Genomic DNA, 57671 nt, shown 5'->3' on the forward strand with positions numbered 1-57671 from the left:
TACTCGCTGACATCAGTCCCCATTCTCGCAACTTCTTTGATCAAGCTCGACGAAAAATAAGCGTACGGTGGCCGCGCCAATAAACAAACGGTTTCAATCTGTTCATCCAATGACTGGTTCATCCAGGCAATGTCTCGTTCGTAGCCAAAATCCTGTTCATTCCGCAGGCCCCGAACTAATACCGTCGCGTGCTGAGCAGCCATGAAATCCACCGTCAAACCAGTCGCCGCCTGCACAGTAACATTGGGCAAACTAGCCACTTCAGCTTCAATCAAACTGACTTTTTCTGCTTTGGTAAATAAGGGTTGTTTACTCGTATTAGTCATTACTGCCACAATGAGCTGATCAAATAACCGACTGGCCCGTTTGATCAAATCTAAATGGCCCCGCGTCACGGGATCAAAACTGCCTGGAAAGACTGCAATGGTCATGTTTCAGCCCCCACTTCCAATTTTTGGTAAATGGTCAGGTGAGTGATCCCATAAGTTTGCCGACGAACCAATTTGAAGCCCGGCAGCTCATCTGGCAAGTCAGCATTCGCATCCGTCTCACAAATGATATGACAGCCGGGATTAAGTAACTTCAACTCCTGACACTTGTCAATATCTTTAATAATCTGTTGCTTAGCATATGGTGGATCTAAAAAGACCCAATCAAAACGCTCATTTTTGACAGCCAATTGTTCCAGCACGCGCTTGGCATCACCTTTAATGATTTCAAACCGTTCCGGCGCCTTGGTCACCGCAACGTTATCTTTAATGGTTTTGATGGCCTGATACTGACGATCAATAAGTACTGCCTGAGCGACCCCACGTGAAACGGCTTCAATACTCAACCCACCGCTCCCGGCAAACAGGTCCAGTGACCGACCGCCATCAAAATAAGGCCCGATAATATTAAATAGGGATTCTTTAATTTTATCTGTTGTCGGCCGAGTCTGCATGCCTGGCACGGCTTTTAACCGCCGGCCCCCAAAATCTCCTGCTACGATTCGCATCTATTCTTCACCAACTTAATCTTCATCATCTACGGGAACGCCAGTCTGTGGCTTAAAGAAGCCCTTGTCGACCCGTTCACCGAAGTTCATATCAATGTCTGGACGGTAAGAAGGTTCAACCCGCCGCACAAAATTCATTTTTTTGAGTTTGGCCATCGTAGGCTGAACTTGAGTTTCATCCATGTAAAGGATGACATAGTGCCCTTGACGTGATTGATACTGCAACACGCCAAAGCGCTTCAACTGTCGAATCTGTTTCATCGAATGTAGATAAACAATTACTGAACGTCGTGGTTTTATTTTAAATTCCATCGAATAGCCACCTCTTTTACTTTCTGTCTTGTTAAATGTTAGGCTAGATTACCACGTTCGTCAAGACTTTGTCTCGATTGTCATTTTGGCGTTAAAGTTGCGGGCAAAATGCCTCGCTATAATCGCCATTGATCACGTCAATCGCCATAATCAATTGGGCCTCAAAAAGGCTGACCAACACTCAGCTCCGAGTATTGATCAGCCCTTTATTTTTCAATTGCTGTTTAACTTACTTAGGCGTGATTTCCAGTAATAAGTCATCCGTCTGAATGACATCACCCGCACTGACATAGGTGTGCTCGATGACCCCATCTTCTGGTGCTTGAATCGTCGTTTCCATCTTCATCGCTTCAGTAACCAATAATGGTTGACCCTTTTTAACGGTATCACCCTTCTTAACTAAGAGCTTCAAGACCGAGCCACTCATCGTTGCCCCAACTTCATTTTCATTAGTTGGTTCAGCCTTGCGTGTGCTTGCGGCCGTTTGATGGACCGAATTATCCTTAACGGTGATTTCTTGATTCTGACCGTTGATACTAAAGTATAGCGTCCGAATCCCGTCAACATCAGGTTCACTGATCTGATTTAACTTAACGATCATCGTCTTACCACGGGCCAATTCAACATTGACCGTTTCACCTAACCGCATCCCTTGGAAGAATGTTGGGGTATCTAATAGTGAAACGTGCCCATATTGTTTGTGTTGCGCTTGATATTCCAAGAAAACTTTTGGATAGAGAATATAGCTCAAGACTTCTTGTTCAGAAGGTTCGTGACCAACCTTAGGCGCCAATTCTTGCTTAGTGGCTTCAAAGTCTGCCGGTTTCGCCAACGACCCTGGCCGTACCGTCAAAGCTTGACGATCTTTCAGGATGATCTTTTGCAATTTCTTAGGGAAACCGCCAACGGGTTGACCAATGTTGCCAGCAAAGAAGTTAATTACTGATTCAGGAAAATCTAATTTTTCGCCATGATCATAAACATCATCTGGCGTTAAATTATTCTCCATCATGAATAAGGCCATGTCACCGACCACTTTAGAACTTGGCGTCACTTTAATGATATCGCCAAACATGTCGTTGACAGTCGCATACATTTCCTTAACTTCTTCCCAACGATCGCCCAATCCTAACGCCTTGGCTTGTTGTTGCAAGTTCGAATATTGACCACCCGGCATTTGGGTTTGATAAATATCCGTTTGTGGCCCTGTCATCCCATTTGAGAAGTCCTGGTAGTAAGGCCGAATGCCTTGCCAGTAACGGTTAATCGTCTCGACATTGTTGATATCAACGTTTGGTTGGCGATCATTATGCGCTAATGCATAATACAACGAACTCATCGACGGCTGACTGGTCGTCCCTGATAAGGCACTAGTAGCCACATCAACCACATCCACACCCGCTTCAACAGCCCGGGCATACGTGAATATCCCATTACCCGTTGTGTCATGCGTGTGTAAATGAACTGGCACATCCAAAGCATCCTTCAAAGTTGAGACCAGTTCATAGGCGCCTTCTGGTTTCAAGACGCCAGCCATATCTTTGATGGCAATGATATCTGAACCAACCGATTGTAGATCCAAAGCCAATTGCTTGTAATAAGCTAAAGAGTATTTCTTCCGCTTAGGATCCATAATATCGCCGGTGTAACAGATCGTCCCTTCGGCAATCTTACCCGTTTCTTTGACTGCTTGGATACTCTTTTCCATCTGTGGTACCCAGTTCAAACTATCAAAGATCCGGAAGACGTCGATACCGCTCTTCGCAGATTCTAAAATAAACTCACGAATAACATTATCGGGATAATTCTGATAACCGACCGCATTGCTACCCCTAAATAACATTTGGAACAATGTCCGTGGCATTGCTTCTCGGAGTTTCCGGAGCCGATCCCAAGGGTTTTCGTTCAAGAAACGATAAGCCACATCAAAGGTCGCCCCGCCCCACATCTCATAGGAGAACAGTTCTGGCAAGGCTTTTTGTGACGCTTCAGCCACTGCCAACATATCCTTCGTTCGCATCCGAGTCGCAAACAAACTCTGATGGGCATCACGCATCGTGGTGTCCGTCAATAAAACTTCTTTTTTAGCTAATAACCAGCTTTGTAGCCCGGCTACGCCTTGGTCGTCCAAAACATCTTTGGCCGTGATAATTTTCTGATCAATCGGCGCAAAGTTATCTTTGAATTCCACATCAGGATAGTATTTCTTAGAATGTTGTGCGACGTCTGCGAACCCATTGACCGTGGTATTCCCGATATACTTCAACATTTTATCTTCTTGTTGCGTATCATCTGGGAATTTGAACAATTCTGGGGTGTTATCGATAAACCGTGTGTTGGCTTGCCCGGCTTGGAAAGTTGGGTGGTCGATCACATTAAGCATGAACGGAATATTCGTCTTCACCCCACGAATATCAAATTCTACTAAGACCCGCCGCATTTTGTGAACGGCGGCCTTAAAGTTACGGGCAACCACACAAGCCTTAACCAATAATGAGTCAAAGTAAGGGGTCACAACCGCGCCAGAATACGTGTTACCAGCATCTAGCCGTACACCATTCCCACCGGGTGACCGGTACGTTTCAATTCGACCAGTATCAGGCATGAAGTTATTGGCAGGATCTTCCGTTGTGACCCGACATTGAATCGCAGCGCCTTTATAAGTTAACGCATCTTGATGTGGTAAGTGTAAGTCTTCAAACAAGTCGCCACCCATGGCAATCTTCAATTGCGCATGCACGATGTCGATTTCAGTGATCATTTCAGTGACGGTATGTTCAACTTGGACCCGGGGGTTGACTTCCATGAAATAAAACTTGTCACCCTCAACTAAAAATTCAACGGTCGCGGCATTCAAATAATGAACGTGTTTCATTAGCCGAACCGCCGCGTCGCAAATCTTTTGCCGCAATTCGATTGGTAAAGCGACAGCAGGTGCAAATTCAATCACCTTTTGATTCCGACGTTGCACGGAGCAGTCCCGTTCGAATAAGTGCAAAATATTATCATGGGAATCGCCCAGAATCTGGACTTCAATGTGCTTGGGATGGGCAATGAATTTTTCTAAGTAGATTTCGTCATCACCAAAAGATTGCATGGCTTCTGAGCGGGCACGATCGAACGCTTCTTGTAATTCGGAAGCTTCACGCACGATCCGCATCCCACGGCCACCACCACCCATGGCAGCTTTGATCATGATTGGGAAACCATATTTTTGTGTAAATTGGAGTGCTTCATTCAAGCTCGTTACTGGATGCGTTGTGCTTGGAATCGTCGCAACGCCCGCGTCGGCGGCAACTTGTTTTGCGGTGATCTTATCACCAAACATTTCCAATTGTTCCGGCGTTGGGCCAATGAAGGTTAACCCTTCTTCACCACAACGACGGGCAAAAGTAGCATTTTCGGATAGGAACCCATAGCCGGGATGAATCGCATCGACATGGTTTTCTTTGGCAATCCGAATAATGTCTTCAATGTCCAAATAAGCTGCAATTGGTGCGAGGCCTTCACCGACTAAGTACGCTTCATCAGCCTTAAAACGGTGAACAGAAAATTCATCTTCTTTGGCGTAAATTGCAACGGTCTGCAGGCCCAATTCATGACAAGCCCGGATAACCCGCGTTGCGATTTCACCACGGTTAGCAATTAATACTTTCTTCACCAGAAACCCCTCATTTCCAAATTAGATTGACTTAACTCTCCTGACGAACTGATGAGGCTCGCGCCATTTTTTCGAGTGACCCAATATTTAGTACGAGTCCTAATGATAACGTGAGCACCATCATACTGGAACCGCCGTAACTCATAAATGGAAAAGTAACCCCAGTAATTGGGATCAAGCCGACGATTCCCCCAACATTAATAAAAGCCTGAATGGTCAAATAAGCGGCCACTCCGTAACAAACTAAAGTATTGAACGTGTTATTTGAACGAACGCCTATGTAAATTGTCCGCCCAACGATCACGAGCAATAACCCCATTACGAGCAGCACCCCGATCAAGCCGAGCTCTTCTGCCGTAATTGACATAATGAAATCAGTATTTGGCTCTGGTAGATAGCCCCGCTTTTGCAAGCTATTCCCAATACCAACACCGGTAAGACCACCATTTGAAATGGCATAATATGAATTCACCAGCTGCGTCCCAGCACCGGAAGCCGTCGTAAACGGATTCAAGAAACCAAGAAAACGCCGTAGCTGATAGGAATTCGCTAACACACTTTGAGGAAGGCGACTCATCATGGGAACTAATACCAATTGAAATCCCACCACCGCAGTCGCGAAGATTCCCACACCATAAAGGTATGACATCCCACTCGCTAATAAGATCACTGCGGCAATCGCCAAGTTGATCGTGGCCCCACCAATATCTGGCTGGATCACAATCAACAAGATCATGGCTCCCAGCATCAGTAATTGCGCTGTTAAATCACGTAACTTGGCGGCACCTAGTCGCTGTTCTCGTTGCGCAATCATTGCTGAAAGATACACGATCAAATAAAACTTACAAAATTCGGCTGGTTGAATGGACACAGGGCCCAAAACGATCCAGCCGGCAGCCCCATTGATAGATTGACCAAATAACCGGAGAACCACCAAGACGCCGATCATGATAAAACCAAACCATCCCCACGGTCTAGTACGCTTAAAGTAATCAATCTTTAAGTTCATGCAAAATAAGGTAATGATCAGGCCCCCAACGACCCAGATCAACTGACGTAACAAATAGCCAGTTGGTGATGAACCTTTACCCGCTGCAACGTACGAACTTGAGGAATAAACCATGACGATCCCAATGCCACATAAGATGAGGTACGGGATAAAGAGGACATAGTCCAGGTTGTGCATTTTCTTAGACATGACGGTCAAATCCCACCTTAAATAATCTGAGTTTATAGAACGTTTCGTCATGACCATTCTATAAAAGTTCGCTTGCAGTAATTATAGCATAGTCGTAATTACCGCAACCTGTGAAATTGTTAATTTGTGCTGACTTTTTAAACTTTTTTAACAAAAAAACACGACCCGATTAAGGTCGTGTTTTCGATTGAAACGTGACGCTGGTTTACTTAACCATCTTACGTTTCTTAGCTTCTTTTTCCCGTGAATTCGTGTTTAGAATTGTCTTCCGTAAACGCACGTGTTCTGGGGTGATTTCACAATATTCGTCACTATTCAAGAATTCCAATGATTCTTCAAGCGTCAAATGAGTTGGCGTCTTGATTGTCGCAGTCAAATCCTTGTTTGATGACCGAACGTTGGTCATGTTCTTACCTTTAGTGATATTAACTGAAATATCGTTTTCACGGCTATTTTGACCAACAATCATGCCTTCATAGACATCCGTACCTGGGTCGACAAAGATCGTCCCACGTTCTTCGATACCCATCGTAGCATAAGTCGTTGTCTTACCTTGGTTGATTGAAACTAAGGCACCATTCCGACGACCAGGGTTCCAGTTCTTGATTACAGGCGCATACTTAGCATACGTATGGTTCATGATACCGTAACCACGCGTTAATGATAAGAATTCAGTTGAATAACCGATCAATCCACGTGAAGGTGCTAAGAAAGTCAAACGAGTTTGGCCGTTCCCAGTACTTTCCATGTTCTTCATTTCACCCTTACGTTGTGACAAGGTATCAATGATGGCACCGGTATATTCATCAGGCGTATCGATTTGAACGGATTCAAATGGTTCGCTCCGAACACCTTCAACGTCACGATAAATAACTTCTGGACGGGAAGCTTGTAATTCATAACCTTCACGCCGTAACGTTTCGATTAAGATTGACAAATGTAATTCCCCACGACCAGAAACGACCCATGAACCAGGTTCGTCAGTATCGTCAACACGTAAAGAAACATCAGTTTCCAATTCAGACTTCAAGCGTAATTCCAATTGACGCGCAGTCACGAACTTACCTTCTTTACCAGCAAATGGTGAAGAGTTCGTCCCAAAGGTCATTTGTAAGGTTGGTTCGTCAATCCGTAAGATTGGTAAAGCTTCTGGTTTGCTAGAATCAGCAACCGTTTCACCAACGTTGATATCTTCCATCCCTGAAACGGCAACCAAGTCACCAGCATGGGCTTCGTTGATTTCCAAACGTTGTAAACCAAAGAACCCAAACAATTTAGTGACCCGGAAGTTCTTCTTGGAACCATCAAGCTTCATGACAGCAACACTGTCACCAACTTTGATTGTCCCACGGAAAACCCGACCAATCCCAACACGACCAACATAATCATTATAATCAAGTAAAGCTACTTGGAATTGTAATGGTTCGTCAGAGTTATCGATTGGCGCTGGAATCGTCTTGATAATGGTATCGAAGACAGGTTTCATGGTATGTTCTTGCTTAGCAGGATCTGATTCGTAACTTGAAGTCCCATTTAAAGCTGAAACGTAAACCACTGGGAAGTCTAATTGAGATTCGTCCGCACCTAATTCAATGAATAGGTCCAAAACTTCATCAACGACTTCTTCAGGACGAGCACCTGGGCGGTCAATCTTGTTGATCACAACGATAGGTGTCAAATGTTGTTCCAAAGCCTTTTTCAAAACGAACCGTGTTTGTGGCATCGTTCCTTCAAAAGCATCAACAACTAATAAGACCCCATCGACCATGCGCATGATTCGTTCAACTTCGCCACCGAAGTCCGCATGTCCTGGTGTATCCAAGATATTAATTTGTTTGTCGCCGTAACGTACGGCCGTGTTCTTTGAAAGGATCGTGATACCGCGTTCCTTTTCAATGGCATTAGTGTCCATCGCCCGATCATCAATCTGGACGTGTTCATCAAGGGTATCCGATTGTTTAAGCATTTCGTTAACTAAGGTTGTTTTACCGTGGTCAACGTGGGCAATAATGGCAATGTTGCGGATATCATCTCTAAATTTCAAAATTGATCTTCCTTTCATCCTTCAAAAATTCTAACTATCCGATTGATAGCAGAAATCTTACATATATTAATACAATCTGACATTACTATCAAGTTATATCTGCGCATTGATAGACGCGTAATGCCGTTTTCATCGGCTTTCATCAATTGGCATAAAAAAACTGTGACGGATGGGTCACAGTCACACCGTTCATCTGACGATTGTCAAAATAGCACGTTGCGCACTTTTAGTCGCTATTAGTACAGCACCAGATGATAACATATTTACGGGCTTGCCGTCAACTTGTGAAACCACTAAGCCCAAGGTTTCAGCCAAGACCCGACCAGCCGCAAAATCCCATGGCCGCAAATAAGATAAATAGCCAACTAATTCACCAGCCAAAACTTGACTGATCTGAATTCCAGCACTACCAATGATGCGTGGCCCTAAGCTCGCATGCGCAATGGCTTGCATCTGAAAGCGATCATGAATCAACAGCGGCCCACTCGCGCCAAATAACCCCTCAGTCAGTGGAAGGTCAGCCGGAGCAGCGAGTGGCTGTTCATTGACCGTGACCCCTAATTTTGGTCCACCAGCAAATAGCCGATCGCCCATCACATCATAAATATAACCGAGTGTTGGTGTACCATCAACATAATAACCAATCATCATCGCAAAATGATCACGTTGATGGACAAAATTCATCGTGCCATCAATCGGATCAATAATCCAGACATGTCCGGCCATTGACGTCACTGTGTCACCTAAACCCTCTTCACCTAAAATCTTAGCGTTAGGGTCTAACTGTCGCAATTCATGAACTAAAAAATGCTCATTACTCTTGTCAACATTAGTCACCAAATCTTTACGGCTGGTCTTTTCTGAAACCGTCAACTGCTTGCCCATTTGTGCCAATACTTGCGCTCGTGACTGTCGCATGATGGCTTGCACGGCTTGATTTAATTGTTGTAATTCATTCGTTTCCATGTGACTCACCTAGCCTCGATATTGAAAACGTTGCTTGTTGGTCGTTTGAGCAGCTTGCATCGTTCGATAAATGCTTAGTCCAGAAGCCGCCTCAAAAGATCGTGAGACTTGCTTCTCTTCTGATTTCGCTGGTACCACCGTTTTAAAGTCGCGATAGGCGGCCAAAAGTTCAGCCGTTGGTAAACTGGTTTCATTGGCCAGTTCAATCTTCTGGTAAAAGGTAGTCACCTTAATGATCTCCGCGGTATTCCAAGCATCATTCAGTGGATACTGATAGTTTTCAGGCCTGTTCATCGTCATCTTGATCAAACTCCCCTGCTTCAACGCGGTCCAAATCGTGGCGAACCTGCGCCGCAATTTCCGCGTATTCTTTTTGTTCTTCGTCTGACAAAACCATATCTGCCAGTCGTTTAATGCCATTGGCACTAATCAATACCGGCGACGCTAAACCAACCAGTTGGTCATCCGTCGTGGTTTGAACATTGGTGACCGTCCCAATAAAGGGCGCCTGGTCATAAAACGCCCGTAAGACTTGTACTAATGCTAACACACTCAAGGTTTGATTGGTAACAATTGCCGGTTCATCGATCCGTTCTTGATCAGCACCCATTTCACTGGCACCAAAACTGATCGCTTGATTGGCCAAATAAGTTAAGACCGGTGCCGGGCCAATGTATGAGCGACTCCAAGAGATCAAATGTTCACGAGCCGTTCCCACGACAAACGCGTGCACATCACTGGCCCCAACATTTAATTGATCCTGTAATAACCGTTCCAACAAGCGACTTTGTGGTAAAGTACCCAAGCCTAAGACGCGTTGATGATCAACCCCACTGAAACGAGCGGCCAGCACACTCAAGACGGCATCATTGCTACCAGTCAATACTAATTTGCCATTGAATCCCGCGGCCATCACCGCATTAATATAATTTCGAAATAAGGGTAACGTCGCCTGTAAATCAGCTTCTGCATCACGATCCGCTGCCAAAGGCACTAAATTGCCAATGATCAAGCTGTCTGCCTGCGAATAATCCGGCTTCCCCGGTGCCTGTAAGGTAAAGTGACGACAGGCAGAACTCGCTGTAATCAAGGATTGATAGCGCGGCGTCTCGTCAGTTTCCGCGGCAACAATCAAATTTAATGGCAAATCTTTAGCCATCGCAATCAAAATAAGTTGTTGTACGAATTCGAATAAGCCACGAATAATAACTGTATTGTTCATGAAATTCCTCCCAGTGTTCGCTAATAATTGTACCTGAGCTGTCAACTTATTCAAGTAAAGCTTAAGTAAATCCTTACCCTTTTGTAACATTTCTCAGGTTTCCCAACCGTTCACGAAGATAAACTTTTATGTAGTCCCATGTCTCGTCAGTGATTCGCTGACCCTTTTTTCATCACCAGTTTAACTAACCGGCCACAGCATACCACTTTGTTACCGGCGATGGTCATCAGCTGACTTGTGACCTTTTTTTCAACGCCACTCGATCACTAACCAAGACATGAGCAAAACAAAAGTTTGAGACCGTTAAGCCTCAAACTTCTGAATTTTTTTAGTTAACTGCGCTTAAATATGAGTTGGGTAACCCATCGCCACATCCGCAGCTTCTTGGACGACTTCGCCCAAAGTTGGATGTGGATGAATCGTCAATGCCAAATCTTCAACATTCAAACTACCGTTGACGGCGACACTTAATTCAGAAATCAAGTCACTCGCACCAGGACCAGCAATTTGTGCCCCGACGATTGTACCTTCATCCTTAGTCGAAACTAAGCGGAAGAAACCTTCCATCGAGTTCAAAGAAATCGCACGACCATTCCCAGCAAATGGGAACTTAGAAACTGTTACCTTCAAGCCAGCTTTTTCAGCTTCAGCTTTAGTCATCCCAACAGTTGCTAATTCAGGATCCGTGAAGCAAACTGCGGGTACCGAAACGTAATCGTTAGCGGTCTTCTTGCCACTGATTGCGCCAGCAGCAACTTTGCCTTCAGCAAAGGCCTTATGAGCCAAAGCAGGACCAGCCACAATATCCCCAATTGCAAAGATATCTTGGGCCGCAGTGCGACCTTGTTGATCAACTTCGATCAAACCACGATCAGTTAACTTAACATCGGTGTATTCCAAGCCCATGTCGTCGGTATTTGGCCGCCGACCAACGGTGACCATGCAATAGTCAGCGCGGACGGATTCTTCCTTACCATCGACTTCATAAGTCACTGTGACACCGCTGTCATCTTGTTCCGAGTTCTTAGCCATGGCGTTCGTTACAACCGTCACACCCTTGTCCTTGAAACTCTTCAAGACTAACTTAACCATGTCTTTTTCAAAGTTTGGCAAAATCTGTAGGGTCCCTTCAAGGATCGTCACATGTGCGCCAAGGTTAGCGTAAGCACCGGCCAATTCTGAGCCGATGTACCCGCCACCAATGACAACTAATTCTTTAGGAACTTCTGGCAAATTCAAACCACCAGTAGAGTCCACGACACGACCATTAAATTTGAATCCAGGAATTTCAACTGGACGTGAACCGGTGGCAATAATCAGATGCTTGAATTTATAAGTTTGACCCGTGTGGTCGCCATTCATAACACGTAACGTATGGTTATCGTGCATGTAAGCTTCCCCTTCAACGATTTCAACCTTATGCTTCTTCAATAACATCTTGACCCCGCCAGTTAAACGGTCAACGACTTGATGATCTTTCCAATCTTGAGTCGTCTTGAAGTCCAAAACTGGTTCTTGAATATTCTTAATTCCAAAGATTTTACTATCTTTGACTTCTTGGAGCCGATGACCAGCACTGATCAAGGCCTTTGATGGAATACAGCCAACATTCAAGCAGACCCCACCAACATATTCTTTTTCAATGACGGTCACTTTTTGACCAAGTTCAGCGGCCCGAATCGCAGCAACGTAGCCACCAGGACCCGCACCAACGATCATTGTATCGCGTTCTTCAGCAAAATCTCCTACAACCATTCTGACCTCATCCTTCCATCAAAAGTAATTCTGGATCATGCAATAATTGTTTCAATAAGTTCATTGCTTTTTGAGCAGTGGCACCATCAATTAGACGGTGATCAAAACTTAAGGACAATTTCTGCATTCTACCAACGACGATTTCACCATCTTCGTTGACATATGGTTCTTTCCCGATACGGCCGACCCCTAAGATCGCCACTTCAGGTTGATTGATCACTGGTGTAAACCAGCCACCACCAATTGAACCAATGTTACTGATCGTAATTGAAGCGCCACTCATTTCTTTAGCCTTCAATTTGCCATCGTAAGCTTTTTGGGTATTGTCAGTAATTTCCTTGGCAATAGCAAACAAGCCCTTACCTTCAGCATGCTTGATATTTGGTACTAACAAACCACGATCGGTATCCGTTGCAACCCCGATATTGTAGTAATGTTTGTAAACAATTTCCTTGTTGGCATCATCAACTGACGCGTTAAATTCTGGGAATTGTTGTAATACCGCAACCAAAGCTTTGACAAAGTATGGTAAGAAAGTCAAATGAATGTCACGATCAGCAGCAATCGTCTTGTACTTCTTCCGATGAGCCATCAAAGCAGTTACTTCAACTTCATCAAACAAAGTCACATGTGGCGCAGTATGTTTACTGTTGACCATTGCTTTAGAGATGGCTTTCCGAATTGGCGTCATCTTTTCGCGTGTTTCTAATTCTGGTGTATCAGAAACATATGGTTTGACTGGTTCTGGTGCCGGTGCTGCTTCAGCTGCTGGTGCCGCCGTGTTAGCTGCCGGTGCCGCTTGCGAACCAGTTGCCGCAGGAGCGCCTGTATAGTTGTCAATATCTTGTTTTGTGATCTGACCATGTGCACCAGATGCCGTGACTTGAGAAATATCGATATCTTTGTCACGGGCATACTGACGTACGGATGGCATTGCTAAGATCCGTTTGTTTGGATCAGCAGGTGCGACAGGCGCACTGGTTGCTGGTGCCGCATCCGTTGCGGCTGGTGCTGGTGTTGCCGCCGGTTTGTCAGCGGTTGCATTTTCTGCCGGTGCCGCCGCTGGTTCAGCATTATCGCCAGAACCATCATCGATTTCAACGATCACATCACCGATTTTAGCTGTTTCACCTTCTGGTACCAAGATTTTCAAAATTGTCCCATCAACTGGTGATGGTAGTTCTTCAACAGATTTATCGTTTTGAATCTCAACTAGAGAATCGTCTTCCTTGACTTGATCGCCAGGTTTAACGAGCCAAGTGGCGATTTCGCCTTCTTCTAGGCCTTCGCCAAGCTCTGGTAATTTAAACTTGTAAGCCATTGGATAACTTCCTTTCATTGCAACCAATATCTGGTTGTTTTCGATGCGTGAGACTTTTAGTAATTTAAGATCTCACGGGTTTTTGCTTCAATTTCATCTTCCGCAGGGAGCCAGTCGTCTTCAGCTAGCCCAAATGGATAAACCGTATCTGGAGCTGAAACCCGACCAACTGGTGCACTCAAGTACAACGCGCCTTTTTCAGCAATTAAGGAAGCCACATTAGCAGCAATCCCAGCTTGACGTTGTGCTTCTTGAATCGCAACGGCCCGACCAGTTTTTTCAACTGACTTCAGAATCGTCTCTTCATCTAATGGTGATAAGGTCCGTAAGTCAACCACTTCGACTGAGATACCTTCTTTTTCAAGCTTTTCCGCAACCTTTAAGGATTGGTTCACTTGGGCACTGTATGCGATCAATGTAATGTCAGTTCCTTCACGAACCACGTTAGCTTTATCCAACGGAACCGTGTAAGCTTCATCTGGAATATCGGCTTTCATTGACCGGTATAGCTTTAAGTTTTCAAGGAAGAAGACTGGATCATTGTTTCGAATCGATGAAATTAAGAGTCCTTTGGCATCATATGGATTCGATGGGGTAACAACTCGTAACCCAGGGATTTGTGCTAAGTAGCCTTCTAATGAATCGGCATGCATTTCTGGCGTATGCGTCCCACCACCATATGGTGAACGGATGGTAATTGGCATATGTCGTGTCCCACCTGTCCGGAAACGTTCCCGTGACATTTGACCGGCAATAGAATCCAAAGTTTCAAAAATGAACCCTAAAAATTGGATTTCTGGAATTGGGCGAAAGCCTTCTAGTGCTAACCCGATGGATAAGCCACCAATACCAGATTCAGCTAAAGGTGTATCGAAGACCCGATCTTCACCAAATTCAGCTTGGAGACCGTCAGTTGCCCGGAAAACCCCGCCGTTTTTACCAACGTCTTCACCAAAAATTAACGTCTTTTCATCAGACCCTAATTCTAATCGAAGTGCATCGGTAATCGCTTGAATATATGTTTTCTTTGACATGTTACTTCGACTCCTTTGCTTGGTATTCCGTAATTTGTTGTTGAATGTTTTGTGGTTGTTCTTCAAAGACATTCCCCAAAAATTCGGTCATTTTTTGCTTAGGTGCTTCATCCGCTTGTTTAACGGCGGCTTTAATGTCAGCTTTAACTTGGTCAACGTAATCGTTTTCAATATCTTCTGACCAAACGCCTTGGTCCGTTAAATATTTGCGATAACGAATCAATGGATCATTGTCGAACCATGGTTGTTCTTCAGCCTTAGTCCGATAACGTTTAGGATCATCACCAGCGTTAGTATGTGGGCCAAAGCGATAAGTTAAGGTCTCAATCATCACTGGACCATTACCAGCAGCAGCGTATTCCCGAGCGGCTTTGGTGACTTCATGAACAGCTAAGAAGTCCATCCCATCAACCTGAACACTTGGAATTCCGGCTGCAACCGCTTTTTGTGCTAATGTCCGCGCAGCCGTTTGTTTGCGACGTGGCACGGAAATCGCGTAACCGTTATTTTGAACGATGAAGACTGCGGGTGCTTGGAAGGCACCAGCAAAGTTCATGCCTTCATAGAAGTCCCCTTGCGACGTCCCACCATCACCAGTATAACTGTAAGCAACTTTATCTTCAGTCCCATTCTTCTTGATACCAAGGGCGACCCCGGCAGCTTGAATGTATTGCGCACCAATAATAATTTGTGGTGGCATGGCGTGCAAGTCTTCTGGATATTCATTACCCAAAACATGTCCACGCGACCAAAGGAACGCTTTATAAACTGGTAAGCCATGTTGAATTAATTGTGGAATATCACGATAAGCCGGCATCAAAACATCGGTCGACTTCATTGCGGAGTTGCTCCCCATTTCACTTGCTTCTTGCCCTTCAGTTGGCGCATAGAAACCTAAACGACCTTGGCGAGTTAACGCGTTTGAGCGCTGGTGTAAAGTCCGTTCCCAGATCATTAGCTTCAAGAAATCGACTAATTGATCATTTGAATATTTAGAGACAATTGCTTCATTGACTACATTAGCTTGACCATCCATAACTTGCACTGGTTTGAAATCTTTCCCAAGTGCATCTCGGATCGCACTAAAATCGACAATTGGTTTTTCGTTGTCCATAAATGACACATCCCTTTCATGAACGTACGAACTCGGCGGTTAAACCACTGGTTCGTAATCGTTTTCATAATCACAAGTCTAATTTACCATTGGTTTTCAATTTTTGCAAGCCCTTTCAAAAGGCTAAATATCAGCTTTTTAGCCAAAAATGATTGTGAATATTTTCATTTGTATTTTTGCTTGACTTTCATTAGTTTTTCGAGAATCATTCTACATTTTCATTTTTAGTTATGCTAAACTTATTTTTGAGGATTGAACTGTCCCATCAGTTCAGATCGTAGAATAGTTTTGGAGGTAATTTGGGTTGATTAAGATGAGAGATATCATCCGCGAAGGTAACGACACGTTACGAGCGGAAGCGAAACCAGTTAAGTTTCCATTGAGTCCGACTGATAAAAAATTGGCCGAGGATATGATGGCCTATTTGGAAAATAGCCAGGATCCAGAGTTAGCTAAAAAGTATGGCCTCAGAGCCGGGGTTGGTCTGGCAGCACCACAAGTCGACATTTCGAAACAAATGGCCGCGGTACTGGTACCAGCTGAAGATGATAGTGCAAAACCAGTTTTTAAAGATGTCATTATTAATCCCGTCATCATTAGTCATTCAGTCCAAGCCGGTGCACTCACTGAAGGCGAAGGTTGTTTATCCGTTGACCGTGATATTTCCGGCTATGTGATTCGGCATGATCGCATCACCTTACGCTACTATAATATGGCCGGCGAACAAAAGAAGATTCGGTTGAAGAATTACCCAGCCATCGTTTGCCAACACGAAATTGATCATTTACATGGCATCTTGTTTTATGATCATATCAACGATGACAATCCTTTTGCGGCTGAGGATGACTTAGTATTAATTTCGTAACCAACTAAAAAAACGTTTGGAATGAAAATTCCAAACGTTTTTTTGTTTCCCGTAAGTGCTTATTTAGACTCCTGGCTCAAACGCCTCAGGTCTTCTAAATATTCAAGCGTTGCTTCATTCATTAAATAAGCAATATCAAGATGTAGCTGACCATCACGCAACCAAGCATCCGTGACGCGCAAGGCTGGCCCAGCAGCCTGGTAAGCTGTAATTTGCTCATCACGGGCATAGGCTTGCAAATGATTATTTAAAATACGGCGAATCTCTGGCAGATCGGTCGCGACCATGCCAGGCGTCTCCAAGACATATTCAAACGCCATCACGCCGCGACCCCAAACATCGGCAACAGGGACAGAATGTAAAGCACCACCAACTTGTTGTGCCACCGTGGTACTACTCAACTGGCCCAGAATCGTGCTCATCGCTTGATCGACAGTCCGCTGCCCTTTCAGCCGAATCTTCAAGGCGGCACGTTTTAGCACTTGGCGTCGTAAAACTTCATATATAATCACTGCTAAAATCAAGCCAATCAAAATTGTCAGCCATTTACCCATTCAGCATCCCTCACATTTATTGTACGTTTATTCACAAAATCGCAATATTCACCGTTCGTAACTCGCTATTAGCATAGCATGTTTAATAAAAAATTTTTACCGAGAAACGCTTCTTTTTGAAGAAAGTTAACATTGTATACACCTCCGCAGAATTATGCTAAAATGAAAGATAATTGTTGTGTTTACACAACCTGGTGTACGGATCAAACTTTTATTTTTGCTACTATTTAGAATGTCAGGTTCTAAATAAATATTTTTTTATGAGGAGTTTTGTTAATGATTTACAAAGTTTACTACCAAGAAACCAAAAAACGGAACCCACAACGCGAAACGACACAAGCCCTGTATCTCGAAGCAGCTACTGAGGTTGACGCCCGCGTTTTGGTCGAAGATAACACTAAATTCAACATTGAATTTATCGAACCGTTAGAAGGTAACTTCTTGGATTACGAACAAAAAAATCCAGAGTATCAACTAACGGAGTTTAATAAATGAAACGGTTAAACGTCAAAAATAACGAAACCGCTGTTTTTGCAGTCGGCGGTTTGGGTGAAATTGGGAAAAACACTTATGGTGTCCAATTTCAGGACGAGATTATTCTGATTGATGCTGGTATCAAGTTCCCTGAAGATGAATTACTCGGAATTGATTACGTCATCCCAGATTATTCTTATCTAGTTGCAAATCAGCAAAAAATAAAAGCATTGGTGATTACGCACGGACACGAAGATCACATTGGTGGGATTCCATTCCTACTCCAACAACTCAACGTGCCGATTTATGCCGGTCCCCTAGCCTTAGCCTTAATCAAGGGTAAGCTGGAAGAACATGGGCTCTTAAAAACCACAGAGTTACACGAAATCAACGAAGACACGGTGTTGAAATTTCGTAAGACTCGGGTTTCATTCTTTAGAACGACCCATTCCATTCCAGATACGTTAGGGATCGCCGTCCAAACACCACCTGGTACCATTGTGGAAACCGGGGATTATAAGTTCGACCTGACACCAATTACGAATCAGCCACCGAACTTGCAACGGATGGCACACCTTGGTGAACGTGGTGTGTTGGCGTTGCTATCTGATAGTACCAACGCCGAACGGCCAATTTTCACGAAATCAGAACGTTGGGTTGCCCAATCAATTCGTCATATTTTTGAAGGAATCGATGGTCGGATCATTTTCGCCACCTTCGCTTCAAATATCTCTCGAATTCAAGAAGCCGCCCAAGTTGCGTTGGAACACCATCGTAAAATTGCCGTCTTCGGTCGTAGTATGGAAGGTGCCATTGTCAATGGCCGTGAGCTGGGATACTTAAACATTCCAGATGAAGCGATCGTTGATGCCAATGATATTAAATCATTGCCAGCGAATAAAGTCATGATCTTATGTACGGGTTCGCAAGGTGAACCCATGGCGGCCCTTTCACGGATTGCCAACGGGACCCATCGCCAGATTTCTGTTCAACCTGGTGACACGGTCATCTTCTCTAGCTCGCCGATTCCTGGTAACACTTTGAGTGTTAACCATGTGATCAACGAACTTGAAGAAGCCGGTGCCCATGTGATCCATGGGAAAGTCAATAACATTCATACTTCTGGTCATGGTGGCCAAGAAGAACAAAAATTGATGCTTCGCTTAATGAAGCCCAAGTTCTTCATGCCTATTCATGGGGAATATCGGATGTTAAAGATTCACACCGAATTGGCCGAACAATGTGGTGTCCCACTTGATCATAGCTTTATCTTGGAAAACGGTGATGTCTTAGCCTTAACCAAGGATTCAGCACGAGTGGCTGGTCATTTTGGTGCTGGCGATGTTTATGTCGATGGCTCTGGCATTGGCGACATTGGTAACGTGGTGTTACGTGACCGTCAAGTTCTTTCAGAAGAAGGCTTGGTCGTTGTCGTTGCCACAATTGATCTTAAGAAAAAAGAAATTCAAGCCGGACCAGACATCCTTTCACGTGGCTTCGTCTATATGCGTGAATCTGGTGATTTAATCAATGAAGCGCGGCGGCACGTCTTCCGCACGATTCGTCGCAAGATGAAGAGTGATAAGGCCAGTGAAGCGACGATTCGCAATGCGATTATCGACGACTTACAAAGTTTCTTGTTTGACAAGACTGAACGGCATCCGATGATTTTACCGATGCTAATCATGAATTAAAACCCTGCCGGAACGAGCCTGTTCCGGCTTTTTGTGGTGTAAGGGTCAGGTCAACCCTGATTCGATCTTAGTGAGGTGTAAATTTGACGACTGAATACGACATTATAATCAATGAGTTGGCTGGATCTGGTCACGGCAAAGCGGTTTGGGAAATCGTCAAGCCCCTGCTCGAACAACGCCAAATCGTTTTTGAGTCCCGTGTGTCGGAGTATGCCGGTCATACGACTCGCTTAGCGACTCAATTCGCTGAACAACAGCGCCAAAAGCCGGCCGATGTGACCACCGTCCTATTAGTTATTGGTGGTGATGGCACATTAAACGAGGCCCTCAATGGGTTAATGCAAGTGCCGACTGATCATCCGATGCCCCTCGCCTACATCCCTGGTGGTTCCGGTAATGACTTTGCTCGCGGACTTGAGATGGCTACCGATCCTGCCATTGCACTGGCACAGGTGCTTAACAACCTACGTGCCCGGCCATTAACCATTGGCTATTATCATGAAACTTTAAAAAATGAACACCGTTACTTCGTCAATAACGTCGGGTTGGGCTTTGACGCTCAAATCGTTGATGATACCAATCGGAGTAAAAAGAAGGGCAAGCTTGGGCATTGGGCCTATCTGAGTAACGCGTTAAAAGCGTATTCTCAACAAGAGGGTTACCCCCTGACCGTGCATATTGGTCGCCAGCGTGATCATTATCGCCATGCGTTTCTATGTACGGTTTCGAATCATCCGTATTTTGGTGGCGGCGTCAAAATTTTGCCACAGGCCAATATTCACGACGATCAACTAGAATTGATCGTCGTTGAAGAACCCCATTGGTGGATTATTTTGTGGCTATTCATCCTACTATTAATGGGTGGCCGACATCTGAATTCTCGCTTTGTCCATCACTATCGCAGTGATAAGCTCCATTTACTCGTCAACTCCGTTGAAATTGGTCAAATGGATGGTCAGACGATTGGTAACCGCAATTACGATCTCTATTTATCGACTCAAACTTATCCATTTTGGATTGATACAAGTATCCATGATCATTATTGATCATAACCGACACTAAAAGGTCCGCTAATCAGCCCTGAATTTTACATTCAGAGTGACTAGCGGACGTTTTTTTGTCTTCTTCAATAACTGATTCCTTGAGATTGTCATGACTAGATTGACTTAATCTAATGGCACCGTTAATCCTGAACAAGACTAACTCAATCTTCCGAAGCATTAATTGCTTCCAGCAGCATATCAAGCTGTTCACATTTTTGGGAGAGATGACTCACCCGTTCTCGTAAATGCGGGTAAATCGTAACCACCCGTGAGCGATCCTGTTGGCGTAAAGCCATGCCCTTCAAGCGATCCAATTCTGTGTTCGCCTGTTGGTATTCTTCCAGAATCTCAAATCTGTTACTCACTTAAAACACTTCCTCAAAACAATATTCTGTCTGTAAAAAAAGCAGCAGAATTAATATAACACAAACACACCCATTAATAAATCAAAAAATTAAAAAAAGTTACCAACACAAAAACAGCCAAGCTAGCCCACTGATTGTAGGAAGCTGGCTGTTTATTTAAGCAACAATTTAAGTTATTTTACCGTACCGGCAAAACTAGGCATGAACGCTGAATTAATTGTTTGTACCTGGACATTTTGACCTTCAGTTGGTGCAGCCACATATTGGTTGTTCCCAATATAGATCGCATCATGCCATGTTGCACCACGGGAACCCCAGAATAAGATATCCCCTGGTTGCGCACTAGCAACTGAATGAGATGACACATACGCTTCTTGTGCTACGGTGTTATGTGGCAAACTAATGCCAGCCGCATGCAAGTAAACATATGAAACTAAGCCAGAACAATCCATCCCCGAAAGCGTGCTACCACCCCAAACATATGGAATATTAGCATTAGCTAACTTCAAGGCTAAACTCGTTACAGAACCCGTACTGAGATCAGAGTTGCTGGTCGTTGTACTACTACTGTTATTAGTCGTTGCCGTTGAGCTCGCTTGTGACGCTGAAGACGTTGCCGCAGAGGTCGTACTACTTTGAGCAGCGGATGAGCTACTCTGTGAAGCGCTGCTAGTGCTGCTTTGAGAAGCAGTATTAGTATTGCTTTGACTGGCAGTACTGTTGCTCTGTGACGTTGTTGAGCTACTTTGGTTAGTGGTCGTCGTCGCGGTACTACTTTGACTAGCCGCAGAAGAAACTTGGGTACTTGCACTACTTGTCGCTTGCGAAGAAGCACTCGTCGTACTTGAAGCAGCAACCGGACGCAATACAGCCGTCTGTGCAGGGGCAACTGACGAGCTTTCACTCGTTACGCTGCTGGCACTAACAACTGAACTTGCACTCGTTGCGGTACTGGATGACGATGAAGCAGCGCTAACGGAACCCTGAACTTCCGTGCTTTCACTGGCTGCACTCGTACTGGTCGAAGCAACTGGCGTACTCTCACTGGCAGTACTCGTCGCACTGGTAGCTGTTGAAGCAGTCGTACTAGAACTAACCGCACTAGCAGGTGTTGCAGTCTTCGTGGTAGCAGAAGTTGCTGCTTTCGTTGACGTTGCACCTGGCACTTGAATGTTTTGACCAACCACGATCAAATCACCCGACAAGCTATTTAGCGTTTGTAGTTCATGGACTGAGGTTTGATACTTATCAGCTAAATCCCATAAAGTATCGCCAGCTTTAACGGTATATGTACCCTTTTTGGCTGATGATGATGAGGATTCCCCACTAATTTGTAACTTTTGACCAACATAAATTAAACTAGAATTACCATTAAGAGATGCTGAATTTAACTTCTCGACACTCTTGATTGAAACACCATGTTGCTGAGCGAGACCCCAGACCGTATCATTTTGTTTGACGGTTACTGTGGCAGCATTGGCAGCTTGTCCTGTGGCAAGCAATAAACCAACGGCACCAACCGTACCGGCTAGGACCTTGCCCGTTGTATGTGCTTGTGACATTAACTTCACTCCTTTAGCAAATTATAAACACTCTTACCTGAAATATGATAACTAACTGTGGTATACAGACTTCTTAATGAAATCTTAATACCTTAGACAAATCATAACTTTATTGTAGCACATCTTCTGAAAATGCAAACCAGAATCACTTATTTTTTAATAAAACAGTCCGTTTATTTTTATAATTAGTTGTTAATGTCAAACGAATACAAGTCCCCGTCAGATCAAGGTTTATCCAGATTGTCATTTGCCTAACGCTTTGATAGGCCAACCGTTAGTCTTTTAGACGAAAACGGTACCAGTAATTAAGCAATTTATGTCATTATCCGCATTAATAAGTCAAAAAAATAACGAACTCAAATTTTTGTTTGAGTTCGTTAACGTCGTACTTAAATCTTCGGATCAAATAGACTATCAACCGGTTGTTGTTCATGAACTAATTTAATTGCATCACCCAAGAGTGGTCCGACCGAAAGTTGTACTAATTTGTCAAACTGCTTGGCTGCTGGAATTTGAATCGTATCTGTCACAATGACTTTTTCCAAAGCAGAAGCTTGTAACTTCTCTGGCGCATCCTGCGAAAGAATCGCATGGGTTGCACAACCATAGACCTTAGCAGCACCAGCTTGCTTCAAGGCAGTTGCCGAAACATCAAATCGCGTGCCAGTATCAATCATATCGTCGATCACAATCGCGATACGACCATTGACCTCACCAATAATACTGTTAGGCACGATGCCATCATCATCAGGGTGCCGATTATCAATAATTGCAATGGGCGCTCCTAGTAGTTCCGCCATCTTGCGCGCACGTGAAACACCTGCATGGTCTGGCGAGACCACAACCAAATTATCCGTAATTCCACGATCTTTAAAGTACCCCGCTAAGATGGGGGCTGCCAATAAATGATCAACTGGAATATCAAAGAACCCTTGAATTTGGGCTGCATGCAGATCAATGGTTAAAATCCGCGTTGCGCGATCTTTTTCTAGTAATGTCGCAATCAACTTAGCGGTGATTGGTTCCCGTGAACGCGCTTTGCGATCTTGACGAGAATAACCGTAATATGGGATTACCACATTGATTTCACTAGCACTAGCGCGGCGTAAGGCATCAATCATAATCAAAAGTTCAAGAATCGTATCATTGACGGGTTCAGAAATAGATTGAATCACAAAAACTTCTGCCCCACGAATACTTTCTTCTATATTAATTTGAATTTCGCCATCACTAAAGCGTTTAACAGAACTTTTGCCTAGCGGGATGCCAACCCGTTCTGAAATTTTCTGTGCTAATGGCAAATTAGAATTTAAGGCAAATAACTTTAACTTGGCACTTGATTCATCTACTGACATAACAACCTCCAGAGAATAGTTTCATGACATATATGCTTAATTATAGCAGTATCCAACTTGAATAACAGATAAAAGCTGACCTAAATCAGTAAATTTAGGTCAGCTTTTATCTTGTTATAGGCAACTAATTAAGATACTGATGATTGTGGCATGAAATCTTCAGGCGTCACGCCAGTCATCCCAATCATGGGATCAATTTGACCATTCTGTACCAATGCCGGCGTTAGCCGTTGTGGTCCGGTCACAGTCTCGGGGTCAGTCGTTGACGCCGCAACCGTTGCAGCTGGTGCCACTGAGGCAGGTGTGTCGACAGTGGCTTCAGTCTCGGCACTGCTTGGCGCTGGCGAATCCGGAACTGCTTCACCCGTGAAGACTTGTTGCAATCGTTTGGTCAAAGTCGTCAATCGGTTGACCGATTCATTAGTCACACTACGTTCGAAAGATTGAATATCGCCTAATAAAATCAAAATTTGTTCGGCACGTGTCACTGCCGTATAAAGTAAATTACGTTGCAACATTCTTGAAAACTGTGGCACTAATGGCAACACGACCATTTTGAATTGACTCCCTTGCGACTTATGAATCGACATACTATAAGCTAATGTCAGTCGATTCCAATCCGACTTTTGGTAAGTCACTTCATTTTGCTCAAAAGCGATAATCAATTGGTCTTTTTTCGACTTATTGTGTGGATCTTTCGCTAAATCGATCCCAACAATTTTACCGATATCGCCATTAAAAACATTATCTTCTGGCGCATTGACCAACTGTAATACTTTGTCGCCAACCCGAAATTCCTGATCATTATATCTGATTCGCTTCTGTTGTTTGGATTTCAAGGGATTAAAAATATTTTGCACCGTCGTATTCAACTGATCAATCCCAGCGGCACCCCGATACATCGGCGCAAGAATTTGCACCTCATCCGCGGTGAAGCCTTTCGCCTTCGCCTTAGACACCACCTGTTCAATGATATGGTTGACCTGAAAGGCATTGCAGGAAATGAAAGATCGATCGGGCTGATTGACGCGAAAATCATCCGGCAAACGGCCTGACTTAATCGCATGCGCCAGTGGAATAATACTTGAATCATCATCTTGCCGATAAATGGTCTTTAATTCAATTTGTGGTAGTTCTGGACTTTGTAACAGGTCATGAAAGACTTGGCCAGCCCCCACCGATGGCAACTGATCCTTATCACCCACTAAAATCACTTGCATATGACTTGGCACAGCTTGTAACAATAGTCGAAATAACGTCGTATCAACCATCGACATTTCATCAATAATTAAAATACCACCTTCAAGATCCTTCGTAGGCATTTCGGGATCGTCATCTCGGCCAGTCAGTCCTAGTAATCGGTGAATCGTGCCGGCTGGTAATCCAGTCGTCTCGGCCATCCGTTTAGCGGCACGACCAGTTGGTGCAGCTAACAAAATTGGGAAACTTTTTTCTTTGTACTCATTCAAATCTAACGATACGTCATGTAACTCGGCAAACAAGGCGACCAAACCCCGAATAATCGTCGTTTTACCGGTCCCGGGACCCCCGGTTAAAAGGAACAGGTGTGACGTGACCGCTGATTTTAAAGCCTGAGTTTGCGACTCATCATAAGTTAAGTTGCTCGCTTTGGCCACATGGGCAATCGCCCGATCGACGACTTTGTCAGTCAAGTTGCCATCATTGTCGGCATCGTGTAACCGTTTAAGGTGCTCAGCAATGCCCCATTCTGCTTCATATAAGTTGCGAAGATAAATGCGATTTTCTTCGCCAACGATTTTATTATCCTTAGCCAATCCTACCAATTGATCCGCCAACTTTTGCGGATCAATCGCAACATTCCGTGAGTTTTCAAGTAGTTGCAGCGTTGCGGTAATCAAGAGCTTAGCGGTCGTATAAGTATCGCCATTTTGTGCACAATTCTCATTGATCTGGGTCAATAATGCCGCCCGCAACCGACTATCGGCCTGCGGATCAACTTTAAGTTGTGTGGCAATTTGATCTGCCTTCTTGAAACCGACTCCTTTGATATCTTCCACTAGACGATAAGGATCGTTTTGAATCACTTGCAACGTATCTCCCTGGTACTTCGCATAGATTGCGGCCGCTAAACGGCTCCCAAAACCATAGGCATTCAGCCCAATAATCGTTTGTTCTAATCCATTATTGACACGTAAAGTATCTAATAATGTTTGCTGTACCGATGCCCGTAAGCCAATCGGTTGCAAAACTTTAGGGTCTGCTAGAATCTTATCAATGGCATCTTCTCCTAGCGTATCGACAATCCGTTCTGCCGTTCGTCGACCTAAACCAGGAAAATCACTGCCAGCTAAATAAGCAATCAAACCACTTCGCGACGTTGGGGTTTCATTTTGATAGTTGTCAGCTTGAAATTGGGTGCCATATTTGGGATGACGCACGGTTTTACCCGTAAACTTATAGGTGGCTTCTTCTTGAATGTCAGCAAAGCTCCCGGTCACAACAATTTCATCCTCGGACCAATCAATATTTTGTTCTGTCACTTTAACAAGTAAAACTTTATAAAAACTATCCGAACTACTGAAAAAAACGGCCGCAACCTTACCCACAATATAGCGTGTAATGGTCTGACCACCTTGATCATCCGGAAATAAACTAGGATCTGTTGCCGGCACCGAAGTCCCTCCTGACTATTTTTTCGTTGACTGATCTGACGATTGATTTTGCGCCGCGAGCATTTTTTCAATATCACTCAATTGTTGCTGATGGCTTTTAAAGTAATTAGCATCAATCTTTTTGGCCATTGCAAACAAGGCTGAGTACGGCTTGCCCAATACCATGGCAGTCAAACCAGCATTAAAATAAGCGGCTCCTTGCTGGGGATCAAGCTGAATGACTTTTTGAAAGTAATCGTACGCCTGCTGGTTATTGCCTAATGCAAGTAAGATATTTGCTACTAACAAATTAGCATCCACAGCCTCTGGCTGAGCCTCTTGCGCCGTCAATGCCCAGACCAATGCATGTTGATAGTCTTGTTTCGCCATCAACGATTGACCCATCATTAAATACGCATCCGCTTTTAATTTTTCATCGGTAATTTTCTGATAAGCGCCTAATGCCCGATCATACGACTCGGCTTGATAATAAACGTTACCGAGCGCGTAAGTCAATAAATTTTTAGCATGATCATTTTTCTCAAATTGACCTAAAGCCTTCATGGCAAGAGCTTCCGCCTGCTCATAATCTTGTCCCGCCGTCAAAAGGACGGTTAATTCATAATACGCTTGGAAATCTTTAGGATCAGCGTCAATTTTTTGAACCATTTGGTGAACCAAGGCTTGTTGTGCTGCTTGACTTGGTCGCTTATCTGCATGCTTTGTCACCATTATGCCTCTTTTCTAAATCGTATCGGTTGGATCTGGTTGTCGCGATAAGTACGACGTATCATTCCACAAGAGTAACTTGTAGCTTTTACCACGATCGCGTGTTTCCAAAATAGTGGTACTCGTATTAGAAAGTCCACCACGATCACGTAATGTCGCTAGTGAGGCTCCTAACATCGTATTCACTAAAGCGTTCAAAGCGGCCCCATGACTCACAATCAAAACATTATCCTCACGACGTGGATTCGCTGTGACAATTTGTTTAATGGCTGGTAGCATGCGCTTGATCAATTGCTGAAAGCTTTCACCTTGAATAGCCGTTGGATCGTACAAATCCGGATGATTACGAAAGTTATCAAATTCAGCGGGGTATTTAGCCTGCACATCCGTAAAGGCCATCCCTTCCATCTTACCCAAATTAAATTCACGCAATCGACTCAAAATAGTGACGCTTAAATCCGGCTGATCCAGATCATGTTTTAAAGTCATCGCCGTATCCCGAGCACGCTTCAGTGGACTGGCATAAATATGGCTAAAATGAATATCTTGTAACGCCGCCGCTAATTGGTGGATTTCTTCATAACTAGCCGGTAATAAAGGGGAATCACCTTGTGAACCTTGATAGCGGCCCTCAAGATTCCATTTCGTTTTACCATGCCGAATAAATAGCAATTTTGTCAAAAGATTACTTCCTCATCTTGGTCGTCAAACGGCCTTACAGTTTAAACTCTATTATGCCAGTTATCCGGCTAATTTTCAAAATTCAATGGTTACTTGTCGAACGGCAGATTATTCCGGCAGTCAAAAGTCATATTATTTCAGCCAGATTCTCGCAATCTTTGCTGTGATAATATGACTTTTATTTTCCATTCTTTCAAATCGGCCAGATTATTCCAGTTTCTACTTTTACACGAATCAAAAAGGCCGACGAATGTCGGCCCAAGCTGATTATTGTTAGATGATTGCGATCTCCAAATTGGCCTGAAAAACCAATTCATTATCAATCTGTTGTTTCTTTTGGGCTGTGCCCAAAATCAAACACTGTGTGATCATTAAATCGAGACGACGAAGACTACCGTTACTATGTTCAATCATTGTCGCTAAGGTCTCAGTCGGAATTAGGTTTTCTTGAATACCAGCGCTTTTAAACTTGGCGGCCACATAGTCATGAAATTCTTCGTGATTTAGACCTAAGACCTGATAATTAACCGTAATTCGTTGGCGAAAGGCCTCAAATTGTGGCCTCTGTACGGTTTGGGCTAATAGTGGTAGTCCAGATAAAATAACAATACACTTCTTATCTCCATCGAGTTTGAAATTTGTGATAAGCATCAATTCATTGAATATTTGTCCGTTTAAATACTGAGCCTCATCAATGATAAAGACTGGTGTTCGATGTTCATTGTCATGCAGTTCGATGATTCGTTCTTGGATTTGACGAAACTTAGTCGCTTTACGAAAGGCGGGTTCAATGCCAATACTTGTTGCTAGTTGTTAAAGGTAAATAACACACTTGATACTTGTTAGGACTTAAGCTTTGAGAAAAATTACGTAAGATAACGGTCTTGCCAACACCTGAACGACCAGTGAATAGGCCTATCCCTAGCGATTTAACCAGATAGTCTAAACGATAAGTCATCTCTTTATAATCGATTGTTGTCACAACTCGTTTTGCTGCTTTATCAAAGGGGTTATGAGTCATACCGTAATATACTAAGAAATCCATTATTAGTCCTCCGTCATGCGAATGCGTTCGCGTGCTGTGCGACCGTTCTCTAGCTTATCGACTAACTTGATGGGTAGTAATTGTCCTTCACAGTCAATCCAGACCACCGAAAGGTCTGGTTGGTAACGAACTGTGACTCGTTGGCCAATTGTCGCTCGGCCAGTCTCATATTGTTGGCCGTTTAAGCTAATAGTGCCGTCATTTTATGGTATTTAGAAAACCATCGTGAGCAGAGTGCGACTCAGATAATGAAAAAATTACGATTAGATCCCACAAGTCTCAGTTATTACGAAACTTTACGTAGAAAAATAGAGTTACAACAGCTTCAGCATTCTTGATAAAATAACATTTAAATATTCTCAATAAACCCTGTACAAAAAAAGATGTCGCCACAACCAGCCAACATCTCTGAATACACTATTAAATTAATCACTCTGGTTATGCTCTAATTCATTCCGCCTTGCTGCAATCAAATCTGATAATTCATCCAGATCCGACAATTTCGACATAGCTTTAACGAAATTCCGTGCACGTGATCGATATTGAAGGTATTTTATTCGATCTTTATTATTACCATCCCAACGAATGTTGGCGGCCCGCTTGGCATTTGTGTATGGTTGTGTCATATTTGGATTCTCCCCTACTTCACCAACAACCATACTAGTAAGGCAATAAGAATCAACCAAACAACGATATTTGGTAGTGCCTGTCTCAAATTTAAGTGAGCAACACTGAAACTCACATTTTTCGGCTTAAATCGTTTCATGTTAACACCTCTCACAAGCAATTAGCATTACTTTCTGCTATACTGACTTTATAGTAAAGTACCAACAAAGGGTGGGCCTAATCACCCTTTGCGTGAAACGGTCTTACAACTCAAAACTTGTTTTGAAACTGATGAGCCCAAAATTAAGTGCAACCTTAACTTTGTAACACGGTTCATCATGGCGTTTCTCAACATTCAAGCTGACTATGATCAAATTAACCTTAATGGTTAAATCAATCTTAGTCGGCTTTTTCATTTGAAATTGCAAGGGAATCACCTCCCCTCGTTGGTACATATATGTTAATACACTTGTACAAGTGTATTATCAACAAAAATTAAGATTTTTAAACAACATAATTGAATTAGTACATAAATCTCAGATCCCTTTAACATCGTATTACATATTATACTTAGCTAAAAGAAAGGAATACTTACCATCATGGAAGTGAAAATCATAAATTACCATACCTCTTTAGCATTGGGCTTGCCGAAGGATAATCGTTTTAAGGAGGGTCAAAATTGGTTGCTAATCCCCTCCGCAGATGGAGAATCATTCACTTTGGCTCCCAAAACAGAAAATCCATACAACAAAACTAAAGGCTCAAAAATCATGACTGAAGAATGGTCTGATTTTAATTGTAATGAAGTGAAATAACAAGGGATACTTCCCAACAAAAAAACTTATTTTATTTGAACGTTGCCCGGGACACATCTGATTCGGGCTTGCTAAATCAAAATACTCTATCAAAATGTTTAACCGCTAGATACTCAATAAAGGACCCTAAACAAATAACCAAAGTAAAAATCAATAAGACAAGATTCAAACTAAGAGTGATTTTTTGTGATGCAAAGAGGGACCAAACCATCACAATGGCTACAGCAACAATCAAACTTTCATAATAATATTTAACTAGTCGATTAGCACGAAGACAAATTTGCTGCCACCGTTCATCGTTATGATAACGACGTTTTAAACCATCAATCTTTATTACCGCATAAAAATATAGTCCCATCACTAAAATAACAACGACTAAAATACTCGTTTGATTCATCATAAAGTCCCCTCCAAATAGAAGATTTGTTCAATTGGTTGGCCAAAAAGTTGGGCAATTTTAAAAGTGAGTTCAAGCGAAGGCAGGTACTTGTGTTTTTCAATTGAAATAACCGCTTGGCGTGAAAAATGTAGGCGGCCAGCCAATTCTGCTTGCATCCAATTACGTTCCGCCCGCAAGACTTTAAGCCGATTCTTTATCAATGTAACACCATCTTTACTAAAAGTAATGTTTTATTTACATATATAGCATATCACAATAACAGTAGCGATGTTAGCGCTTTCCAAACTGCTGCCGGATTTAATTTATTTCGGAAATTCTGTATGATTCATATATGGAGTTCCTTTTCTGTTGTATTTTTTTCGTGGTTGATAAAAGTATACGGGAGGTAACTCCTTTTTCATACATAAAATTTCTGGAATAGTATGCATCAAAAAAACGGCAAGCAATTCCGGCGGGCAGAAATCTGCTGCTGGAATTGCTTGCCGTTTTTGGCTGATATTTTGTTGGTATAACGTGCGCGTCGACAGTTACTCGACTAAATTTTAATTATGTCAACTAGTGCATCGTAGCTATCAACTTTATTAAAATAGTTCATCCATTGTCCGTCTCCGTGAACCAGCACGTTTGCTGTGAGGCAGACCTGCAGCCAAAGACCGGTCTGCAGGGCAAACGAGCTAGTCCACTCCGGCGTTAGATAGCAATTTAACACGTGAACATCAATTAAACCAGTATCAACGAAGGCTCGATTAATATTAGGGTTGCTGATTAATGCAGGGCGGACTGGAGGATACTCAGTTGTAGAATCTCGCTTTTCTGGTGAATTTTCCAGCTTAAAGAAAGCACGTTATCAGTCCAGACCGACCTGAACGGCAAGCTAAACGGATACTCAATCGACTAAAAAAGCCTGGCTCATCGCCTAGGCTTGCAGACCTTACTTTTTCAAGGCTTCATCTAAGCCCTCGACCCCTTTGATGGGACCAACGACCGTCAAAACATCATGTAGTGCCATCATATCCGTAGGTTCCGGGGAAACATTGATCTTACCATTATGCTTAATCGCAATCACCGTTAACCCAAACCGTTCACGCAAATTCAACGCAATGAGATTTTGATCCACAAAGGTCGGATCCGTAATCTCGATTGCCGCCAAGGTGTATTCATCACTCAGATCAATAAAGCTCAAAATATGATTTGAGAGCAACTTGCGGACAATACTGTGCCCCATATCACGCTCAGGGAAAATAACTTGATCTGCGCCGACCCGCTCAAGCACCCGTCCTTGATCACTCGTTTCAGCCTTCGCAATCACCTTCTTGGCACCCTGCTCTTTACTTAGCATCGTGGTCAAGATACTGGCTTCCATATTGTTCCCAATACCAATGATGACATAATCAAAGGTATCGATATTCAGCTCCCGCAGAACGGCTTCGTCACGCGTATCGGCAATTAACGTTTGCGTCGCCACTTCCATTAATTCGTTAACTGGCTCCTCATTAATATCCACTGCCAAAACGTCTTGATGAGCGTCCACCAAAGTACGAACGACCGATTGACCAAAGCGTCCTAATCCAAATACTGCAAAACTCTTTTTCATTATTTTCTGACTCCTTAACCAATCAAGATATTTTCAGCCGGGTAGCGAATCAAATTGACCTTCGCTTGTCGTTTTGAAAGGGCATATAGCGATGTGAAAATCCCGACTCGTCCAATAAACATCAGTAACATGATGATCAATTTCCCGACGACCGTTAAATGTGGGGTTAGTCCTAAACTCAACCCGACCGTCCCAAACGCCGATAAGACTTCGAAAACCACGTATTCCAAACCAAAACCATGCGGAATTTTTTCCGTTTGGGTGAGAATTAAAGTCGCCACTGAAATCACAATACTTGCTAGGAAAACCAGCAATAGTGCGCGACTAATATTGGCTTGGCTAAAACGACGATGACTAAATTCAACATCTTGCTTACCGCGCAATTGGGCAATACTTTGGAACATCAGGACGCCGAACGTCGTGGTTTTGATCCCACCAGCCGTTGAACCAGGCGTCCCACCAACAAACATGAGCACCATAATGATAAATAAACTCCCGGCTTGCAGTTTACCTGTCGGCATTGTGATCAAGCCCGCGGTTCGTGGCGTCACACTTAAAAAGAGCGTATTAATGGTGCGATTAAACCAAGAAGTCCCGGTCGGTAATAATTTTAAATCACGTTCAGTAATCAATAATAAAATAAAACCAAGCACAAACAGACTAATAGTTGTCAATAAAGTTAATTTTGAGTTCAATGATAACCGTTTACGCTCGTGAAAAAGAAGGAGATCACGCCAGACCAAGAACCCCAGCCCACCAGCAATTACTAGGATCATCGTCACGATCAAGACATAAGAGTCACTACGAAAATCCATTAAGCTATTGCCAAAGACATCAAAACCAGCGTTACAAAATGACATCACCGCATGGTAAAGCGACACATATAGCCCATGACGCCAGCCGAAACGCGGCACAAAATCAACCGCCAACAGACCGAGTCCACCTAATTGAAACAGTAACGATAGGCCAACGACATAGCGCATGACACTTTTCGTATCACTCAAATTTTCAAGATTTAATGACTCTTTGACCATCAATTGCGTGGATAACCCAATGTTACGGCGCATAATATTGAACAATAAGACCGCAAACGTCATGTAACCCAGCGCACCAACTTCTGACAAGCCTAAAATGACCACTTGACCAAATGTCGACCAGTGTGTCGCGGTATTGACGACCGTCAGTCCAGTGATACAAGTTGCGGACGCCGCGGTGAATAACACGTTGATAAACGAACTGTGGGTCCCGACTGGTGTCGCAATCGGTAAACTTAATAAGGCCGTGCCAATGACAATTAAAATCACAAACCCGGCGACCATCTTTTTAGATAATGTATCAAAAAATTTAAACTGCTTTAATCTCTGCATAAACTCCCAGTCCCAAATTTCGTCTTTCCTTTTAGCTTAAGCAACCCCCAGCTGAAAAGCAAGCCTGATTTGCGTTTTCACCGCTTTCAGGCACAAAAAAGCCACTGGTATTCAGACTCGAATAACCAGTGGCATTATTAAGTTAACTCATTAAACGTACTGCAAAACGCGCTCATCATTATAAGCGGCATCAATCATTCCAGAACCAAGGCACTCTTCGCCACGGTAAAAGACAACGGCTTGTCCAGGCGTAATGGCACGCACTGGATCATCAAAGGTCACACGAACAGCCGTATGGGCTTCATTAAAGTGTACCGTCACGCCAGAATCCTTTTGACGATACCGGAACTTAGCCGTCACATGAAAATCATTACCGAGATCTTCACTAGTGACAAAATGTAGATCGGAGGCCTCTAAATAAGTCGCATACAGGTGTGGATTGTGATACCCTTTGCCGACGTACAGAATATTCTGCTTGAGGTCCTTACCAATCACAAACCATGGCTCGTTATCCTCACCATCACCACCGATACCAAGACCACGACGCTGACCAATCGTATAATACATTAAGCCAGCATGCTCGCCCTTGATTTCGCCGTCAAAAGTCATCATTTTGCCAGGCGTTGCTGGTAAGTAATGACCTAAGAATTCCTTGAAGTTCTTTTCGCCAATGAAGCAGATCCCCACGGAGTCCTTCTTCTTAGCCGTCGCTAAGCCAGCGTTCAACGCTAACTTCCGGACGTCTGGCTTGATCATGTCACCTAATGGGAACATAACCTTTGAAAGCGTCTTAGAATCAAGCTGACTCAAGAAATAAGTTTGGTCCTTGTTGCCGTCCACACCGCGCAATAAATGCATCGTGCCGTCCTCATCATGTGAGAGCCGTGCATAATGTCCCGTGGCAATGTAGTCCGCACCCAAGTCCATTGCATAGTCTAAGAAGGCCTTAAACTTAATTTCCTTATTACAGATGACATCCGGATTAGGTGTCCGGCCCTTTTTGTATTCGTCTAAGAAATACGTAAAGACCCGATCCCAATATTCCTTCTCAAAATTAATTGAGTAGTACGGAATCCCAACTTTGTCAGCCACTTTGGCGACATCTTTATAATCCTCGGTCGCGGTACAGACGCCATTTTCGTCTGTATCATCCCAATTCTTCATAAAGACGCCCACCACGTCATAGCCTTGCTGCTTCAGCAATAGTGCCACAACGGATGAATCAACACCACCACTCATGCCGACAACGACACGCGTGTTACTGTGATCAGTCATACTTTTCACCATCATTTCCAAAAGATTCTGGAGAATCCACGATTTGAAGGTCGTACAAGTCCAGTAATACTCATTATAACAAAGAAAACGCCGGCTGCAAGCCAGGCGTTTCATCATTAAGCGGTTACTAATACTTCGCGGTCAATAAAGTTCTTTAAAATGAACCGTAATTGTTCCACCGCTTCGGGATGGGCCTCATTCTTGAAGATATTGGCCCGCTGCATCCCGTTACCCGTGACAGTCGCCATTTTAAAACCGGTTAGGTCCGCACTGAACGTCATCTTGAGTCTAAATGCCGCATTATAGGGCGTATTAGGATCCAACGACCAAGAGCACATAAAGGCGCCCGATTTTCCCTTGGTGAAGCCCAAATCCATTAACGTGTATTTCTTAATTCCCGAACTAATTTGATAAGTCTGTGAATCGCCTTCAAGTTTAACACTAGCTGCAAAAGCCATGCTGAACCCCTCCTCTTATTTTTTTAATAGTCGGTTGACTGTTTTAGTTAAAACGGTCACGAATTGATCCAAATCTTCTTTAGTTGTGTAACGGCCAAAACTCAAACGAATGGACTCGTTGATTCGAGGTGAGTCTTCGCCAAACATGGCAATCAAGACGTGTGACGGTTCCAAACTCCCCGCTGTACAAGCAGAGCCACCAGAAACAGCCACACCGCCCAAGTCCAAATTAGTCTGCAAAGTATAGGTTGAAATCCCCTTGATCCACAAGTTCAACACATGTTGGAGATTATTTTCACCTAGCTGCCCATTGACTTCAAAGTCCACGCCATTCGCCGTAAGCTGTGCCACAATATATGCCTTAAAATCATGATATTTGGCTTGACGATGTGCCTTTTCCTCAGACGTCAATTCTTTGACGGCAGTCGCAAAACCAGCGATGGCTGGCACATTTTCGGTCCCCGCGCGGCGTTTATCTTCTTGCTCGCCACCCTTAATCAGGCTTGGAAAGTTAATGCCATTCCGTTTGTAGAGAAAACCGATGAATTTGGGACCATTAATTTTGTGCGCAGAAGTTGACAACATGTCAATATGGTCGCGCTCAACGTCAATATCCAAAAGACCATAGGCTTGCACGGCATCCGTATGGAACCAAGCTTGATGATCCTTCAGGATTTCACCGATCTCATGGATTGGCATGTGGGAACCCACTTCATTGTTTCCCATCATAATTGAAACGAGAATAGTATCGGGACGTAAAGCCGCTTTAAAATCGGCTAAACTAATATCCCCATGCTCATCGACCGGCAAATAAGTCACTTCAAAGCCTTGCTTTTCCAAAAAGGCCAATGGCTTCAAAATCGCTTGATGTTCCACCGCAGTCGTAATAATATGCTTGCCCAACTTTTGTCGCGCATAAGCCGTCTGCATGATCGCGGTATTGTCGCCTTCCGTTCCACCACTCGTAAAAATGATATCATCATCGGGCGCATTGATACTTGCTGCAATGGTATGCCGACTGTCATCCAGTACTTCACGTGCGGCACGACCAAAGGCATGCGTACTGGAAGCATTACCGAACGTGTTCGTCATTCTTGTCATCATTTCAGTTACTACAGACTCAGCCATTGGCGTGGTCGCAGCATTATCTAGGTACACTTGCTTCATTAAAAATACTTCCTTCTAATAATTACTTGTTCTGTGCTTGGAATAGGGCCAACAACATCGCGGCAGATTGTTTCCCAGCTGACAAAATGAATTCATCAAAACTGACGCCAGCCTCTTCATCACCCACATCAGACATCGCCCGAATCACGACATACGGGGTATTGAACTGATGACAAGCTTGACCAATCGCAGCCCCTTCCATTTCACTCGAAAGTGCTTTGGGAAAATGGGCTAAAATTTTATCCGTCGCAGCTTTGCCGGCAATAAATTGGTCTCCAGACACAATCAGGCCAGTTTTAGCCTGTAAACCCGTCGCAGCGGCCGCACTAACGATTTGTTTGACCCAGTTGGCATCCGTTTCATAATACAATGGTTGCTGTGGCAGTTGCCCATACTCATAGCCAAAGGCCGTGGCATCAACATCATGATAAGCGGTAGCTGTCGCAACAACGACGTCACCGACCGCTAAGCCTTGGCCAATCCCACCAGCAGAACCAGAATTGATCACAACATCGACGTCAAAATTGGTAATCATTAACGCCGTCGTCAAACCTGCCTGGACTTTACCAATCCCAGATTGGACCAAAACGACCTCTTGATTGTCGATGGTGCCATCGTAAAAGGTGATGTCTTTGATGGGAACCACTTTTTCGCCTTGTAGCGCGTCACGTAATGTTTTAAGTTCTTCTGCCATTGCACAAATAATGCCAAATTTCATTGCTTAAATCCTACTTTCCTATGGGGTTAAAAATAATATTAAAAAGACGATAACAATCGCCAAAACTAAGCCTAAAATGACCCAGTTTAGCTTGCGTCCCAACCGTTTTGATTTTTCATCTTCAAGTGTCCGCGCCGTTTGAGCCGCGTAGGCACGTCGAGAGGACTCACTGCTTGAGTCCTCCTCTGGTTCATCAGATTGTGGCTCATCGGCAGGGGCCGACTCCGGCTGGGATTGTTGTTGTCGATATTGTTGACGAGTCATTCGATCATCATCAGCCATGGGACGTCACCCCTAACTCCGGATGACTTTGCCAATACCACACGGCCATGACCGTTTTAGCATCCACTAACTCGCCGGCTTTGACTTGGGCGAGTGCCGTGGACAAGGCCACTTTTTTCAACCTTAATAATTCATCGGGGTCTTGTGGCAGCTCATGAGCGACGGCATGTAACCCGGTGGCAACGTACAGGGTCATGTATTCATCCGTAAAGCCCGGTGACGTATAAAAACTGGCAACAGCTTCCAAATGATCTGCCACTAGCCGCGTTTCTTCATTTAACTCGCGGACCGCAGCAGCAGTTGCCGTTTCGCCAGCTTCAACCTTACCAGCGGGGATCTCTAAAGTCACCCCGTTCGTTGCTGAACGCCACTGCTTAACGAGTAACATTTCTCGCTCTGGTGTCACCATTAAAACCGCGACTGCGGGTTGATGATGCACAATTTCACGAATAGCGTGGCTTTGATCTGGTAATGTCACTTGTTGCCGTTCTACTTGCACCAGCCCGCCATCAAAAACCGTTTTACGCGTTTGCACTTTTTCTTCAAAATCCATGGCAAACAACCTCCTCGTTACCTGCTTTCTCAATAAGGATACCGATTTTTAAGCTTGATTGCAATTTTCGGTCGATTAATTTAGAGATTCTTTAGTGACAATCGGCCGATCACCCTTCACTTCACAACTGAGTCGTAACCAGCACCCTATCCAGATCAACTCAGGCCACAACTAACGAAAAAGCGCCGAGCAGTCAGTTTCACCACTCAGCGCTTGTCAAATTAAGCAGTTTTTAACGTTTCAACAAAACTTTCATAGGCGGTTTGTTCACCAGTGACCGTTACTGTGGCCTGCGTGAAATCGGCTGCCAAAGCATCGTCCAATGGTAAACTAACGATTTTAACAAAGGTGGCATTACCAATCAATTCCATCCAGTATTCTTCGTCAGCCCCTTGATGGACCACTGTTTTGACCATGCCACCAGGATTAGTCACATGGATTTCTTGATTGAAGTCCGTACTTTCTTGATGTAATAACACATACATCAAGGAGGAAGCAGACATGGCGGTCCCACAAGCATTGGTGAAGCCCACACCACGTTCAAACGTCCGGACAAAGATCGAATTTTTACCCAAAACTTCGACGAAGCTGACGTTCACACCGTCTGGGAAAATTGAATTCTTGCCGTCGTTCAGCCATTCACCAATACGACCCAATTCAGGTCCAACTAATGTCGCATGATCAACAAAGCTAATCAAGTGCGGATTAGGAACTGAAACTGCAGAGAATTTCAGTTCATTTGAAAGTGCTGGGATTGGTTCATTGATGATTGTTTGGGCATCATGGTTCGCATGCATCCCCAACGTTTTAGCCTCAAATGAAACCGGTGAGATTTCAACACTATAAGCGGGCACATTTTTCGCAAAGTCAGCGACCGCTTGAACTTTTAAGTCGGCATACATCGTTTCGACCCGGAAGTTATCCGTATCATTTTGGGTGCCTAAATAACGGGCAACGGTTCGTAACCCATTACCACACATGCTTGCTTCAGTGCCGTCTGCGTTAATGACCCGCATCCGCCCTAAAACGTGAGCATGTTCAGACTTATCAACGACTAATACGCCGTCAGCCCCTTCGTATAAGCCCGCTCCATCGCGCTTACAAATATTAATTGCCAACTGCTTTAAGCCCTTATCCGTAAGCGGCTCTGGAAATTGCGTTTGGTCCAATAAATAAAAATCATTACCGGAACCATGCACCTTGATCATTTTCACTGCCATCAGCATCCTATCTATTTAATAAACTCGGTTTTAGTTACTTCACTATCATACTGACTTTTTAACAATATTTCAATTCCGAAGAACCAAAAACTTAATGAAACTAATGTGGTGTCACCATCCTATTTGTAAGTCATTGGTTAATTGTCCGTTCCAGTTGGTCTGAAACGTGCTGGTCCACGGAGACGGACAATTAATGCCATATTTTAATAAAAACGGGCTAACCAACAGTTGCCTGTCAGTTAACCCGTTCTATCAAGTGTTTAATTAAGCTTCCAAACCAGTTGTCACTGATTCAGGATAGTTCGTCCGAACGATTTCGGCACAACGCGCACAAAGCATTGGATAAGCTTCATCGCTACCGACATCAGTCTTCGTCATCCGACAACGTGAACAAACTTCACCAGCCGCATGGCTCACTTTGATGGCTGCATGGTCACCAAAAGTCTCGGCATCACTTGGCGCCGCCGCTAAATCATGTAAGTCCAGTCCTGAGACCATCAACATTTGACGGACATCGGTGTGTAAACTGTCCAATAATGTCTTAGTTTCAGTGTCAACGTATAAGTCCAAATGAGCTTCTAAAGATTTCCCAATCAATTTGGCGTCACGAGCTTCTTCCAACGCCTTCAAAACGTTGCTCCGTAAGTCCATGAATTTTTGCCAATTAGTGTTCAATTCGGTTGCATTGGCATAGGTCTTCACCGTTGGCAATTCTGTCAATTGGGCAAATTCGCCAGCTTCTTTCAAGAATGGCCAAATTTCTTCCGTAGTATGTGGCAACATTGGCGTAAAGAGTTTTGTCAATGCGACCAAGACGTCATAGAAGACCGTTTGCATCGACCGCCGTGAATGGCTGTCTTCAGCATCGATATACATGATATCTTTGGCAATATCCAAATAGAAATTAGATAAATCAACCGTTAAGAAGTTTAAAAGTTTCTTGTAGATGTCCAAGAAATCATAGTGATCGTAATGATCCTTGACTTCCGCCACGAAATCATTCAAGCGGACTGCCATATACTGATCAACTGTTGCCAAGTCTTCAAAAGCGACCCGATTCTCGGCTGGATCATAATCAGTCGTATTAGCTAACATGAACCGCATGGTATTTCGGAACTTCTTGTACCCATCGGCAACTTGTTTGAAGCTTTCCATGGAGACCCGCACGTCAGAGCTCGTATCAACGGATGAGACCCATAAACGAACGATTTCAGCACCCATTTGTTTGATGACTTCTGCTGGCGCAATCGTATTACCGAGCGACTTACTCATCTTGCGGCCCTTGTTGTCCAAGGTGAAGCCTTGTGACAAGACTTGTTTGTATGGGGCATGACCAGAAACGGCCACACTCGTGATCAAACTAGAGTTGAACCAGCCACGATATTGGTCGGAGCCTTCCAAATATAGATCAGCTGGATAGGTCAAATAAGGCCGTTCTGCCAAGACACCTTGATGTGACGAGCCTGAATCGAACCAAACATCCATAATGTCGTTTTCTTTAGTGAAAGTGCCATTTGGTGAATGTTCACTCGTAAAGCCTGCTGGCAATAAGTCTTTGGCATCACGTTCAAACCAAACATTTGAGCCATATTGACCCACTAAATCAGCGACATGGTTGATCGTTTCTTCAGTCATAATTGCCGTGCCATCTTCACCATAGAAAATTGGTAGTGGCACACCCCAGACCCGTTGCCGTGAAATGACCCAGTCACCACGATCACGAATCATATTGTGCAGCCGTTTTTGACCCCAATCAGGGAAGAATTTGACGTCATCAATCGCGTGTAAAATTTCATCACGCATATCACCCACTGAAGCAAACCATTGTGGCGTTGCCCGGAAGATGATTGGCTTCTTCGTCCGCCAGTCAAAGGGATAACTGTGTTCATAAGGCATGTAATCAAGCAACAAGCCGGCAGCCTTTAATTTATCTAACGCAATCTTATTGGCATCATCATAGAAGACCCCTTCAAAATCAGGCCCCGCTTCAGCAGTTAAGATTCCTTGGTTGTTTACTGGTGCAAAGACCGGCAAATCATACTTCATCCCGATGCGGTAATCATCTTCCCCATAACCAGGCGCAGTATGCACTAGCCCAGTCCCTGAGTCCAAGGTTACGAAATCACCAAGCATGGTCACTAATTTACGACTCGCATCAAATGGATGTTCACAAATGACCCGATCTAAGTCAGCACCTTTAACGGTTTTAACGACTTTGACGTCTTCCCAACCGAAGCGCTTGGCATTTTCATCAACTAATTCTGCGGCAATGACATAGTTCCGGTCGTCACCACTATGTTGCACAACCGCGTAATCGAAACCAGCATCGATTGTGATCCCTTCAGAAGCTGGAATCGTCCAAGGGGTGGTGGTCCAAACGACCATATAAGTGTTGTCATCTAAGACACCCTTACCGTCGATCACTTTTTCACCATAAAAGGCAGATGGTGACGTCACGTCATGATATTCTACTTCGGCTTCTGCCAAGGCAGATTCTGAAGACCATGACCAGTAGACGGGCTTCTTGCCACGATAGATCAAATGGCGTTTGGCAAAGGCCCCGAAGACCCGGATTTGAGCGGCTTCGAATTCTGGCTTCAACGTCAAATAAGGATTATCCCATTCACCGGCAACACCCAACCGCTTGAATTCGTCACGTTGACGATCGACTTGTTTCAACGCATATTCGCGACAAAGTTCCCGAAAGTCGTTAGTACTCATCTTTTTACGATCATAGCCCGCTTGTTGTAACTTTTGTTCGATTGGCAACCCATGAGTATCCCAACCGGGAACGTAAGGTGCGCGAAAGCCATTCATTGATTTATAACGGACAATAAAGTCCTTAGTAATTTTATTCAACGCATGACCCATATGGATATCACCATTAGCGTATGGTGGCCCATCATGCAAAATAAAGGTTGGCTTACCTTCATTTAATTTTTGACGTTGTTCATAGACTTTGTTTTCCGCCCAAACATTTTCACGTTCGAGTTCTTTCACTGGTAAGTTACCACGCATTTTAAACTTGGTTTTACCGAGATTAAGCGTTTCTTTAACGCGCATTTGACCACTCCTTAATATTTTTTGACAACTGCCGATACCTACAAATGATCATATTTTACCAAATCAATCATGAAATTTTAGATACAAAAAAACTCCGCCCAACAAGGGACGAAGTTATCGTGGTACCACCCAATTTTAGAATTGTTTAGATTCTCTCATAAGCATGGGTAACGGTCATGAACCGGTCGACCTTACTCATTTCAGGTCGACATTCGGAGATGATCTGCAACTTCGTGAGGAACGATCGGGTTCACACTAGCCCCGACTCTCTGCGCGTATCACTAAGTTGTTTGCTGTTCTCCTCAAAATGTTAATAAAATTAATCTGTACTGTTGATTCTAGTCGACTTACTTCGCGGAGTCAACATCATCATCAGGGAAAATAACCACCGTTTGTTGTTGTGCTTGGTCACCACCGTCAGCGACTGGGGTTTCACCAGAAGCTGGTTCAGTGATTTCAGCAACTGCTTCCGAGTTTACGCTCGCATTGGCGCCGTTGTCAAGGTTATCATCTTTCAAGACATGTTGAATCTCTGAGTAACTCGAGGTATCGGTTTCGCTGAGTAGTTGATCCCAATCTTTGCTCTTAACAACTTCCAATTGTGATTCAAGCATCACTTGGAGTCGTTGGCGGAAGACCCGCGTTTGTTTCTTCAAATCATCCGTTTCAACGGATAACCGTTTAGCCTTTTGTGAGGCTTCATCGATCATCTGGTTCGACTTATCCGTGGCTTCACTGACAATGTCAGAAGCTTGCTTTTGAGCTTCACGGGTAATGATGTCTGCTTCCTTCTTCGAATTAGTCTTAACTTTGTCGGCAGCTTCTTGGGCAACCAAGATCGACTGATTCAAGGAATCCTTCAGTTCGTTGAAGTATTTGAGCTTACCTTCACTAGCGTCTAAACGTTCCTGGAGGTCCTTATTTTGCTTCAAGGTAATTTGATAATCCTTAATAATTTGTTCCAGAAAATCATTTACCTCGTCAATATTGTAACCACGGAGTTTCGTGGAAAACTCTTTGTTATGAATGTCATCAGGACTTAACACCATACTAAATTTCCTCCAATACCTATTTACTATGAATAATATTTAAAGTAATTCGCAACCGCGACTTTTTCGTCTCACCGCCAATTTCGGTCAACCGGACCCGGCCGTAATGATTTACACTCAACATATCCAACAACGCAATCTCGTAATCTGCTTTAGGCAAATCGGCCCAATTCAGACGAACATGCGCCCCCTCGATCAATTCCTTAGCATGGTGGCGTGACAGGTTAAATGCTGCCTTGATCACACTATCTGCACGTAAAGAACTGACCGTGGTCGTAATCGTTTCCCAATCATTTTGTGGATCAACCGCGTTGCTCAATGGCACAGGCGTTAAATGAACCTTGGTCTTACCAAAGCGGTCAACTTGATCACTGAAGTAAGTCGCCATTTCACTTTCGCAGTAGAACTGCCAAGCTTCACCGTCTGACACGATATCCCCGAAGACATCCCGTTCAACGCCGGAGTTGGCTAAGGTTCCTAAAATATGGCCGTGTTTCAACGTCGCAAATTTGATTGGATAAACAATATTGAATAATGTTATTTGAAAATCAGCTGGTTGGGGCTCGTAGTAATTCGGATAAAATAAGATCCGTTGTAACTCGGCCCCAGGATAACCCCCAAAAGCCCGCATATGGACTTCATCAAGTTGATTGACCAGTGTTCGCGCAATGTAGACTTGCCGCGGGTTTAAAAACGCGGTTAAAATTGGTCGGTACTGATCGGCCGCTTCTTGCAGCCAACCAGTGACCTGTTCAATAAATGGGGCTTCACTATCGCGAAAATGTTGTTTTAAATTTTCATTCACGATGTTTTCCTCGTTATTTTAAAATTAAAAGCTAATTAATGATAATAAGTAAACTAATCCACGCTCTGCAAACTGTAACACTAGCAGTGCCACAATCGGCGAGAAATCTAGACCAGCAATCGACGGAATAAACCGCCGGAACACACTTAGAAACGGGTCACAAATCTGTCCCAAGAATCGACCGAGGCCAGTATTATAGGCGCCAGGGAACCAAGACATTAAGATAAAGACAATAATCGCTAAGGTGTACAGCTGGAACAAGCCATCAATAATTGTAAGTATCAGTGCCATCACTCCTTACTTATAAACTGTTGGGGTTAAACTGCGCCGTGGTACTCCCGGAAACTTCATAATTTTCAGGAATACAGAGAAAAATTTCATCCCCGATGCGTTCAATCTCACCGTTAATGGCATACACCGTGCCCGTCAGGAAATCAACGATTCGCCGCGCCATCGCATCATCAACATGGTCAAAATTAATAATGACCGCTTGATTTTTTAACAACTGCGCAGCAATTTCTTTCACATCCGAATAAATTCGCGGCTCAAACAAAGCAATCTTGCTATTAACCGATTTACCACCTTGCATCGGCACAACTTTAGGTGTCGAGGCTGTTGTGGTCGCATTATTCGCGGTTGCCGCCGTCCGGTTCGGTTGTGGCGCATTCGCAGCATCGTCGTACGCTTCATCATCGCCAACGCCAAAGAAGTTACTTAAACTAAAACGTCCGGCCATTAGTCATCGCTTCCCTTCAACGAACTTATTTACGGCGCCGTTTGAAGAATGGCGGCGTATCTAATGAATCACCATTATTGCTATCTTGATCTTCTTCAGGCTGAGTATTGTCGTTAAAAACGTCAAAGTCAGTCTTTTCAACATTCTGATGAGCGGTATTCGTTGATCGTGAGTTACCTGGTTCACGCCGAATATCCCAATTGCCAAATGGATCATTGTTTTGTGATTGTGGCGTTGTGCCATTTGATGCCTTTTCTGCTCTAGGTTGGCTATCAGCCGGCGTGTTGAACAAGCCACCAGATTGTTGCGTCTTTTCGGTACGCGTTGTTGCCGTGCCATTGCTGATTTCTTTTTGTTTTTGATCGATACCAGTTGCGATCACGGTCACACGAACTTCATCGCCTAAGCTTTCATCGATCGATGTCCCAAAGATAATGTTGACATCTGTCGTCGCGGCTTGTGAAACAATATCTGAAGCAGCTTGGGCTTCATACAAGGACATGTCTGGACCACCAGTAATGTTTAGTAAGACTTGTTCCGCCCCATCAATGGAAACTTCCAATAATGGTGATGAAATAGCTTGCTTCGTGGCATCAACTGTCCGGTTTTCGCCGCTAGCGGAACCGATTCCCATCAAGGCAGAACCTTGATTTTGCATGACCGTCTTCACATCCGCAAAGTCCAAGTTAACATAACCAGGTGACGTAATCAGATCTGAAATTCCTTGAACCCCTTGACGTAACACGTTATCGGCTTCTTGGAAGGCTTCCATCATTGGCGTCTTCTTGTCAACGATTTCTAATAAGCGGTTATTGGCAATGATAATTAACGTATCCACGTTATCTTTCATCTGAGCAATACCTTCAGCCGCATTACGTGCGCGTCTAGGGCCTTCAAAGGTAAATGGACGTGTCACCACGCCAACCGTTAAAGCACCCGAATCCTTAGCAATTTTAGCAACAACTGGGGCAGCACCGTTACCGGTCCCACCACCCATACCAGCTGTGACAAAGACCATGTCAGCGCCAGTCAAGGCTTCAGTAATCGCTTCTTCGCTTTCTTGAGCCGCTTTTGACCCAACATCAGGGTTTGACCCTGCACCAAGACCACGAGTCAATTTAGGTCCTAATTGAATTTTAGTTTCTGCATTTGAACTTTGTAGCGCTTGAACATCCGTATTGGCAACGATGAATTCGACGCCTTGGACATCTTCAGCGATCATCCGGTTAACGGCATTACCACCACCGCCACCAACACCGATGACTTTAATATTAGCCCCTGAATTTTGGGTTGAATCTAAAGAAAATTCCATAATTTTTCCTCCGTCATTCCTATCCTATTTAATCGAAAAAGTGATTGAAAAACCCTTTTAACCGGTCAACACCACTTTCACGATTGGGATCCTGCTGAGTTGCAGGTTTTGGTTTACTAGTTTTTTTAACTGTGGGTTGTGCTTGTGCCGTCCGATCAGCGGTTGGCTGATTAGCCGGACCCCCTTCAGCAAAGTCAACAGCGACACTGGCACGGGTATCACCGGTTAAAGCGCTCTTAACCAACAATGCCACTTCACTCAAGGCCGCTTGATATTTGATGACGGCTAAAGCCTCATCAAATGACGGATGCCTCAAACCCATTTGACTAGGCGTGAAGACACGAACATTCGTCCCAAATAATTCACTGGCTAAGTCCGTGATGCCGGGTAATGCCGCGACACCACCGGTCAAAACAATACCACCTGGTAACTCTAACGCGTGAATCTCATCTAGGTGTTGCTTAACCTTATCAAAGATTTGATCCAAACGTGCTTCAATAATCTCTGCCAGATATTGGCTACTGATTTGTGTCGGGGTACTTTGACCCACCACGTCTACCGGAAAGACTTCATCATCTGAAGCCTGTTGGGCATCCGCATAACCATAATCTCGTTTTAACTTCTCAGCATTTTCAATCGAGGTGTTCAAGACCACGGAAATGTCTTTCGTGATATAATGACCACCTTCTTGGTCAACATAAGTATACTTCAATTGATGATCATGAATGACGCCAGCCGTCGTTTGGCCGCCGCCCATGTCAACAATGATTGAACCAAAATCTTGTTCACCGTCGTTTAACACTAAAGAACTCAGTGCTAACGGGGCAATCACGATTTGTTCAATTTGTAACCCCGCCTTTTCAATGGCTTTACGGGTATTATGAATAATGGTCTTGGGACCCGTGAACAAGGTGCCATGCATTTCAAGCCGGACACCCACCATGCCACGTGGATCCTTAATCCCATCAAAACCGTCGACCACAAATTCGTCGGGAATGACATCGAGAACTTCACGCTCTGGCGGCATACTCTGTACTAACGCAGCTGCCGCCACTTTTTGAACGTCCTCATTATTGATTTCTTTTGATTCATCAGCGACCGCGATCATCCCACGGCAACGCTCAATTTTTACCAAGTTTGCAGGCACACCTGCAATAACTTTTTTTATTTCGATACTTGCTTTTTCTTCCGCTTGGCGTACCGCTGATTGAATCGCGGTGGCCGCCTTGTCAATATCGACAATCACGCCACGACTCAGACCATTAGAACGTTCGCTTCCCACACCAATAACGTTCATTTGTCCCTTTACACGTTCAGCAACAATGACTTTTATTGAGGTGGTCCCTATATCAAGTCCGACATAAATTCCTGAATTATCCATAATAGAGGAACCTCCTAGTAATTACATAAATATCCAAAGATTTGTTAACATATCCAATTATCCCCTAGTTTACCATATCCTAAGCGCTTTTAAAAAGCCTCTCGCTTGCTTTTCAATCATTTTGATGACTTTTTAAACGAATATGAATAAGCCCCAACTTCCAAGTTAATGACACCGTTGGTTTTCATCTTCGCAGCAATGCCAGAATAGTATCGCATTTTACTGGTAAACGTTGAAATCGTCGCATAAACTTCGTTCCCATCATTCATGTATAAATGGACCCGTTCTGGATTCGCACGATTCGGGGAAAACTTAATTTCTGAAATATTATGTTTAACGACCGCGGGTAATTTGGCATATTGGGCGATCATTTTCTGCAAACGGGGACCACTTTTGAAACTCGCATAAATCGGATAGCCACCACCAGGTTGTGATTGCGGCTTTGACATGATCAACCCGTTCTCTAGGACTCGTCGGTATTGACCGCCCGTCACTAGATAGCCAGCTAATCGAATCTCATTAACTTTGAGGGTCACGTGATTCCAATTGCTTAAAGTTGTCTTAACTTGACCAATCTGTGGGTTAGCTTTATTGGCAACTCGACTCGTCGTCTGGTCTTGACCAATTACGGCCCAGACTGACTTACCAGTCTTGATCTGAGTAGCAGACTGAACCTGAGCCACTGTCAGCTTATCTGTACCAGTCACCTTGACTTGAGCAATATGGCTCAGTGGTGAGATAAAGTAACTCGCGCCGGCAATTCCTAACAAAAACAGGGCAATCAATAATCCAGCCCGTCTGGTCACGAGCCGCCGTCGCTGTGTTTTTAGTTTCGGTAACTTATCACCAATTCGAATCCGTTTGCCCGACCAGCTAAAATGTCGCTTCCGTTCGGCCTGTTGATTTTCATTAGCTTGGCGTTGAAATCTTTCCCAGGGGGTTAGCTGGTCAAGCTGGGCTTTCCTTTTCGGTCGCCGTTTAAATAAGGCCATCTTAACCACCCTTTCAATTGAACTTTAACTTAATGGGCTTGTATTGCCGTTTTTAAGACCTGCAATAATTGGTCCGCTGCATCGGGCATGCCTAGACGCTTCGCATTAGCTGCCATCTTGTCACGTCCGGTTTGGTCTAACATCAGGCCATCAACCGCTTTAACGAGGCTCGCACCGGTCAAATCGGCTTCTTTGATCAATTCAGCGGCCCCTTCATCTACCAAACTCTGGGCGTTTTTAGTTTGGTGATCATTGGTGACATACGGGCTCGGCACTAAAATTGAGGGAATGCCCAACGCCGTAATTTCAGCAATACTAGTGGCACCTGCGCGACCAAGAATAGCCGCAATTTCCGGTAAAATCGCCGGCATATTATTGATGTACGGTTTGATTTTAACATTCGGTGCTAACACTGTCTTTCCGAGACCATTCATAATTTTATCGTAGTGAACTTGACCAGTTACGAATAGGGTTTGATAGTCGCGCCGGTTTAATTCGGGAATGGCCGCTACGGTCGCCGCGTTGATGCGGGCGGCCCCACGACTACCACCGAAAATCAAGACGGTTGGCTGATCATCTTGTAAGCCCAAAGCCTTCAATGCCGCAGTTTTCTTAATGTTGACCACTTGTTGGGCGCGTGGATTACCAGTCATAACGACCTTCTTAGCGGGGAATTGTGACCGGGCACTTTCAAATGAGATCCCAATCTTGTCCACAAAATGGCTCAAGAATTTGTTGGTCACCCCAACCACAGAATTTTGTTCATGAATCACCGTTGGAATATGCATCTGACTCGCCGCAAAGACCACTGCGCCACTGACATAACCCCCGGTACCGACGACGACATCAGGTTTGAAAGCCTTGATATATTTACGCGCAGTCCCAACACTCTTCAAAAAGAGCCAGACCGTTTTGAAATTCTGCAAAGAGAGTGAACGCTTGAAACCTTGAATCTTAATCGTTTTAAAATCGATCCCACGTTCAGGGACAATTCGACTTTCGAGACCACGATGGGTCCCGACATACAGGACTTCTGCTTGCGGGTCTTGCGCTTTCAACGCTTCAATTAAAGCGAGGGCTGGATAAATATGACCACCAGTCCCACCGCCAGAAATCATTAGTCGCATTATTTTTCCTCCGCCTTTCCAGTAACTTTTTCAATGGCTTTGATATAACGATCCCCACGAATTTCGAAGTTTGGATATTGATCCCAACTGGCACAAGCTGGTGATAACATGATGACATCCCCAGGGGCACTCAATTTCCAAGCTTCAGGAACCGCTGTTTCACAGTTTTCACTAAACTTGATTGTTGAAATACCAGCAAGCTTACCGGCATCCGCCATCTTCTGGGCCGTTTCGCCAAAGACGATCAACGCCTTAACGTGGTCTTTCAAAGCTGGCGCTAACTTTTCAAAAGTATTGCCACGGTCCAAACCACCAGCCAAAAGGACGACTGGTTGGCTAAAGCCTTTCAAAGCCATTTCTGTTGCGACGATATTTGTGGCCTTAGAATCATTATAGAAAAGTCGGCCTTCGTAAGTTTCCACATATTGTGTCCGATGCCGAACACCAGAGAACGTCTTCAAGACTTGCACGATCCCAGCAGTTGGGACTTGTTCAATCTTAGCAACCGCAATGGCAGCCAATGCATTTTCAACGTTATGATCGCCAGGAATCTTAATATCTGCCGCAGCCATGATCAATTCATCTTTAAAGTAGAGTTGCCCCGCTTTTTCATAAGCGCCAGCTTCAGAATTGTTCTGCCGTGAAAATGGCACCACGTGAGCGTGCGACTGTTCAGCTAATCCACGCCATTCTTCACTATCCCAATTGACTACAAAATAGTCATCAGGAGTTTGATTCATCGTAATCCGCATCTTGGCTTTAACATAGTTTGCGCGTGACCCATGATAATCTAAATGGGCGGAATAGATATTCGTCAAAACGGCAATATGTGGATGTAAAGTTTGAATCCCACAAAGCATGAAGCTCGATAATTCAGTCACCATCGTATCTTCTGGCAGGGCTTTTTGCGCGACAGCGGAAGCTGGTACACCAATGTTACCGGCCACATAAGCTTTACCCGCATTTTGACGATGATTGAGCATTAATGAGATTAAGGTCGTCGTGGTCGTCTTCCCATTAGTCCCAGTGACTCCAATGAGTTCACCTTCAAGAATCTGTGAAGCCAATTCAACTTCCGTAATGACTGGAATATGCTTTTTCAAAGCGCCAGCCACAATCGGATTAGTATAAGGAATCCCAGGGTTCTTAACGACAACTTTAAAATCTTCATCTAATAATGACAAAGGATGTCCACCAGTGATGACTTTGATGCCATCGCTAAGCAATTCTTGTGCATCCGGATTATTATCGAAATCTTTTTTATCATTGACAGTCACAAAGGCGCCAAGTTTATGCAATAAACGAGCCGCATTCATCCCACTTTTTGCTAATCCTAATACCAATACCTTTTGATTACGATACTGTTCAACCGACTTCATTATTCAAGACTCCCTAAATTTGTTTAATTAAGAACTAATGGTTCAAAACAGCCTTGCGATAACCGCAAAACATGACTAAATTTCTATCTGACACTAAATAACGCTATATAATTGTGGCAACGCTGATGACCGCTGCCACCAATCCGATTGACCAGAACACAATGTCAATCTTCCATTCACTCCAACCCTTCATTTCAAAATGGTGATGGATCGGACTCATCAAGAAAATCCGTTTGCCGGTCAATTTGAATGAAGCGACTTGCAACATCACAGAGGCCGTTTCAATGACGAAAATAATCCCAATGATCAACAAGGATAATTCATGATGGACCAGAATCGAGACGGCTGCCAAGGCGCCACCTAGAGCCAATGACCCCATATCACCCATAAAGATTTTAGCGGGTTTATGGTTAAAGACAAAGAATCCAAGCAAGGAACCAACAACTGCCACACAGAACAGCGCCACATCTAATTGATGTTGATGCAAGGCAATGATCGCGTAAGCGCCAAAGGCAATCGTGGCTTGACCGGCAACTAGGCCGTCCAGACCATCCGTTAAGTTAACCGCATTGGAAAAGCCCACTAACCAGATGATGACAAACAACATGTACCACAGCCCCATGGACCAATCGCCCATCCCAGGCAAATGGAGTCCCATCGGCAAATGTTCATGTTGATAGACCAGCGTGAATACCACCGCACCCACGATTTGACCCAGCAACTTTTGCCAAGCTTTCAAGCCTTCATTTTGCTTCCGCCAAAGCTTGATGCTGTCGTCCCAAAAGCCTAAAGCACCGTACAACACTAGAATAAACATCAGGATCCATGTCGTTGGCCGTAACTGGCCTTGCCAAAAACCGACCCAGATCGTCGTCACCAGGATGGCGATGATAAATAATAACCCACCCATGGTTGGCGTCCCAGACTTCTTTTCGTGCCACTTGGGACCTTCCTCACGAATCATTTGGCCTTCTTTACGTACCCGGAAATACCGAATTAATGACGGCATCAAGGCAAATACAATGATAAACCCGCTAAATAGCGTTGCTACCCATTCAATTAAACTCACAACAATTCTCCATTCTAAAACTAATCATTTATTTCAAACTAACCGTTAACGCTTCCTTTGCCTCAATCGGATTACCCGCCGAAACACTCTGTGCTGAGACATACCCCGTCCCATTGGTCGCCAACTTCATTCCAGTCAGTTCAGCGAAATCAGCGACTTCACTGGCTGACCAACCGGTTAAGTTTGGCATATACATCTGGCCATTGGTAATCAAGATGACGCGTTGCTTACTCGTTAAGACCGTCCCCGCCGAAACAGATTGTTTCACAATATGGGCGCCCTTACCGATCACAATTGGCGTCACACCATCTTTTTTGGCTGACACCGTCGCTTGTTTGGTTGCCTGACCAGTTAAATCAGTCATCTTAACCGTTGTCGTCTTTGATTCACTGGCTTTTTGTTCATCCAAAGCACGTTGCATCACCGGCTTAAAGATCTCGGCCATGTCTTCCGATGCAGAAGTCCCATTTAAGGTCGGTTGCTTCATCGTAATATACAAAATATATTTAGGATTCTTAGCTGGCGCCATCCCAACGACCGAATACAGATACGAGTTATCACCCGTCTCATAAGTCGAGCCATTGCTGACTTGGGCCGTCCCAGTCTTAGCGGCAATCCGGTAACCATTAATTTTGAAAGCTGAACCAGTCCCATATGATTTATAAACCACATCTTGCATGTGTTTCAGGACGGCTGCCGCCGTTTTCGATGTCACTGGTTGGCTCACAACCTTTGACTGACCTTTATAAACCGTCTTCTTTGTGTTCGGATTAGTAATCTTAGAAACATAATACGGCTGTAACATCTTACCATTATTTGCAATAGCCGTGAACCCACGCAACATTTGCATGGCCGAAACTTGAATCCCTTGCCCAAATGAAGTATCCGCCTGTTCGATTGGATACGTAAACTGAACAGTCCCGGTTTGTTCATTGGCCAACCCACTATTCGTACTGCTTCGCAGGCCAAATCGTTTGATGTATTTCAACCAAGTCTTAGCCCCCATCGTTTGCTCCAAGTGAGCCATAGCGACGTTACTAGATAGCGCAAAGCCCTTGGCATACGTGATGTTCCCCCAGCCAGAAGTATTCCAGTCAGGCACCGTCTTGCCACCGATCTTGTATTCCCCAGTTGGCACGGTGACGTTAGGGTTGTAATTGCCACTATTGATGGCCGCCGCCATCGTGAAGACTTTCATCGTCGATCCAGGTTCAAACGTGTCTTCGACTAATAAATTACGCCACATCTTCGACAAGCCAACTTTAGTTTGCGAATTGAAGGTTGGCCGTTGGCTCGTCGCCAAAATCGCCCCAGTTTTCGCATTCATCAAAGTCGCCGTCATGGTTTTCGGATGAACTTTTGTTGCCACTTCTGATAGTTTAGTTTCCATCAACGTTTGTAATTTACTATCAAGCGTCGTGTAAATGTTATCGCCATTTTTGACTTTTTTGACACTGTCGGTGGTCCCTTGATAGCCACTCTTGGTGACGGTCTTATGACCATCCGTCCCAGAAAGTTGCTTGTTATACGCTAGCTCGATTCCCATTGAACCGACCAAGGACGTGCGTTCAGTCCCTTTAACATTTTTCGATGACGTTAGGCCAATTAAATGTGAAGCAAAAGTCCCATTCGGATATAACCGTGCCTCGGATTGAATAAAATGCAGACCGCTCACATTTTGGGCTTCAATCTTTTTCTTAGTCGTTAATGAAATATTCTTACCAGCCGTCCCGAATTCAATTTGGAACTTCCCGCGCCCTTTTTTCAAGGTTGCGAGCGCTTTTTTAGTGCTAATGGGTAAATACTTAGCCAGCACTTTGGCGGCTTGAGGATTACTTTTGACATAGATATCGTGACCAGCAGCGTCTTTTTGGTTTTTCGACATGATTGCATAAATGGTATACGTGCTCGTGTCCTCGGCGATGGCCTCACCGTTGGCACTGTAAATCGTCCCACGTTTAGCCGTGACCGTCTGATCGACCGTGTAAAGTTTCTTCGTGGCCGCGGCCAGATTGACGCCAGCAACATGCTTACCAATCGCAATATACGAAAAACGAATGCTCAAAACACCAAATATCGCAATCGCTCCAAAAAATAGCCATTGGCCAAAGATTCTACGATTTTGTTTTGGTGACCGTTTCGAAGTCATTCGTTGTTTGTTCTTATTCATTTGTAAACATTCCTTATGTTACCGTTATTCAACGATAAGCCGTTCTTTTTGGCCACTTTATTTAAGCGGCTCCGGCTTGAAAGTTCACTAATTTGTTGGGTCGCGGAAGTATTGCTGGCTTGAACTTTCGTAACCTTGGCTTGGACAGTTTGTAACTGAGTTTGTGCGTTACCAATGGCAATATTGGACGAAACTAAAGCGATTGCAAGTGCAAATACCACCAAACTAAAACTAACACACAAGACTTTCTCGAATCCTGAGAAAGGCACCCGTTGTGTTTGAATCGCGGGATTTGGGGCTACAACAGTTTTATGTACCGGGTTTGTGACCTGGGGAGCCTCACGTGGTAACTCCCGGGCCAATCCATTTTGGGCCATGGTTCTTCACTCCTTATATTTTTTTAGATTGATTTTGAGTTAAACGTTCAATCACACGTAGCTTAGCACTACGCGCACGTCGGTTAGCCGTTATTTCAGCATCACTTGGCACAATCGGTTTACGATTAACCAAACGATAATGCGGTTGCATTTCAGCCGGAATAACCGGTAAACCAGGTGGTAATTCTGGTAAGGAACTATGTTCTTTGAAAATGGTCTTAACTAACCGATCTTCTAATGATTGGAACGTGATCACACTGACACGACCACCAACATTAATCAATTCCACGGCTTGTTCTAATGACGTCTCAAGGACGCCTAATTCGTTATTGACCGCGATTCGAATCGCTTGAAAGACCCGTTTAGCAGGATGACCACCAGTACGCCGTGCGCGCGCTGGAATGGCTTCTTTAATAATCTCAACCAACTGACCAGTCGTTTCGATCGGTGCTTGCTCACGTTCACGCTCAATCGCCCGTGCGACTTGTTTGGAGAACTTTTCTTCACCGTAACGATAGAAAATCCGGACCAAATCGGCGTAGTCCCAAGTATTGACCACGATCTGGGCCGTCAACGGGGCGGATTGATCCATCCGCATATCTAATGGCGCGTCATGCTGATAAGAGAAGCCCCGATCGGCATTGTCAAATTGTGGTGAGGACACGCCCAGATCATAAACGATGCCATCTACCGAAGTAATGCCACGAGCGGTTAATTCTGCCTTTAGATTGGCGAAATTGCTCTTAATGAACGTCAATTGACCGGCCGCTAAGTACTCAGCCAAGTTGTCCTGATTGTAATCAATCGCCGTTTGATCCTGATCAAAGCTGAATAAATGTCCCTGTGGTCCAAGTTGTTCCAAAATTCGACGGGAATGGCCCCCGCCGCCTAGCGTGCAATCGACATACACCCCATCCGGCTTAATCGCCAATGCGGCGACCGCTTCTTGCAATAAAACTGTCGTATGTTCAAATTCTGCCACGCTACTCTCGCCTCCCTTTAGTTAATTATCTTTAAAAATCGATTAAGTTTTCTGCGAGATCATCGAAATCAGCAGCTGTTTCCGTCTCAAAAGTCTGCCACTTCGTCGCGCTCCAAATTTCAAAGCGATCAGAAACTCCGACAATCACACATTGTTTTTCCAATTTGGCATATTGCCGTAATGGCGCAGGAATCATCACACGCCCTTGTTTATCTAGTTCACATTCCGCCGCTGCCGCATAGAAGAACCGGACAAATGCCCGCGCATCCTTCTTGGTTAGCGGCAAATCGTCCAATTGGGCTTGTAATGTCGCCCAGCGCGCTTCCGGGTAGCCAAAGATACAACCATCCATCCCACGCGTAATCACAAATGACGCGCCTAATAGGTCGCGAAACTTGGCGGGAATGATCAACCGGCCTTTCGCATCCAAAGCATGTTCAAATTCACCAAAAAACATCTTGGACGCCACGGTCAATCAACCCCTTTCATTAAACAACATTAAGTCTACCACACCCCCCCACTTCCTACCACATCGATTTGTTACTTTTCTAAAATGTTAACAAAATGATAAAAAAGTCCCCGCCTAACGCCAAATGGTTAGGTGGGGACTAGTGGGGCTTATTTTTCGTTAATCACTCACTTGGCAATCAAAACAATCACTAAAGCTAATAAATAGACCACAATCGTCAAAAGATCAGTGACGCGCCAGAACAGCTTAAAAAAGCGACCGTACAGGATTTCACCTTGTTGGATGACCGTTAGCAGTGTTAAACCGATACCCATAATCATTAACGAAATGATTTCATATGGCACAATCGAACTATCCGTTGTTTGCTGAGTCAAAAAGTGAGTGAACACGATTAAGAATGGTGGCCAAAAATCAATCAGCATTAAGTGGGCCGGCCAAACGCGCCTTAACACGCGTTTCAAACCGAATAAGACGACTGAAATCGCCACAATCAAACCAATTTGGCCCGGCCAATTGGTGACTAAATTGCTCATACCGCTTCTTCCTCCCAGTCTTTTGGCACTATTTTTTCACGTTTATTGCCGCGGAAACAACTCGTTTTTATTATAGGGATTCTACTCAGACTTTTCAATCACCGCCGCCAGTCCTATAATAAAGGCTAAGTCACACTTGGGAGGACCTGTTATGCTACAGTATTTCACCACTAATTCCGACGGTCGTTTAGCCATTGGTAAACCCCATGACCAATCTTATTGGCTAAACGTCGAACGACCGACAATTGCCGAAATTAATCAATTGGTTCGGGAATTTAACTTTCCGAAAGATTATTTAACCGCCGTCCTAGATGATGCTGAAATTTCTCGGACGGAACAATTAACTCACGCGAGTGCCGATCAAGCCACGCTAATTGTGATGCAATTTCCAAAATTGACGACTAGTGACTTAGGTTACTTAGAATATCAAGTCTACCCATTTGCGCTTATTTTGACGCCCAAGGCCGTTTTAACGGTCAGCAACTACCCGGCAAGTTTCATTCAGGATTTTATTATGGACCCCACATCTTCGCGCCTTAGTCTAGCCGATCATGAAAACTTTGTCCTCACGATCATGTGGTACATTTCACACGCCTATGTTACTGCTTTAAAAGCAATTAATCATAAAACCACGATCTTAGAACGACGCTTGACTCGGGCCACACGCAATGAAGAAATCTTTCGCATCATGGCCTACCAAAAGTCCTTGATTCGTTTTAAAGCGGCATTGACCCAAAACGCGCCCATCTTAGCTGCGGTAGAACATTCGGCGACGCACTTTAATGGCAGTCAACACAAAGCTTTAACGACCGATATTATCGTTGAGAATCAACAGGCCGCTGATATGACTAACACGACTAACCAAATTTTGCAGCAATACAGTCAATTAGTTAGTTCAGTAATTTCCAACAATTTGAACGACGTGATGAAAGTTCTCACTTCACTCACGCTGATTTTGACCATTCCCACCATTATTGGCGGTATTTATGGGATGAACGTCCGCTTGCCCGGCGCCAGTGTCGTCCATGCCTTTAGTTGGATCATGTTAGGCACGATTATTTTGTGTATCATTAGCATCGAATATTTACGAAATCACGACTATTTTTAATTGGTAATTGAAAAATCCGTGATTCCACGTTAAACTATGA

The 57671-nt window shown here is 44.2% G+C and carries 58 protein-coding genes and 1 other annotated feature (1 of these 59 only partly in view); of the genes, 6 read left to right on the forward strand and 52 right to left on the reverse strand.

The window, feature by feature from the left end:
* From coaD to pdhA, 13 genes are all read right to left on the reverse strand, one after another.
* On the reverse strand, positions 1 to 431 hold the 5' portion of the coding sequence (gene coaD, locus RA086_RS08050; RefSeq protein WP_308703319.1) for a pantetheine-phosphate adenylyltransferase. Its footprint begins 55 nt before the window's first position; the window shows 431 of its 486 coding nt (coding positions 1-431); its start codon is at positions 429 to 431; its stop codon lies off the left edge, out of view.
* The gene (gene rsmD / locus RA086_RS08055; RefSeq protein ID WP_308703320.1) at positions 428 to 997 is read right to left on the reverse strand and encodes a 16S rRNA (guanine(966)-N(2))-methyltransferase RsmD; all 570 of its coding nucleotides are present in this window, start codon (positions 995 to 997) and stop codon (positions 428 to 430) included. The genes coaD and rsmD overlap by 4 nt, the downstream gene beginning before the upstream one ends.
* A gap of 15 nt (positions 998 to 1012) precedes the next feature.
* The gene (locus RA086_RS08060; protein WP_308703321.1) at positions 1013 to 1309 is read right to left on the reverse strand and encodes a YlbG family protein; all 297 of its coding nucleotides are present in this window, start codon (positions 1307 to 1309) and stop codon (positions 1013 to 1015) included.
* A 229-nt stretch (positions 1310 to 1538) separates the two neighbouring features.
* Positions 1539 to 4970 (reverse strand): pyruvate carboxylase, encoded by a 3432-nt coding sequence (locus RA086_RS08065; RefSeq protein ID WP_308703322.1) that lies wholly within the window; start codon positions 4968 to 4970, stop codon positions 1539 to 1541.
* 31 nt (positions 4971 to 5001) lie between these two features.
* Positions 5002 to 6168, reverse strand: coding sequence for an FtsW/RodA/SpoVE family cell cycle protein (locus RA086_RS08070; RefSeq protein ID WP_308703323.1), 1167 nt, complete (start codon positions 6166 to 6168; stop codon positions 5002 to 5004).
* 205 nt (positions 6169 to 6373) lie between these two features.
* Positions 6374 to 8212 (reverse strand): translational GTPase TypA, encoded by a 1839-nt coding sequence (typA, locus tag RA086_RS08075; RefSeq protein WP_308703324.1) that lies wholly within the window; start codon positions 8210 to 8212, stop codon positions 6374 to 6376.
* A 189-nt stretch (positions 8213 to 8401) separates the two neighbouring features.
* Positions 8402 to 9178: an inositol monophosphatase family protein gene (locus tag RA086_RS08080; protein ID WP_308703325.1), complete on the reverse strand. Its 777-nt coding sequence runs from the start codon at positions 9176 to 9178 to the stop codon at positions 8402 to 8404.
* A gap of 9 nt (positions 9179 to 9187) precedes the next feature.
* A complete protein-coding gene (locus tag RA086_RS08085) occupies positions 9188 to 9478 on the reverse strand; it encodes a UPF0223 family protein (protein ID WP_407659056.1) in 291 nt (96 codons plus the stop codon).
* Complete coding sequence (locus tag RA086_RS08090) at positions 9459 to 10400, reverse strand: Rossmann-fold NAD(P)-binding domain-containing protein (protein ID WP_308703326.1); 942 nt, start codon at positions 10398 to 10400, stop codon at positions 9459 to 9461. Before RA086_RS08090 ends, RA086_RS08085 begins: the two co-directional genes overlap by 20 nt.
* Before the next feature lie 342 nt (positions 10401 to 10742).
* On the reverse strand, positions 10743 to 12155 hold the full coding sequence (gene lpdA, locus RA086_RS08095; RefSeq protein ID WP_308703327.1) for a dihydrolipoyl dehydrogenase: 1413 nt from the start codon (positions 12153 to 12155) through the stop codon (positions 10743 to 10745).
* Positions 12156 to 12162: 7 nt separating this feature from the next.
* On the reverse strand, positions 12163 to 13476 hold the full coding sequence (locus RA086_RS08100) for a 2-oxo acid dehydrogenase subunit E2 (protein WP_308703328.1): 1314 nt from the start codon (positions 13474 to 13476) through the stop codon (positions 12163 to 12165).
* Positions 13477 to 13532: 56 nt separating this feature from the next.
* Positions 13533 to 14510, reverse strand: coding sequence for an alpha-ketoacid dehydrogenase subunit beta (locus tag RA086_RS08105; protein ID WP_308703329.1), 978 nt, complete (start codon positions 14508 to 14510; stop codon positions 13533 to 13535).
* 1 nt (position 14511) lies between these two features.
* The gene (pdhA, locus tag RA086_RS08110) at positions 14512 to 15624 is read right to left on the reverse strand and encodes a pyruvate dehydrogenase (acetyl-transferring) E1 component subunit alpha (RefSeq protein ID WP_308703330.1); all 1113 of its coding nucleotides are present in this window, start codon (positions 15622 to 15624) and stop codon (positions 14512 to 14514) included.
* A gap of 304 nt (positions 15625 to 15928) precedes the next feature.
* Here pdhA and def point away from each other — a divergent pair, with 304 nt between their 5' ends.
* Positions 15929 to 16489 carry a peptide deformylase gene (gene def / locus RA086_RS08115; protein WP_308703331.1) on the forward strand — a complete coding sequence of 187 codons (561 nt, stop codon included), beginning with the start codon at positions 15929 to 15931 and terminating at the stop codon, positions 16487 to 16489.
* Between the two features lie 59 nt (positions 16490 to 16548).
* Here def and RA086_RS08120 read toward each other — a convergent pair whose 3' ends face one another.
* On the reverse strand, positions 16549 to 17043 hold the full coding sequence (locus RA086_RS08120) for a hypothetical protein (protein WP_308703332.1): 495 nt from the start codon (positions 17041 to 17043) through the stop codon (positions 16549 to 16551).
* Positions 17044 to 17319: 276 nt separating this feature from the next.
* On the opposite strand from RA086_RS08120, the gene RA086_RS08125 reads away from it, so the two are divergent.
* From RA086_RS08125 to RA086_RS08135, 3 genes are all read left to right on the forward strand, one after another.
* Complete coding sequence (locus tag RA086_RS08125; protein ID WP_308703333.1) at positions 17320 to 17538, forward strand: DNA-directed RNA polymerase subunit epsilon; 219 nt, start codon at positions 17320 to 17322, stop codon at positions 17536 to 17538.
* Complete coding sequence (rnjA, locus tag RA086_RS08130; protein ID WP_308703334.1) at positions 17535 to 19211, forward strand: ribonuclease J1; 1677 nt, start codon at positions 17535 to 17537, stop codon at positions 19209 to 19211. The genes RA086_RS08125 and rnjA overlap by 4 nt, the downstream gene beginning before the upstream one ends.
* An 83-nt stretch (positions 19212 to 19294) precedes the next feature.
* Positions 19295 to 20257, forward strand: a complete 963-nt coding sequence (locus RA086_RS08135; protein ID WP_308703335.1) for a diacylglycerol/lipid kinase family protein — start codon at positions 19295 to 19297, stop codon at positions 20255 to 20257.
* A gap of 158 nt (positions 20258 to 20415) precedes the next feature.
* On the opposite strand, the gene RA086_RS08140 is transcribed toward RA086_RS08135, so the two are convergent.
* From RA086_RS08140 to RA086_RS08190, 11 genes are all read right to left on the reverse strand, one after another.
* A complete protein-coding gene (locus RA086_RS08140; protein WP_308703336.1) occupies positions 20416 to 20619 on the reverse strand; it encodes a hypothetical protein in 204 nt (67 codons plus the stop codon).
* A 173-nt stretch (positions 20620 to 20792) separates the two neighbouring features.
* Positions 20793 to 22181: a C40 family peptidase gene (locus RA086_RS08145; RefSeq protein ID WP_308703337.1), complete on the reverse strand. Its 1389-nt coding sequence runs from the start codon at positions 22179 to 22181 to the stop codon at positions 20793 to 20795.
* A 389-nt stretch (positions 22182 to 22570) separates the two neighbouring features.
* Entirely contained in the window at positions 22571 to 23536 is a 966-nt protein-coding gene (locus RA086_RS08150) for a ribose-phosphate diphosphokinase (RefSeq protein WP_308703338.1), read from the reverse strand.
* A gap of 128 nt (positions 23537 to 23664) precedes the next feature.
* Positions 23665 to 26190 (reverse strand): SF1B family DNA helicase RecD2, encoded by a 2526-nt coding sequence (recD2, locus tag RA086_RS08155; protein WP_308703339.1) that lies wholly within the window; start codon positions 26188 to 26190, stop codon positions 23665 to 23667.
* A gap of 15 nt (positions 26191 to 26205) precedes the next feature.
* Positions 26206 to 26901 carry a tetratricopeptide repeat protein gene (locus RA086_RS08160; RefSeq protein ID WP_308703340.1) on the reverse strand — a complete coding sequence of 232 codons (696 nt, stop codon included), beginning with the start codon at positions 26899 to 26901 and terminating at the stop codon, positions 26206 to 26208.
* A 12-nt stretch (positions 26902 to 26913) separates the two neighbouring features.
* Entirely contained in the window at positions 26914 to 27579 is a 666-nt protein-coding gene (locus RA086_RS08165; protein ID WP_308703341.1) for a histidine phosphatase family protein, read from the reverse strand.
* 273 nt (positions 27580 to 27852) lie between these two features.
* Positions 27853 to 28377, reverse strand: a complete 525-nt coding sequence (locus RA086_RS08170; RefSeq protein WP_308704438.1) for an ExeA family protein — start codon at positions 28375 to 28377, stop codon at positions 27853 to 27855.
* Positions 28367 to 28624 carry a hypothetical protein gene (locus tag RA086_RS08175; protein ID WP_308703342.1) on the reverse strand — a complete coding sequence of 86 codons (258 nt, stop codon included), beginning with the start codon at positions 28622 to 28624 and terminating at the stop codon, positions 28367 to 28369. The genes RA086_RS08170 and RA086_RS08175 overlap by 11 nt, the downstream gene beginning before the upstream one ends.
* A 425-nt stretch (positions 28625 to 29049) precedes the next feature.
* Positions 29050 to 29250, reverse strand: coding sequence for a hypothetical protein (locus RA086_RS08180; protein WP_308703343.1), 201 nt, complete (start codon positions 29248 to 29250; stop codon positions 29050 to 29052).
* A gap of 14 nt (positions 29251 to 29264) precedes the next feature.
* On the reverse strand, positions 29265 to 29390 hold the full coding sequence (locus RA086_RS08185) for a hypothetical protein (RefSeq protein WP_308703344.1): 126 nt from the start codon (positions 29388 to 29390) through the stop codon (positions 29265 to 29267).
* Between the two features lie 103 nt (positions 29391 to 29493).
* The gene (locus RA086_RS08190; RefSeq protein WP_308703345.1) at positions 29494 to 29658 is read right to left on the reverse strand and encodes a hypothetical protein; all 165 of its coding nucleotides are present in this window, start codon (positions 29656 to 29658) and stop codon (positions 29494 to 29496) included.
* Between the two features lie 171 nt (positions 29659 to 29829).
* Here RA086_RS08190 and mazE point away from each other — a divergent pair, with 171 nt between their 5' ends.
* Positions 29830 to 30045: a type II toxin-antitoxin system PemI/MazE family antitoxin gene (mazE, locus tag RA086_RS08195; protein ID WP_308703346.1), complete on the forward strand. Its 216-nt coding sequence runs from the start codon at positions 29830 to 29832 to the stop codon at positions 30043 to 30045.
* A 76-nt stretch (positions 30046 to 30121) separates the two neighbouring features.
* Here mazE and RA086_RS08200 read toward each other — a convergent pair whose 3' ends face one another.
* The 27 genes from RA086_RS08200 to RA086_RS08330 form a co-directional block, all read right to left on the reverse strand.
* Entirely contained in the window at positions 30122 to 30445 is a 324-nt protein-coding gene (locus RA086_RS08200) for a hypothetical protein (RefSeq protein WP_308703347.1), read from the reverse strand.
* The gene (locus RA086_RS08205; protein ID WP_407659057.1) at positions 30442 to 30645 is read right to left on the reverse strand and encodes a helix-turn-helix transcriptional regulator; all 204 of its coding nucleotides are present in this window, start codon (positions 30643 to 30645) and stop codon (positions 30442 to 30444) included. The genes RA086_RS08200 and RA086_RS08205 overlap by 4 nt, the downstream gene beginning before the upstream one ends.
* 731 nt (positions 30646 to 31376) lie before the next feature.
* Entirely contained in the window at positions 31377 to 32039 is a 663-nt protein-coding gene (locus RA086_RS08210) for a potassium channel family protein (RefSeq protein WP_137625854.1), read from the reverse strand.
* Positions 32040 to 32053: 14 nt separating this feature from the next.
* Positions 32054 to 33406, reverse strand: coding sequence for a TrkH family potassium uptake protein (locus RA086_RS08215; protein WP_308703348.1), 1353 nt, complete (start codon positions 33404 to 33406; stop codon positions 32054 to 32056).
* Between the two features lie 150 nt (positions 33407 to 33556).
* Positions 33557 to 34798: a tRNA 2-thiouridine(34) synthase MnmA gene (mnmA, locus tag RA086_RS08220; RefSeq protein WP_308703349.1), complete on the reverse strand. Its 1242-nt coding sequence runs from the start codon at positions 34796 to 34798 to the stop codon at positions 33557 to 33559.
* Positions 34798 to 35139 (reverse strand): DUF1831 domain-containing protein, encoded by a 342-nt coding sequence (locus tag RA086_RS08225; RefSeq protein ID WP_308703350.1) that lies wholly within the window; start codon positions 35137 to 35139, stop codon positions 34798 to 34800. Before RA086_RS08225 ends, mnmA begins: the two co-directional genes overlap by 1 nt.
* Positions 35140 to 35154: 15 nt before the next feature.
* Positions 35155 to 36306, reverse strand: a complete 1152-nt coding sequence (locus tag RA086_RS08230; RefSeq protein WP_308703351.1) for a cysteine desulfurase family protein — start codon at positions 36304 to 36306, stop codon at positions 35155 to 35157.
* Between the two features lie 22 nt (positions 36307 to 36328).
* Positions 36329 to 37024 (reverse strand): 5'-methylthioadenosine/adenosylhomocysteine nucleosidase, encoded by a 696-nt coding sequence (locus RA086_RS08235; RefSeq protein WP_308703352.1) that lies wholly within the window; start codon positions 37022 to 37024, stop codon positions 36329 to 36331.
* A gap of 18 nt (positions 37025 to 37042) precedes the next feature.
* The gene (locus RA086_RS08240; RefSeq protein ID WP_308703353.1) at positions 37043 to 37306 is read right to left on the reverse strand and encodes a hypothetical protein; all 264 of its coding nucleotides are present in this window, start codon (positions 37304 to 37306) and stop codon (positions 37043 to 37045) included.
* Complete coding sequence (locus tag RA086_RS08245; protein ID WP_308703354.1) at positions 37299 to 37859, reverse strand: NUDIX hydrolase; 561 nt, start codon at positions 37857 to 37859, stop codon at positions 37299 to 37301. Before RA086_RS08245 ends, RA086_RS08240 begins: the two co-directional genes overlap by 8 nt.
* A 221-nt stretch (positions 37860 to 38080) precedes the next feature.
* Complete coding sequence (dapF, locus tag RA086_RS08250; RefSeq protein ID WP_308703355.1) at positions 38081 to 39079, reverse strand: diaminopimelate epimerase; 999 nt, start codon at positions 39077 to 39079, stop codon at positions 38081 to 38083.
* 264 nt (positions 39080 to 39343) lie between these two features.
* Positions 39344 to 42142 (reverse strand): isoleucine--tRNA ligase, encoded by a 2799-nt coding sequence (ileS, locus tag RA086_RS08255; RefSeq protein ID WP_308703356.1) that lies wholly within the window; start codon positions 42140 to 42142, stop codon positions 39344 to 39346.
* A gap of 101 nt (positions 42143 to 42243) precedes the next feature.
* Positions 42244 to 42457: a binding site (T-box leader), on the reverse strand.
* A 32-nt stretch (positions 42458 to 42489) separates the two neighbouring features.
* A complete protein-coding gene (locus RA086_RS08260) occupies positions 42490 to 43191 on the reverse strand; it encodes a DivIVA domain-containing protein (RefSeq protein ID WP_308703357.1) in 702 nt (233 codons plus the stop codon).
* A gap of 19 nt (positions 43192 to 43210) precedes the next feature.
* The gene (locus RA086_RS08265) at positions 43211 to 43996 is read right to left on the reverse strand and encodes a YlmH family RNA-binding protein (protein ID WP_308703358.1); all 786 of its coding nucleotides are present in this window, start codon (positions 43994 to 43996) and stop codon (positions 43211 to 43213) included.
* A gap of 24 nt (positions 43997 to 44020) precedes the next feature.
* Entirely contained in the window at positions 44021 to 44287 is a 267-nt protein-coding gene (locus tag RA086_RS08270; RefSeq protein ID WP_137616372.1) for a YggT family protein, read from the reverse strand.
* A 10-nt stretch (positions 44288 to 44297) separates the two neighbouring features.
* A complete protein-coding gene (locus RA086_RS08275) occupies positions 44298 to 44732 on the reverse strand; it encodes a cell division protein SepF (RefSeq protein WP_308703359.1) in 435 nt (144 codons plus the stop codon).
* A gap of 25 nt (positions 44733 to 44757) precedes the next feature.
* On the reverse strand, positions 44758 to 46044 hold the full coding sequence (ftsZ, locus tag RA086_RS08280; protein WP_308703360.1) for a cell division protein FtsZ: 1287 nt from the start codon (positions 46042 to 46044) through the stop codon (positions 44758 to 44760).
* A gap of 28 nt (positions 46045 to 46072) precedes the next feature.
* Positions 46073 to 47425 (reverse strand): cell division protein FtsA, encoded by a 1353-nt coding sequence (gene ftsA, locus RA086_RS08285; protein WP_308703361.1) that lies wholly within the window; start codon positions 47423 to 47425, stop codon positions 46073 to 46075.
* Between the two features lie 116 nt (positions 47426 to 47541).
* Positions 47542 to 48417, reverse strand: a complete 876-nt coding sequence (locus tag RA086_RS08290; RefSeq protein ID WP_308703362.1) for a cell division protein FtsQ/DivIB — start codon at positions 48415 to 48417, stop codon at positions 47542 to 47544.
* Positions 48418 to 48446: 29 nt separating this feature from the next.
* Positions 48447 to 49544 (reverse strand): undecaprenyldiphospho-muramoylpentapeptide beta-N-acetylglucosaminyltransferase, encoded by a 1098-nt coding sequence (gene murG, locus RA086_RS08295; RefSeq protein WP_308703363.1) that lies wholly within the window; start codon positions 49542 to 49544, stop codon positions 48447 to 48449.
* Positions 49544 to 50923 carry a UDP-N-acetylmuramoyl-L-alanine--D-glutamate ligase gene (gene murD, locus RA086_RS08300; protein WP_308703364.1) on the reverse strand — a complete coding sequence of 460 codons (1380 nt, stop codon included), beginning with the start codon at positions 50921 to 50923 and terminating at the stop codon, positions 49544 to 49546. Before murD ends, murG begins: the two co-directional genes overlap by 1 nt.
* 103 nt (positions 50924 to 51026) lie before the next feature.
* Positions 51027 to 51992, reverse strand: a complete 966-nt coding sequence (gene mraY / locus RA086_RS08305; protein ID WP_308703365.1) for a phospho-N-acetylmuramoyl-pentapeptide-transferase — start codon at positions 51990 to 51992, stop codon at positions 51027 to 51029.
* Between the two features lie 28 nt (positions 51993 to 52020).
* Entirely contained in the window at positions 52021 to 54162 is a 2142-nt protein-coding gene (locus RA086_RS08310; RefSeq protein WP_308703366.1) for a penicillin-binding transpeptidase domain-containing protein, read from the reverse strand.
* The gene (gene ftsL / locus RA086_RS08315) at positions 54159 to 54539 is read right to left on the reverse strand and encodes a cell division protein FtsL (protein ID WP_308703367.1); all 381 of its coding nucleotides are present in this window, start codon (positions 54537 to 54539) and stop codon (positions 54159 to 54161) included. The genes RA086_RS08310 and ftsL overlap by 4 nt, the downstream gene beginning before the upstream one ends.
* A 13-nt stretch (positions 54540 to 54552) precedes the next feature.
* Positions 54553 to 55521, reverse strand: a complete 969-nt coding sequence (rsmH, locus tag RA086_RS08320; protein ID WP_308703368.1) for a 16S rRNA (cytosine(1402)-N(4))-methyltransferase RsmH — start codon at positions 55519 to 55521, stop codon at positions 54553 to 54555.
* 31 nt (positions 55522 to 55552) lie between these two features.
* Positions 55553 to 55978, reverse strand: a complete 426-nt coding sequence (mraZ, locus tag RA086_RS08325; RefSeq protein ID WP_308704440.1) for a division/cell wall cluster transcriptional repressor MraZ — start codon at positions 55976 to 55978, stop codon at positions 55553 to 55555.
* Between the two features lie 179 nt (positions 55979 to 56157).
* Positions 56158 to 56523, reverse strand: a complete 366-nt coding sequence (locus tag RA086_RS08330) for a DUF3397 domain-containing protein (protein WP_308703369.1) — start codon at positions 56521 to 56523, stop codon at positions 56158 to 56160.
* Positions 56524 to 56674: 151 nt separating this feature from the next.
* On the opposite strand from RA086_RS08330, the gene RA086_RS08335 reads away from it, so the two are divergent.
* Entirely contained in the window at positions 56675 to 57631 is a 957-nt protein-coding gene (locus tag RA086_RS08335; protein ID WP_308703370.1) for a magnesium transporter CorA family protein, read from the forward strand.
* Positions 57632 to 57671: the final 40 nt, after the last annotated feature.

The organism is Lactiplantibacillus brownii, from assembly GCF_031085375.1.
Taxonomy (GTDB): Bacteria; Bacillota; Bacilli; order Lactobacillales; family Lactobacillaceae; genus Lactiplantibacillus; species Lactiplantibacillus brownii.

Bases quoted from the DNA above. Each gene is read 5' to 3' on its own strand.
- rsmD (WP_308703320.1), bottom strand. From the start codon at position 997: ATGCGAATCGTAGCAGGAGATTTTGGGGGCCGGCGGTTAAAAGCCGTG.
- RA086_RS08060 (WP_308703321.1), bottom strand. From the start codon at position 1,309: ATGGAATTTAAAATAAAACCACGACGTTCAGTAATTGTTTATCTACAT.
- RA086_RS08070 (WP_308703323.1), bottom strand. From the start codon at position 6,168: ATGTCTAAGAAAATGCACAACCTGGACTATGTCCTCTTTATCCCGTAC.
- RA086_RS08080 (WP_308703325.1), bottom strand. From the start codon at position 9,178: ATGGAAACGAATGAATTACAACAATTAAATCAAGCCGTGCAAGCCATC.
- RA086_RS08085 (WP_407659056.1), bottom strand. From the start codon at position 9,478: ATGACGATGAACAGGCCTGAAAACTATCAGTATCCACTGAATGATGCT.
- RA086_RS08090 (WP_308703326.1), bottom strand. From the start codon at position 10,400: ATGAACAATACAGTTATTATTCGTGGCTTATTCGAATTCGTACAACAA.
- lpdA (WP_308703327.1), bottom strand. From the start codon at position 12,155: ATGGTTGTAGGAGATTTTGCTGAAGAACGCGATACAATGATCGTTGGT.
- RA086_RS08100 (WP_308703328.1), bottom strand. From the start codon at position 13,476: ATGGCTTACAAGTTTAAATTACCAGAGCTTGGCGAAGGCCTAGAAGAA.
- RA086_RS08105 (WP_308703329.1), bottom strand. From the start codon at position 14,510: ATGTCAAAGAAAACATATATTCAAGCGATTACCGATGCACTTCGATTA.
- pdhA (WP_308703330.1), bottom strand. From the start codon at position 15,624: ATGGACAACGAAAAACCAATTGTCGATTTTAGTGCGATCCGAGATGCA.
- RA086_RS08120 (WP_308703332.1), bottom strand. From the start codon at position 17,043: ATGGGTAAATGGCTGACAATTTTGATTGGCTTGATTTTAGCAGTGATT.
- RA086_RS08125 (WP_308703333.1), top strand. From the start codon at position 17,320: ATGATTTACAAAGTTTACTACCAAGAAACCAAAAAACGGAACCCACAA.
- rnjA (WP_308703334.1), top strand. From the start codon at position 17,535: ATGAAACGGTTAAACGTCAAAAATAACGAAACCGCTGTTTTTGCAGTC.
- RA086_RS08145 (WP_308703337.1), bottom strand. From the start codon at position 22,181: ATGTCACAAGCACATACAACGGGCAAGGTCCTAGCCGGTACGGTTGGT.
- RA086_RS08150 (WP_308703338.1), bottom strand. From the start codon at position 23,536: ATGTCAGTAGATGAATCAAGTGCCAAGTTAAAGTTATTTGCCTTAAAT.
- RA086_RS08160 (WP_308703340.1), bottom strand. From the start codon at position 26,901: ATGGTGACAAAGCATGCAGATAAGCGACCAAGTCAAGCAGCACAACAA.
- RA086_RS08175 (WP_308703342.1), bottom strand. From the start codon at position 28,624: ATGGATTTCTTAGTATATTACGGTATGACTCATAACCCCTTTGATAAA.
- RA086_RS08180 (WP_308703343.1), bottom strand. From the start codon at position 29,250: ATGACACAACCATACACAAATGCCAAGCGGGCCGCCAACATTCGTTGG.
- RA086_RS08185 (WP_308703344.1), bottom strand. From the start codon at position 29,390: ATGAAACGATTTAAGCCGAAAAATGTGAGTTTCAGTGTTGCTCACTTA.
- mazE (WP_308703346.1), top strand. From the start codon at position 29,830: ATGGAAGTGAAAATCATAAATTACCATACCTCTTTAGCATTGGGCTTG.
- RA086_RS08200 (WP_308703347.1), bottom strand. From the start codon at position 30,445: ATGATGAATCAAACGAGTATTTTAGTCGTTGTTATTTTAGTGATGGGA.
- RA086_RS08210 (WP_137625854.1), bottom strand. From the start codon at position 32,039: ATGAAAAAGAGTTTTGCAGTATTTGGATTAGGACGCTTTGGTCAATCG.
- RA086_RS08215 (WP_308703348.1), bottom strand. From the start codon at position 33,406: ATGCAGAGATTAAAGCAGTTTAAATTTTTTGATACATTATCTAAAAAG.
- mnmA (WP_308703349.1), bottom strand. From the start codon at position 34,798: ATGATGAAACGCCTGGCTTGCAGCCGGCGTTTTCTTTGTTATAATGAG.
- RA086_RS08225 (WP_308703350.1), bottom strand. From the start codon at position 35,139: ATGGCTTTTGCAGCTAGTGTTAAACTTGAAGGCGATTCACAGACTTAT.
- RA086_RS08230 (WP_308703351.1), bottom strand. From the start codon at position 36,306: ATGAAGCAAGTGTACCTAGATAATGCTGCGACCACGCCAATGGCTGAG.
- RA086_RS08235 (WP_308703352.1), bottom strand. From the start codon at position 37,024: ATGAAATTTGGCATTATTTGTGCAATGGCAGAAGAACTTAAAACATTA.
- RA086_RS08240 (WP_308703353.1), bottom strand. From the start codon at position 37,306: ATGGCTGATGATGATCGAATGACTCGTCAACAATATCGACAACAACAA.
- RA086_RS08245 (WP_308703354.1), bottom strand. From the start codon at position 37,859: ATGGATTTTGAAGAAAAAGTGCAAACGCGTAAAACGGTTTTTGATGGC.
- dapF (WP_308703355.1), bottom strand. From the start codon at position 39,079: ATGGCAGTGAAAATGATCAAGGTGCATGGTTCCGGTAATGATTTTTAT.
- ileS (WP_308703356.1), bottom strand. From the start codon at position 42,142: ATGCGCGTTAAAGAAACGCTTAATCTCGGTAAAACCAAGTTTAAAATG.
- RA086_RS08260 (WP_308703357.1), bottom strand. From the start codon at position 43,191: ATGGTGTTAAGTCCTGATGACATTCATAACAAAGAGTTTTCCACGAAA.
- RA086_RS08270 (WP_137616372.1), bottom strand. From the start codon at position 44,287: ATGGCACTGATACTTACAATTATTGATGGCTTGTTCCAGCTGTACACC.
- RA086_RS08275 (WP_308703359.1), bottom strand. From the start codon at position 44,732: ATGGCCGGACGTTTTAGTTTAAGTAACTTCTTTGGCGTTGGCGATGAT.
- ftsZ (WP_308703360.1), bottom strand. From the start codon at position 46,044: ATGGAATTTTCTTTAGATTCAACCCAAAATTCAGGGGCTAATATTAAA.
- ftsA (WP_308703361.1), bottom strand. From the start codon at position 47,425: ATGGATAATTCAGGAATTTATGTCGGACTTGATATAGGGACCACCTCA.
- RA086_RS08290 (WP_308703362.1), bottom strand. From the start codon at position 48,417: ATGGCCTTATTTAAACGGCGACCGAAAAGGAAAGCCCAGCTTGACCAG.
- murG (WP_308703363.1), bottom strand. From the start codon at position 49,544: ATGCGACTAATGATTTCTGGCGGTGGGACTGGTGGTCATATTTATCCA.
- murD (WP_308703364.1), bottom strand. From the start codon at position 50,923: ATGAAGTCGGTTGAACAGTATCGTAATCAAAAGGTATTGGTATTAGGA.
- RA086_RS08310 (WP_308703366.1), bottom strand. From the start codon at position 54,162: ATGAATAAGAACAAACAACGAATGACTTCGAAACGGTCACCAAAACAA.
- ftsL (WP_308703367.1), bottom strand. From the start codon at position 54,539: ATGGCCCAAAATGGATTGGCCCGGGAGTTACCACGTGAGGCTCCCCAG.
- mraZ (WP_308704440.1), bottom strand. From the start codon at position 55,978: ATGTTTTTTGGTGAATTTGAACATGCTTTGGATGCGAAAGGCCGGTTG.
- RA086_RS08330 (WP_308703369.1), bottom strand. From the start codon at position 56,523: ATGAGCAATTTAGTCACCAATTGGCCGGGCCAAATTGGTTTGATTGTG.
- RA086_RS08335 (WP_308703370.1), top strand. From the start codon at position 56,675: ATGCTACAGTATTTCACCACTAATTCCGACGGTCGTTTAGCCATTGGT.